The 55,436-nt window shown below is 41.9% G+C and carries 52 protein-coding genes and 1 tRNA gene (1 of these 53 running past the window's edge); 33 read left to right on the top strand and 20 right to left on the bottom strand.

Annotation, left to right across the window (positions count from 1 at the left end; translation table 11 throughout):
* The 3 genes from LV83_RS03285 to LV83_RS03275 form a co-directional block, all read left to right on the top strand.
* Positions 1-337 (top strand): transposase (locus LV83_RS03285; RefSeq protein WP_146613679.1); only part of this gene is annotated, 337 nt, incomplete at its 5' end.
* A gap of 151 nt (positions 338-488) precedes the next feature.
* The gene (locus LV83_RS03280) at positions 489-2,093 is read left to right on the top strand and encodes a solute:sodium symporter family transporter (RefSeq protein WP_111610077.1); all 1,605 of its coding nucleotides are present in this window, start codon (positions 489-491) and stop codon (positions 2,091-2,093) included.
* Between the two features lie 4 nt (positions 2,094-2,097).
* Complete coding sequence (locus LV83_RS03275) at positions 2,098-2,916, top strand: inositol oxygenase family protein (RefSeq protein WP_111610076.1); 819 nt, start codon at positions 2,098-2,100, stop codon at positions 2,914-2,916.
* A gap of 6 nt (positions 2,917-2,922) precedes the next feature.
* Here LV83_RS03275 and LV83_RS03270 read toward each other — a convergent pair whose 3' ends face one another.
* The gene (locus LV83_RS03270) at positions 2,923-3,207 is read right to left on the bottom strand and encodes a hypothetical protein (protein ID WP_111610075.1); all 285 of its coding nucleotides are present in this window, start codon (positions 3,205-3,207) and stop codon (positions 2,923-2,925) included.
* A 98-nt stretch (positions 3,208-3,305) separates the two neighbouring features.
* Entirely contained in the window at positions 3,306-5,255 is a 1,950-nt protein-coding gene (locus tag LV83_RS03265; RefSeq protein WP_111610074.1) for a tetratricopeptide repeat-containing sensor histidine kinase, read from the bottom strand.
* 239 nt (positions 5,256-5,494) lie between these two features.
* Here LV83_RS03265 and LV83_RS03260 point away from each other — a divergent pair, with 239 nt between their 5' ends.
* Complete coding sequence (locus tag LV83_RS03260) at positions 5,495-6,637, top strand: acyl-CoA dehydrogenase family protein (RefSeq protein ID WP_111610073.1); 1,143 nt, start codon at positions 5,495-5,497, stop codon at positions 6,635-6,637.
* 182 nt (positions 6,638-6,819) lie between these two features.
* Here the strand turns inward: LV83_RS03260 and LV83_RS03255 are convergent, their stop codons facing one another.
* The 8 genes from LV83_RS03255 to LV83_RS03220 form a co-directional block, all read right to left on the bottom strand.
* Positions 6,820-7,554, bottom strand: coding sequence for an MIP/aquaporin family protein (locus LV83_RS03255; RefSeq protein ID WP_111610072.1), 735 nt, complete (start codon positions 7,552-7,554; stop codon positions 6,820-6,822).
* Entirely contained in the window at positions 7,554-9,053 is a 1,500-nt protein-coding gene (gene glpK / locus LV83_RS03250; RefSeq protein ID WP_111610071.1) for a glycerol kinase GlpK, read from the bottom strand. The genes LV83_RS03255 and glpK overlap by 1 nt, the downstream gene beginning before the upstream one ends.
* Positions 9,054-9,073: 20 nt before the next feature.
* Positions 9,074-10,636, bottom strand: a complete 1,563-nt coding sequence (locus LV83_RS03245; protein WP_111610070.1) for a glycerol-3-phosphate dehydrogenase/oxidase — start codon at positions 10,634-10,636, stop codon at positions 9,074-9,076.
* A gap of 88 nt (positions 10,637-10,724) precedes the next feature.
* Positions 10,725-11,225: a phosphoglycerate mutase family protein gene (locus tag LV83_RS03240; RefSeq protein WP_111610069.1), complete on the bottom strand. Its 501-nt coding sequence runs from the start codon at positions 11,223-11,225 to the stop codon at positions 10,725-10,727.
* A 51-nt stretch (positions 11,226-11,276) separates the two neighbouring features.
* Positions 11,277-12,011 (bottom strand): RluA family pseudouridine synthase, encoded by a 735-nt coding sequence (locus LV83_RS03235; protein WP_111610068.1) that lies wholly within the window; start codon positions 12,009-12,011, stop codon positions 11,277-11,279.
* Positions 12,012-12,288: 277 nt separating this feature from the next.
* Positions 12,289-12,861: an anthranilate synthase component II gene (locus tag LV83_RS03230; RefSeq protein ID WP_111610067.1), complete on the bottom strand. Its 573-nt coding sequence runs from the start codon at positions 12,859-12,861 to the stop codon at positions 12,289-12,291.
* Complete coding sequence (locus LV83_RS03225; RefSeq protein ID WP_158530489.1) at positions 12,845-13,390, bottom strand: CvpA family protein; 546 nt, start codon at positions 13,388-13,390, stop codon at positions 12,845-12,847. The genes LV83_RS03230 and LV83_RS03225 overlap by 17 nt, the downstream gene beginning before the upstream one ends.
* A 1-nt stretch (position 13,391) precedes the next feature.
* Positions 13,392-13,844, bottom strand: a complete 453-nt coding sequence (locus tag LV83_RS03220) for a GatB/YqeY domain-containing protein (protein ID WP_111610065.1) — start codon at positions 13,842-13,844, stop codon at positions 13,392-13,394.
* Positions 13,845-13,905: 61 nt separating this feature from the next.
* Between LV83_RS03220 and LV83_RS03215 the strand changes: the two genes are divergently transcribed.
* From LV83_RS03215 to LV83_RS03170, 10 genes are all read left to right on the top strand, one after another.
* A complete protein-coding gene (locus LV83_RS03215; protein ID WP_111610064.1) occupies positions 13,906-14,619 on the top strand; it encodes a pyridoxine 5'-phosphate synthase in 714 nt (237 codons plus the stop codon).
* A gap of 123 nt (positions 14,620-14,742) precedes the next feature.
* Positions 14,743-15,501 carry an alpha/beta fold hydrolase gene (locus tag LV83_RS03210; protein WP_111610063.1) on the top strand — a complete coding sequence of 253 codons (759 nt, stop codon included), beginning with the start codon at positions 14,743-14,745 and terminating at the stop codon, positions 15,499-15,501.
* Positions 15,502-15,603: 102 nt separating this feature from the next.
* On the top strand, positions 15,604-16,314 hold the full coding sequence (locus tag LV83_RS03205; protein WP_111610062.1) for an SAM-dependent methyltransferase: 711 nt from the start codon (positions 15,604-15,606) through the stop codon (positions 16,312-16,314).
* 3 nt (positions 16,315-16,317) lie between these two features.
* Positions 16,318-17,388 (top strand): dipeptidase, encoded by a 1,071-nt coding sequence (locus tag LV83_RS03200; RefSeq protein WP_111610061.1) that lies wholly within the window; start codon positions 16,318-16,320, stop codon positions 17,386-17,388.
* A 93-nt stretch (positions 17,389-17,481) separates the two neighbouring features.
* Positions 17,482-18,819 carry a PEGA domain-containing protein gene (locus LV83_RS03195; RefSeq protein ID WP_111610060.1) on the top strand — a complete coding sequence of 446 codons (1,338 nt, stop codon included), beginning with the start codon at positions 17,482-17,484 and terminating at the stop codon, positions 18,817-18,819.
* A gap of 229 nt (positions 18,820-19,048) precedes the next feature.
* Complete coding sequence (locus tag LV83_RS03190; protein WP_111610059.1) at positions 19,049-19,756, top strand: orotidine 5'-phosphate decarboxylase / HUMPS family protein; 708 nt, start codon at positions 19,049-19,051, stop codon at positions 19,754-19,756.
* 3 nt (positions 19,757-19,759) lie between these two features.
* On the top strand, positions 19,760-20,794 hold the full coding sequence (locus LV83_RS03185) for a zinc-binding dehydrogenase (protein WP_111610058.1): 1,035 nt from the start codon (positions 19,760-19,762) through the stop codon (positions 20,792-20,794).
* Between the two features lies 1 nt (position 20,795).
* Positions 20,796-21,593, top strand: coding sequence for an SDR family NAD(P)-dependent oxidoreductase (locus LV83_RS03180; protein WP_111610057.1), 798 nt, complete (start codon positions 20,796-20,798; stop codon positions 21,591-21,593).
* A 132-nt stretch (positions 21,594-21,725) separates the two neighbouring features.
* Positions 21,726-22,613, top strand: coding sequence for a sugar phosphate isomerase/epimerase family protein (locus tag LV83_RS03175; protein WP_111610056.1), 888 nt, complete (start codon positions 21,726-21,728; stop codon positions 22,611-22,613).
* A 95-nt stretch (positions 22,614-22,708) separates the two neighbouring features.
* On the top strand, positions 22,709-23,587 hold the full coding sequence (locus LV83_RS03170; protein WP_111610055.1) for an SMP-30/gluconolactonase/LRE family protein: 879 nt from the start codon (positions 22,709-22,711) through the stop codon (positions 23,585-23,587).
* 116 nt (positions 23,588-23,703) lie between these two features.
* On the opposite strand, the gene LV83_RS03165 is transcribed toward LV83_RS03170, so the two are convergent.
* Positions 23,704-23,775 (bottom strand) — tRNA-Arg (locus LV83_RS03165).
* 150 nt (positions 23,776-23,925) lie between these two features.
* Between LV83_RS03165 and LV83_RS03160 the strand changes: the two genes are divergently transcribed.
* The 7 genes from LV83_RS03160 to LV83_RS03135 all read left to right on the top strand — a co-directional run bounded on the left by LV83_RS03160 (position 23,926) and on the right by LV83_RS03135 (position 28,404).
* On the top strand, positions 23,926-24,597 hold the full coding sequence (locus LV83_RS03160) for a 30S ribosomal protein S16 (protein WP_111610054.1): 672 nt from the start codon (positions 23,926-23,928) through the stop codon (positions 24,595-24,597).
* An 11-nt stretch (positions 24,598-24,608) separates the two neighbouring features.
* On the top strand, positions 24,609-25,139 hold the full coding sequence (rimM, locus tag LV83_RS03155) for a ribosome maturation factor RimM (protein ID WP_091692377.1): 531 nt from the start codon (positions 24,609-24,611) through the stop codon (positions 25,137-25,139).
* Positions 25,140-25,142: 3 nt separating this feature from the next.
* Positions 25,143-25,859, top strand: a complete 717-nt coding sequence (gene trmD / locus LV83_RS03150) for a tRNA (guanosine(37)-N1)-methyltransferase TrmD (RefSeq protein WP_111610053.1) — start codon at positions 25,143-25,145, stop codon at positions 25,857-25,859.
* Between the two features lie 49 nt (positions 25,860-25,908).
* Positions 25,909-26,274 carry a 50S ribosomal protein L19 gene (gene rplS, locus LV83_RS03145; protein ID WP_091692379.1) on the top strand — a complete coding sequence of 122 codons (366 nt, stop codon included), beginning with the start codon at positions 25,909-25,911 and terminating at the stop codon, positions 26,272-26,274.
* A gap of 302 nt (positions 26,275-26,576) precedes the next feature.
* The gene (locus LV83_RS21275) at positions 26,577-26,759 is read left to right on the top strand and encodes a hypothetical protein (RefSeq protein WP_146613678.1); all 183 of its coding nucleotides are present in this window, start codon (positions 26,577-26,579) and stop codon (positions 26,757-26,759) included.
* Between the two features lie 28 nt (positions 26,760-26,787).
* Positions 26,788-27,885 (top strand): BF3164 family lipoprotein, encoded by a 1,098-nt coding sequence (locus LV83_RS03140; RefSeq protein ID WP_158530487.1) that lies wholly within the window; start codon positions 26,788-26,790, stop codon positions 27,883-27,885.
* Positions 27,886-28,089: 204 nt separating this feature from the next.
* Entirely contained in the window at positions 28,090-28,404 is a 315-nt protein-coding gene (locus LV83_RS03135; protein WP_111610051.1) for a hypothetical protein, read from the top strand.
* A gap of 157 nt (positions 28,405-28,561) precedes the next feature.
* On the opposite strand, the gene LV83_RS03130 is transcribed toward LV83_RS03135, so the two are convergent.
* From LV83_RS03130 to LV83_RS03115, 4 genes are all read right to left on the bottom strand, one after another.
* Positions 28,562-29,119 (bottom strand): FKBP-type peptidyl-prolyl cis-trans isomerase, encoded by a 558-nt coding sequence (locus tag LV83_RS03130; RefSeq protein WP_111610050.1) that lies wholly within the window; start codon positions 29,117-29,119, stop codon positions 28,562-28,564.
* 5 nt (positions 29,120-29,124) lie between these two features.
* Positions 29,125-29,676: an FKBP-type peptidyl-prolyl cis-trans isomerase gene (locus tag LV83_RS03125; protein WP_245946978.1), complete on the bottom strand. Its 552-nt coding sequence runs from the start codon at positions 29,674-29,676 to the stop codon at positions 29,125-29,127.
* 49 nt (positions 29,677-29,725) lie between these two features.
* On the bottom strand, positions 29,726-30,649 hold the full coding sequence (locus LV83_RS03120) for an FKBP-type peptidyl-prolyl cis-trans isomerase (RefSeq protein ID WP_111610049.1): 924 nt from the start codon (positions 30,647-30,649) through the stop codon (positions 29,726-29,728).
* Between the two features lie 163 nt (positions 30,650-30,812).
* Positions 30,813-31,847 carry a DHH family phosphoesterase gene (locus LV83_RS03115; RefSeq protein ID WP_111610118.1) on the bottom strand — a complete coding sequence of 345 codons (1,035 nt, stop codon included), beginning with the start codon at positions 31,845-31,847 and terminating at the stop codon, positions 30,813-30,815.
* Between the two features lie 184 nt (positions 31,848-32,031).
* On the opposite strand from LV83_RS03115, the gene LV83_RS03110 reads away from it, so the two are divergent.
* The 10 genes from LV83_RS03110 (at position 32,032) to LV83_RS03065 (ending at position 47,557) form a co-directional block, all read left to right on the top strand.
* Positions 32,032-32,454 carry a nucleoside-diphosphate kinase gene (locus tag LV83_RS03110; protein WP_111610048.1) on the top strand — a complete coding sequence of 141 codons (423 nt, stop codon included), beginning with the start codon at positions 32,032-32,034 and terminating at the stop codon, positions 32,452-32,454.
* 597 nt (positions 32,455-33,051) lie between these two features.
* Positions 33,052-35,562 carry a nitrite reductase large subunit NirB gene (nirB, locus tag LV83_RS03105; protein ID WP_111610047.1) on the top strand — a complete coding sequence of 837 codons (2,511 nt, stop codon included), beginning with the start codon at positions 33,052-33,054 and terminating at the stop codon, positions 35,560-35,562.
* An 18-nt stretch (positions 35,563-35,580) separates the two neighbouring features.
* Positions 35,581-35,958, top strand: a complete 378-nt coding sequence (gene nirD, locus LV83_RS03100) for a nitrite reductase small subunit NirD (RefSeq protein ID WP_111610046.1) — start codon at positions 35,581-35,583, stop codon at positions 35,956-35,958.
* Between the two features lie 12 nt (positions 35,959-35,970).
* On the top strand, positions 35,971-36,549 hold the full coding sequence (locus tag LV83_RS03095; protein ID WP_111610045.1) for a DUF4202 domain-containing protein: 579 nt from the start codon (positions 35,971-35,973) through the stop codon (positions 36,547-36,549).
* Between the two features lie 4 nt (positions 36,550-36,553).
* On the top strand, positions 36,554-38,365 hold the full coding sequence (locus LV83_RS03090) for a sensor histidine kinase (RefSeq protein WP_111610044.1): 1,812 nt from the start codon (positions 36,554-36,556) through the stop codon (positions 38,363-38,365).
* Positions 38,366-38,424: 59 nt separating this feature from the next.
* A complete protein-coding gene (locus tag LV83_RS03085; RefSeq protein ID WP_111610043.1) occupies positions 38,425-39,087 on the top strand; it encodes a response regulator in 663 nt (220 codons plus the stop codon).
* Positions 39,088-39,396: 309 nt separating this feature from the next.
* On the top strand, positions 39,397-40,821 hold the full coding sequence (locus LV83_RS03080; protein ID WP_111610042.1) for an MFS transporter: 1,425 nt from the start codon (positions 39,397-39,399) through the stop codon (positions 40,819-40,821).
* 101 nt (positions 40,822-40,922) lie between these two features.
* The gene (locus tag LV83_RS03075; RefSeq protein WP_211320446.1) at positions 40,923-44,447 is read left to right on the top strand and encodes a nitrate reductase; all 3,525 of its coding nucleotides are present in this window, start codon (positions 40,923-40,925) and stop codon (positions 44,445-44,447) included.
* 207 nt (positions 44,448-44,654) lie between these two features.
* Positions 44,655-46,097 (top strand): rubredoxin, encoded by a 1,443-nt coding sequence (locus LV83_RS03070; RefSeq protein ID WP_111610041.1) that lies wholly within the window; start codon positions 44,655-44,657, stop codon positions 46,095-46,097.
* Between the two features lie 182 nt (positions 46,098-46,279).
* Complete coding sequence (locus LV83_RS03065) at positions 46,280-47,557, top strand: alginate export family protein (RefSeq protein WP_111610040.1); 1,278 nt, start codon at positions 46,280-46,282, stop codon at positions 47,555-47,557.
* On the opposite strand, the gene LV83_RS03060 is transcribed toward LV83_RS03065, so the two are convergent.
* Together LV83_RS03060 and LV83_RS03055 are read right to left on the bottom strand one after the other, a co-directional pair.
* Positions 47,554-49,650, bottom strand: coding sequence for a protein-disulfide reductase DsbD family protein (locus LV83_RS03060; protein WP_111610039.1), 2,097 nt, complete (start codon positions 49,648-49,650; stop codon positions 47,554-47,556). The genes LV83_RS03065 and LV83_RS03060 overlap by 4 nt on opposite strands.
* A gap of 45 nt (positions 49,651-49,695) precedes the next feature.
* Positions 49,696-51,084 carry a dipeptidase gene (locus LV83_RS03055; RefSeq protein ID WP_111610038.1) on the bottom strand — a complete coding sequence of 463 codons (1,389 nt, stop codon included), beginning with the start codon at positions 51,082-51,084 and terminating at the stop codon, positions 49,696-49,698.
* A gap of 365 nt (positions 51,085-51,449) precedes the next feature.
* On the opposite strand from LV83_RS03055, the gene LV83_RS03050 reads away from it, so the two are divergent.
* Positions 51,450-52,427, top strand: a complete 978-nt coding sequence (locus LV83_RS03050) for an NADPH:quinone oxidoreductase family protein (RefSeq protein ID WP_111610037.1) — start codon at positions 51,450-51,452, stop codon at positions 52,425-52,427.
* Between the two features lie 64 nt (positions 52,428-52,491).
* On the opposite strand, the gene LV83_RS03045 is transcribed toward LV83_RS03050, so the two are convergent.
* From LV83_RS03045 to LV83_RS03035, 3 genes are all read right to left on the bottom strand, one after another.
* The gene (locus LV83_RS03045) at positions 52,492-52,914 is read right to left on the bottom strand and encodes an organic hydroperoxide resistance protein (protein ID WP_111610036.1); all 423 of its coding nucleotides are present in this window, start codon (positions 52,912-52,914) and stop codon (positions 52,492-52,494) included.
* Positions 52,915-52,918: 4 nt separating this feature from the next.
* On the bottom strand, positions 52,919-53,350 hold the full coding sequence (locus LV83_RS03040; protein ID WP_111610035.1) for a MarR family winged helix-turn-helix transcriptional regulator: 432 nt from the start codon (positions 53,348-53,350) through the stop codon (positions 52,919-52,921).
* 89 nt (positions 53,351-53,439) lie between these two features.
* Complete coding sequence (locus LV83_RS03035; RefSeq protein ID WP_111610034.1) at positions 53,440-54,744, bottom strand: Gfo/Idh/MocA family protein; 1,305 nt, start codon at positions 54,742-54,744, stop codon at positions 53,440-53,442.
* Positions 54,745-54,921: 177 nt separating this feature from the next.
* Between LV83_RS03035 and LV83_RS03030 the strand changes: the two genes are divergently transcribed.
* A protein-coding gene (locus LV83_RS03030; protein ID WP_111610116.1) for a hydrogen peroxide-inducible genes activator crosses the window boundary here: on the top strand, positions 54,922-55,436 show its 5' portion. Its footprint extends 418 nt past the window's final position; only the first 515 of its 933 coding nucleotides appear in the window; it begins with the start codon at positions 54,922-54,924; its stop codon lies beyond the right edge, outside the window.

Genomic DNA, 55,436 nt, shown 5'->3' with positions numbered 1-55,436 from the left:
GAAAACGGCACAGCATTTAATCAAAGATTACATTGATTCAAACGCTGTACTTCAAACAGATAAGAGCACCACCTTCTCAGACCTGAGTAATTGTATTGATGTTCATGTCAGAGAAATCTCTGGAACCAAAGAAGGCAATTTTAACCTCAAATGGGTTCATATTGCCATTAGTAACTTAAAGAAACACCTGCAGACATATCATATGATCAGCGAAAGAATGATGCAGAACTACCTAGATGAGTTTTGTTACAAGCTCAACAGAAGATACTTCGGTCAAAAACTCTTTGACAGACTCATCATTGCTTCAATTTATCCATACTGGTATGATTGCGGATAATCATAAAAATCAATCCAACTAAACTTGTTCGGGAAATTAATGAAAAAATATTTGAAGGATAGGTATCATTTGAAGTAGAAAATTGCCCCATCCATCTGAATTCCCTATTTTCCAACAATACAATCAATAAACCCACCCAAACCCTAACTCAGTGCTCACACTTTTTAGTTTCCTTGCCTTCACAGGCTTCGTGGCGATCTACTCTACCTGGATGCTGCGCAAACAAAACCTCGCAACCCAGGACGGATATTTCCTAGGCGGTCGCAGTCTGACCGGAGTCGTCATCGCAGGCTCTATGTTGCTCACCAATATTTCCACCGAGCACTTGGTGGGGATGAATGGATCTGCCTATAAAAACGGCGCGATTATCATAGCATGGGAAGTCACCTCAGCCATCGCGTTGGTAATTGGCGCGCTGTATTTTATTCCAAAATACCTGAGAATGGGCTTGACTACCATTCCTGAGTTTTTAGAAAAAAGGTACGATAAAATGACGCAAGCGCTGATTTCTCTTCTACTTATCATATCATTCGTAGTCACGTTACTCCCAATCGTACTTTATACTGGTGCAATCAATATTGAATCGATTTTCGGGATTTCAGAAACATTGGGTGTAACTCAGTCTGAAGGAATCTGGCTCACGGTAGTAGTCGTAGGCGTCATCGGGGCGGTGTATGCGATTTTCGGAGGCTTGAAAATGGTCGCTTACACCGATACCATCAATGGTTTTGGTTTGCTAATCGCAGGACTTCTCGTTCCGGTCTTTGCGCTTTGGGATATAGGAGATGGAAATGTAATTGACGGCTTAGTAAAGGTATTCAACAATGCTCCTGAGAAATTCAATGTGATCAGCAAGGAACCTTCAATTGGTCCTGGATCCAGAGACTCCATCCTTCCTTTCGAAGTGCTTTTTACTGGATTGATCATCAACCAACTCTACTTTTGGACCATGCATCAGTCCATCGTGCAGCGTGCGCTTGGAGCGGTGAGTTTGAAGGAAGCACAGAAAGGACTGTTGTTCACAGGGATTTTGAAAATCCTGATTCCATTGGTGATTGTTTTACCGGGGATTATTGGCTTCTATTATTTTGGTGATACACTTTTCGATTCACAGGATAGTGTCTATCCCGAACTTGTGAAACGTGTGCTTCCGCCTTGGATGACCGGTTTCTTTGTAGCCGTAATTATGGGCGCGATTTTGAGCACATTTAACAGTGCGCTGAACAGTGCTGCAACTATTTTCAGTCTGGATATTTTTAAAGTTTACATCAAAAAATCTGCTCAAGAAGGGCAACTCGTCCGTATTGGAAAGTGGGTTTCGGCTGTTTTGGCCATAGTTTCTATTCTTGTGGCTCCCTTCGTGGCTAATGCTCCAGAGGGACTTTATCAGCTTTTGCAACAGCTGAATGGCATCTTCTTTATCCCAATGGCTACGGTCATTATCGCTGGTTTCTTTTTCCCCAAAGTATCAGCCGCGGGAGCCAAAGCAGGATTGGTATTCGGGCTAGGATTCTACATTTTGATGGATTTGATACTTCAAGTCAATATCCATTTCGTTCATATCTGGGGAATCGAGTTTGTTCTCAACCTACTGGTGATGCATTTGGTCTCTGCCCAATTCCCTATGAAAACTCCGTTTGTGATGGTGGATTCAGGCAAATTGAGCATAGTTCCTTGGAAATATGCCACGACTCTGGGATGGATTTTGATTGCAATCACAGTAATTATTTATGTAATTTTAGGGACAATCGCTTAAGGCTATGGAAACTACAGAAAAGGAATTCAGAAATTATAACAAGGTAGACATCAAGGCTGCTGTGAAGGAGCATTACAGAAAAATGCGCTTGTATCAGACTTACGATTATGTGCAGCGGATGAAGGCAAAATATCTGAAGTTTGATAAGCCGATGAACCTTTGGGATGCCATGGAAAAACTCAATGCGCTGATCGATGTGAGTGATCCTGATCTAGACTTGCCAAATGTGCAGCATTTGATTCAATCTGCAGAAGCACTTCGGACGGATAATCGCCCGGACTGGATGCAGCTGGTTGGTTTGATCCATGACTTGGGAAAAGTGATGTATTTATTCGGATCTGATGAGGACGGCACAAGCCAAGACGAGCAATGGGGATTAGTAGGTGACGTGTTTGTCGTAGGGGCAAAATTGCCTGATACCTGCGTTTACCCTGAGTTCAATGCGCTAAATCCTGACATGAAAGATCCTCGCTACAATACGGAATTAGGAATTTATGAAAGAGGTTGTGGCTTGGATAATCTGGAGCTTGCTTGGGGACACGATGAGTACTTTTATCAGGTATTGAAAAATCATCCAACAAACACAATTCCTGAAGCGGGAATGGTTATGGTACGCTATCATTCGTTTTATCCTTGGCACAATGGCGGAAGTTATGCTCAGTTTGAAGCCCCTCAGGATGCGAAGTATAAGGAATGGATACTGGATTTCAATCAGTATGATTTGTACACCAAATCTCCAAAGATTTATGATCTGGAAGATGTAAAGGATTATTACCTGCCTATTGCTGAGAAGTATCTGGGTAAAGGACCGATTAATTGGTAATCTTTATTATCCCGACTTCTTATCAATTGCCTCCACCTGAAGCTTAATTAAGTCAAGCTGTTCTTGCGTTTTTTCTTTGATTTGTGTTAGCTCACCTACTTGATTGCTCAGGCCTTGAGAGCGCCGGATCTCATGTTGAACCAATCCTTCCATTTCTTCTAACCGCTTATTTTGAAGCTTGTCCTGCATAGTATATTCCTTAAAAAGCAGGTAATGAAGCAGTGCGATACTGCCCAAAACTAATAGCACCAAGATGCCTAGTACATTGTCTTCAAAAATGGATAGGAACATTAACAGATAAACAGTAGAAGCACTCCAAAACTAGTCAATTGGAGATACTGAGGGAATACGGCAAATGGACTATTTAAGGCTCGAAGGCCTTCCTTTGATTAAGCCAATTTGTTTGGAAGAGTAAGTTTTACAGCGGTTCCTTTACCTGCTTCGGACTGAATTTCCAAGGTCCCTCCAAGTTCCTCCGCACGTTTACGCATATTATATAAACCATTTCCAGCCTTGATCTTCGACTCTTCAAAACCAGTACCATCGTCTTTTATGATGAACTGAATACCTTGTATATCAGACAAGACACTTACTTGTATTATACTCGGATAGGCGTATTTAAGTGCGTTTTGTATAGCCTCTTGTACAATGCGGTAAATCTGAATTCCTTCTGATGAGACCAAGTGAAAATTAGGATCGAGCTGTTTATCCACATCAAAATCATAAGTAATCCCTTGAGTAGAAATCCCCGCCCGCTCCAAGTAATCTGAAATTCTAGCTGAAAGCTGTTCTAGTGTAATCTGACCAGAGTTCATCGCCCAGATGGTATCCCGAAGCTCAGTGATAGTTTGCCTGGTAAAATCCGCGATGGAATCGTAGCGATGGGTAAGAGTCTCTTTGATAGGATCAAAATACTTGAGATTTTCTATCGCAGAAATGATAAAAGTGAGTTGTGCTCCGATATTATCATGAAGGTCTCTGGAGATGAGCATCCGCTGCTCTTGAAGTTTATTCTGGGTTTCGATTTGTCCCAAAGCCACTTTCAATTTACTTTCTTGTTTCAGCTGATTATTTTTCAACTTTTGCTGACTGTAAAGCAGATATCCAACTAAGCCTAAAACTGCAGCTAGAACGAGTGAGCCGTACAACTGAAAATTCTTATTTCGAAGCTCCAGCTGTTGACGGGAAATAGCAGCATCCTTTTGCTCAGATTGGTACCGCGCCTCCAAGTCAGAAGTGAGTTGTTGGATTTCCTGCTCAGTCAACTTCTTATTCAATTCAGAATAGGCTTTGGTGTAGTATGCCGAGCTATCAGGCATACCCAACGCAGCATAGACCGGAGACATCAATAAGTACATTGTTGCTAGGTCATTTTCTGCATTTTGCTCCTTGAAATGAGATATGGCTCTTAAAAAGTACGCTTTGGATTTCGGGTATTCCTTCAGGTCACTGTAAGAAATAGCGAGATTAGACTCGATCAATGCATAGTCGTAATCTGCACCAACCTTTTCGGCGAGGAGAAGACCTTTCTCAGCATTTGAAATAGCTAGCTCGCTTTTGCCTAGCGCATTGTAAAGTGTTGCTAGGTTGTTAAATGTTGTGGCAGTATAGTAATCGCTACCCCCTTCTGCTTGAAAAATCTGCAGGGCGTCCAAATAGTTCTTTTCTGCATTTTCGAATTCTTTAAGATTCTTATTGACGTTCCCAATGTTCATCAAGGTATGGGCCAAATTGTAGTCATCGTTCTGTGCCTTTCGGTATGCAGCTACCTCCAGCAGTATTTCCAAAGCCTTTGGGTAATTCCGCATCTCGAGGTATATCACTCCAATGTTGTTCCTTATAAAATCAGCATTTCGGTCATTCCCGGAGCGCTCAAAAAAACTGAGGGCTTTCAGGTAGTTTACCATCGCTGAGTCAGACTGAAAATCCCGCTGATAGACCGATCCTAAATTAGTGATCGTACCATAAATCTTGGTCGAATCACCAGTCTCATAGCGTAGTTCCAAAGCTTGTTGGTAATTCTTTCTTGCTTCTATCAGCTCACCCTTTTCCATATTGGCATACCCAAGATCGCTGTACGCCTGCGCTAGCATGACCGGGTTGTCGAGAGATTTCGCGACTTCGATATTTTCTTTTCCAAAAAGTATAGCTGTATCCTGTGAAACTGGCACGTAATACCATGTCAATTCTGAAAGAATCAAGGAGCGATCATTAGCCGTTTTGGCTTTAGAAAGTTCGGTTTTAAGACTATCAAGTAGTTCGGAAGTGGTCTGTGCAGAAAGATCTTGTGTAGATAAGACGAATAAACAAATCCCTAAGAATCGGTAAAAAGAATGCATAAACAATTGATTTGTTGGGAAATAAATGAAAAAACCTTGCTCTAGCAAGAAGCAATTATCTGTTGGCAAAGATTATTTAGAATTCCAGAATATCCATATCAATTTTCAGAATACTTATTTATTTGATTGAGAAAGAGTTAAAATGCGAATATGCTATGGATCACAACGATTTGTTGAATCCAAACTATTTCTGAATCTTAGGGTTCTTATTTTAGAAAATAAACCCAAATAATAGAGAAATGCTAGATTTCAACCAAAATGAAAATCAACGAATGATCGCAGAGATGATTCGTGATTTTGGCGCCAAAGAGATCACTCCTTATCGCAAGGACTGGGATGACAGATCATACTTCCCAAAGGAACTTTTCAAAAAATTAGGCGAACTCGGTCTGATGGGGGTTTTGATCCCTACAGAATATGGAGGGTCAGGATTTGGCTATATGGAATACGTCACAGCGATCGTAGAGCTTTCTAAGCTTGACCCTTCTGTAGGACTTTCTATGGCAGCGCACAATTCCCTTTGCTCAGGACATATCATGATGTTTGGTAATGAGGAGCAAAAGAAAAAATACCTACCTAAACTCGCGACCTGCGAATGGCTGGGAGCCTGGGGATTGACTGAGCCAAATACAGGCTCCGATGCAGGTAATATGCGCACTGTCGCCAAAAAAGAAGGAGATACTTGGGTCATCAATGGAGCGAAAAACTTCATCACACATGGCGTATCCGGCGATGTGGCTGTCGTGATTGCAAGAACAGGTGAAATAGGTGATTCTCATGGTATGACTGCTTTTATCGTAGAGCGAGGAACCCCGGGATTCAAAGGAGGAAGAAAAGAAGACAAGCTGGGTATGCGAGCTTCGGAAACTGCCGAGATGCTTTTTGATGATTGCATTGTCCATGAAAGTCAGGTGCTAGGCGAAGTTGGAGACGGTTTTATCCAATCCATGAAAATCTTAGATGGCGGTAGAATTTCCATTGCAGCACTAGGCCAAGGAATCGCTGAAGGAGCTTTGGAAGCATCTATACAATATTCCAAAGAAAGACATCAGTTTAATAAGCCTATCAGCTCGTTCCAAGGGATTTCTTTCAAGCTTGCTGATATGGCAACTCAAGTCGAAGCCTCCAGTCTATTGATATTTAAAGCTGCAGATCTCAAGAACCGTGGCGAAAAAGTGACTCTGGCTGGAGCTCAAGCAAAATACTACTCTTCTGAAGTGGCTGTATCGGTTTCTAACGATGCAGTTCAGATCTTTGGTGGGTATGGATTTACTAAGGATTATCCAGTCGAAAAATTCTATCGTGATTCTAAGCTTTGTACCATTGGCGAAGGCACATCGGAAATTCAAAAGATGGTGATTGCGAGAGAGATATTGAAGTAGGAAGATTGGAAGCTGGAAGCTGGAGGTAGAAAAAAACCAATAAAGCCTGAGATCTGCTGAGATTTCAGGCTTTTGGGTTTCACGTATATTCAGTGATCGTAATCACCAAATATACGTATAATCGGTGATTACGATCACTAAACTTACATTTCTGCTATTAAAAGAGTTTCGATAGCATGAATTTATGCCCCGGCAACCAAATACAGTCCCGCTGCCAATGCCGCTCCAACAATTGGCCCTAACACAGGAACCCAAGCATATCCCCAATCCGAACTTCCTTTGCCTTTAATCGGTAAAATTGAGTGCATCAGTCTTGGTCCGAAATCACGGGCTGGATTGATCGCATAACCCGTGGTTCCTCCTAGACCTAAACCAATTACCCAAACCAGAAATGCTACCGGGATTGCTCCGAGCGAACCCATTCCTATAGGTGTTTTATTGCTATCTCCAATCTCCACTCCATCGTTATAGAGAATCACCAAAATCAAGACAAAAGTCCCCATTAACTCTGAAAAGAAATTTAAAGGAAGATTTCTGATCGCTGGTGAAGTTCCAAATGGTGCAGCTTTTAAACCAACATCATCTGTAGCGTCGTAGTGATCTTTATAGACCAGCCAAGCTATTCCTACTCCAATCATTGCTCCTAGTACCTGAGCAAGAATATACCCTGGAGCCATCGCCCATTCAAACTGACCCGTCAATGCCAGCCCAATCGTTACCGCAGGATTTAGATGTGCTCCGCTGTAAGGACCAGCGACTACTACACCAACAAATACAGCCAAAGCCCAAGCCGTACTGATTTCCATGATTCCTCCACCGTTTCCTTTGGTTTTTGGCAGAAGCATGTTCGCTACGACTCCTGAACCTAACAATAGCAACAGACCTGTTCCTATTAATTCTGCTAGATATACATTCATTATTCAACCCAGTTTTTAGAGCGTTCTACCGCTTTGTGCCAAAAATGTAACAATTTCTCTTGTTCTGACCTAGCCATGCGTGGCCCAAAACTTTTATCTGCATTCCAAAGTGAATTTATCTCTTCCTGATCCTTCCAGAAGCCTACGGCCAATCCAGCTAGAAATGCTGCTCCAATCGCCGTAGTTTCGATAATTTCAGGTCTCTTAATTTCACAATCGAGCAAATCTGCTTGAAACTGCATCAAAAAACTATTTGCAGTAGCACCACCATCCACACGAAGTTCCTGAGTTGGTTTACCACTGTCTTTTTCCATGGCTTTTAGCACATCATAAACTTGGTAAGCGATTGCTTCCAAAGCTGCCCTTGCCATGTGTGCTTTGGTCGTACCCCGGGTGATTCCGAAAAACGCTCCACGCGCATCTTGATCCCAATGAGGCGCTCCCAAGCCTGAAAGAGCCGGCACAAAATATACGCCGTCATTTCCTTCTATACTTTCTGCTAATCGCTCGCTTTCGCGGGCATGCTTGAAAAGCTCCAAACCATCCCTTAGCCATTGAATAGCCGCTCCGCCAATAAAAACTGATCCTTCTAAGGCATAATTGATCTCATCACCAATCTTCCACGCTATTGTTGTTAGCAATTGATTTTTTGACCTGACAGCTTCCTTCCCGGTATTCATGACCAAAAAGCAACCGGTGCCATAAGTGGTTTTAGCCATTCCTGGCTCAGTACAAAGTTGTCCGAAAAGTGCTGCCTGCTGATCTCCAGCAATTCCAGCGATTGGGATTTTGACACTCAGCACATCCCCAGCAGTCTCACAATACACTTCGCTACAAGATTTCACTTCCGGCAAAAGAGATGTTGGGATTTCAAACAAATCCAATAACTCTTGATCCCATTGCTGAGAATGGATATTGAAAAGCATGGTGCGGCTGGCATTTGTGATGTCTGTGATATGCGTTTTACCGGAAGTCAAGTTCCAAATCAGCCAGGAATCAACTGTCCCAAATGCGAGTTCTCCTGCTTCAGCTCTTTGTCTGGCGCCATCCACATTATCCAGAATCCATTTAATTTTAGTAGCAGAAAAGTAGGCATCAATGATGAGTCCTGTCTTGGAAACTACCATTTCAGAATGCCCCTTATCCTTCAGCTCATTGCAGTAGTTTGCTGTTCTGCGATCTTGCCAAACGATTGCCTTGTAGATCGCTTTTCCTGTTTTCCTGTCCCAGACTATGGTTGTTTCCCGTTGATTGGTGATACCAATAGCCGCTACCTGATTTGCTTTGATTTTTTTGTTGACCAGAGACTCTATCATCACTGATGACTGTGAAGTCCAGATTTCTTCGGGGTCATGCTCTACCCAACCTGCTTTGGGAAAATATTGCTTGAAATCTTTTTGAGCGACGGAAAGAATCTTGCCCTTTTTATCAAAAAGAATAGCTCTAGAACTCGTGGTACCTTGGTCTAGAGCCATTATATAAGTTTTATTTTGACTCATTTTGGGTTATTTGTGGGTTATTATTTAATCAAATATTTCGAAGCTGTCCTGTTAAAGTTAGCCAGTTCGGTCTCTATCCACTCCTCATCTTTGCCCATTTCATCGGCCATCAGTTTTGCAACTTTTGGAGCTGTATCAATAGCAGCTTGGGCATCCAAGAATAACATTCGGATTCTTCTTGCTAAAATATCTTCAACTTTCACCGCCATTTCTTCACGTACAGACCAGATTACCTCAGCTTCTATATTCGGGAAGTCAGGATGCAATTTCGACTCCCAAGCTTTGTTAGCCTTGATAAGATCTTGAATAGGTTTGGCATCAAAACCGTAAATCCCCCAGTGCCCGGCCGGAACATAGTTGGTAGCACCGTGAATTTTCATATCCAGAGATTTACTGGCCCTCAACTTTTCACCTGTGACTTTGGTGAAATATTCCACAGTATCCTCACCCATTTTTCTGAATGTAGTCCACTTTCCTCCCGTCAAGGTGACCAAGCCAGATCCGGATAAAATCACTTTGTGTGAGCGCGAAATCTCTTTGGTTTTGGTGCTTCCTTCCTTGGGTCTGGCAAGTGGTCTAAGTCCTGCGAAGACAGATCTCACATCTGCCCTAGTAGGCACTTTAGCTAAGTAGCCAGCAGCCGTCTCAAGCACAAAATCTATTTCCTTTTTCAGAGCTTCTGGTTCCAATTTCGCCTTCTCACGAAGTGTATCAGTAGTACCCACCACAAGCTTGCCATGCCACGGAACAGCGAAAAGCACTCTCCCATCTCTTGTTTCCGGAATCATCAAGGCGTCTTTTCCACCCAAGAAATCTAAATCTAACACCACATGAATTCCCTGACTGGGCTGAATCATTCTGTCAGCTTCAGGATTATCCATTTGTAAAATCTTATCTGCAAAAACCCCAGTAGCGTTCACCACCATTTTGGCATTAACCAAATATTTTTCTTTAGTGAGTTTATCAGAAACATGCAAGCCAGTAATCTTCCCTGCTTCATTTTTCACTAAACTGTTCACGCCGACGTAATTCAATATGCATGTACCTGCCTCATCAGCTGACTGGGCAATGTTCAGTGCGAGTCTTGCATCGTCAAACTGTCCGTCATGATAGACTACCCCTCCATAAAGTCCATCAGGCTTCAATCCAGGAAGACGTTTGAGGGTTTCTTCTACCGATATGAACTCAGACTTACCAAGGCTTAATCTACCCGACATCCAGTCGTACACTTTCAGCCCGACGCTGTACATCATGCGATCTTTCCAAGTATAAATAGGAATAATGAATGGCTGATCATGAGCTAAATGAGGCGCGTTTTTCAAAAGCTTTCCGCGCTCTTTGAGTGCTTCAAATACCAAGGCTACATCACCTTGAGCAAGGTATCTCACTCCTCCATGAACCAGTTTGGTACTTCTACTGGAAGTACCTTTGGCAAAGTCAGATTTTTCGAAAAGAACCACTGAAAGTCCTCTTGAAATCGCATCTAATGCCACTCCGAGGCCAGAGGATCCACCGCCGATTACGGCAATGTCCCAAATTTTAGTTTCATCTTTTAGCTGACTGAGGTTTTCTGGGCGATTCATAGAGATTAAAATATAGGATTTTAAGGTAGGTAAAAAATCGGAAAAGAGTAGTCTGGATGGACGATAGAATCACTATCGCCGAGACAATTTAAAAATCCTTATACGTTTTTCTCGCGACGGAAGAATTACCGTCTTTGCCTATTTTGACAACGTAAATAAAATTATATTCTGAGTCATTCAAATCCTCATATTTTACTCCATCCCCAACAAAATAATTAGCAATTTGCCCTACAGTATTACTGTGCCCAACGACTAATACATTACCCTCAATATTCCTTATTTGCTCAACAAGCACATCGTGGTTTTTGGGCTCATAGGTTTCAATCTGAACCCCAGCTTCATTGGCAGTTTTGGTAGCAGTCATCTTAGTCCTTTTATAGTCTGTGCTAAAAACATGTGTAATATTCTTATCTGATAAAATCTGAGCGAGCTTGCCTGCTCTGGCAGCTCCGGCTACAGATAGCTCAGGATCATTTCCTGTCAATTGCTTTTCAGCATGACGGACGATGTAAATGGTTTTTGGTTCTTGCTTACTGGCACAGGAAGCTATTAAAAATGCAAAAGCGAGGACAAATAGGATTTGTTTCATATCTAAAAGTAAAAAACCTTCGAGATTAATGAAATCTCGAAGGTTAAGTATTTATCCGCTAAATGAATTATCTAAGTGTTGGTCTTTCGTTTTTATGGTTTCAAATTCCAAGAATTGCTCCCAAAATTCCTCCTCTGGCACTGCTGCTCGTAAATACAGCTTTTCCTTTTTGATCGGATGAACGAAAACCAAATTGAATGCATGTAGGTTGATGCTCGCATCTGGATTTGGCTTCGCAAAGCCATATTTGATGTCACCTCTAATCGGACAACCCATAGATGCAAGTTGCACACGAATCTGGTGTGGACGACCTGAAACAGGGCGGACTTCGATCAGCCAGTGATCATTCATAAAGCCCAAGGTCTTGTAATTCAACTCAGCTTTTTGAGATCCCGGAACCTCACGATCATGAGCCGTCACTACATTTTTCTGCTCATCTTTTACCAAGTAGTGCGTTAGTTTCCCACTTTCCTCTCTCGGCTTTCTTTTCACCAAAGCCCAGTAAACTTTGTGAATCTCTCGCTTTCGGAAAATCTCCATCATGCGCTCCAGCCCTTTTGAAGTTCGTGCAAAAGCAACTAATCCACTTACCGGGCGATCCAATCGGTGAATGGGGTGAAGAAAAACAGCTCCAGGTTTGTCGTATTTCTTGGCAATGTAATCTTTGAGGTAGTCCGTCAAGGTTTTATCCCCAGTCTTATCTCCCTGCACGAGTATGCCGGCAGCTTTATTTACTATCAACAAGTGGTTGTCTTCATAGACAACTGTGAATGGCTTCTTTTTCATCTGTATTTAATTGTTTTTCAAAGGCCATCCCGACAGCTATCGGGAGGAATCTCGCAGCGCATTTAAGCAATTCACTCTGTCAGGTCAGAATATTGCTCGATTTCAAAACTTATCGCAAAGGTAAGAATTTCGGAGGAGTTGAATAATGGATTTTTTAGAGCTTGGCAAAGGATATCCCAAACCCTTCAAGGATCCGCTTTTGTTTGGCCTTATACCAAATAGCAGTGTTTAATAATCTAACTATTAACCCTTGAAGGGTCATGCAAGATGTACTCTCTTAACTTTCAACTTTTCGTAGCTCAACCCAGCTTTTCACCAGTTCCAAACCATACTCTGTCAAATAGGCTTCTGGGTGATATTGAATCCCAAGAATTGGAAGATTTTTATGGGCTATCCCCATCACTTCCCCAGACTCAGTCTCCAAAAGCACCTCAAGGGATTCAGGTAAATTGGCTAATTGCAAGGAATGATATCGAGTTACTTTAAAAGCTTCAGGTATTCTCTCAGTGAATGGATGTGCTTTAGTCTTTCTGACTTGGTGCACTTTCCCATGAGTAGGAACAGCATTCTTTTTCAGCGTGGCTCCAAAAAATTCTCCAATAGCTTGATGCCCTAAGCAAACTCCCAAAATGGGGACTTTATCGTGATATTCTGCGAAGATCTTATTGAGATTTCCGGCATACTCAGGAATACCTGGACCTGGAGATAAAACCAAGCCATCAAAATCCTGCTTTTTGATTTCCTCCAGCGAGACATCATTGCGTAGCACTAGTAATTCCTCTCCCGTTTGTCTCAGCAGATCAGCCAACATATGGCTGAAGGAATCAAAATTATCAATCAGTAGTAGCATCTTTGATATCTTCCACTACCTCTTCAAGCTTCTTCAAGCTTTCTTCCATACTCGGGAAAAATGGCTCGATAGCAGCAACAATTGCGGGTGCAATCGGCTCGATGAAATAAAGCATTTCGGAATCTTTCGTCCATTTCTTAGGCATCTCCAGTTTGAAAAGACTGGCTTGCCAGAAGAATAAACTGATAAAAAACCCTGCTTTTACCACACCAAATACCGCCCCAACAATAGAATCTAATGGCCCGAGAAGCACCATATCCATTACTTGCTTCAGTATCCAACCAGCTATTTTTATAAATAAAAGTGTAAGGCTGAAAACGACTATAAAACCAAAAATTGGAAACCCAAGATTGAATTCTGTGACATTCGCCGCCAGCCAGTCATTCATAGGGGACATAAAATAAATGCCTAAAACAATGGCTATCACAAAACCAAAAAGGCCTAGAACCCCAAGAAGGAAACCTTTACGGTATCCTTCATAGGCTCCTAGACCAAGAAGTACTACGATGATGATGTCTACCGTGCTCAACTTAATTGTTCAGTATAGCTTTCACTTTCTCAGATATCACTTTGCCATCAGCCTTGCCAGCCAATTCCTTGCTCGCAACGCCCATCACCTTTCCCATGTCTTTTGGACTGGAAGCTCCGGTTCGAGCGATGATTTCTTTGATTGCAGCTGTAATCTCCTCTTCGGTCATAGCTTTCGGAAGAAACTCCTGAAGCACTTCCAATTCAGCCATTTCCACTTCGTATAGATCAGTGCGGGACTGCTGCTGATAGATATCCGCTGAGTCCTTTCGTTGCTTAGCTGCTTTGGTCAACAATTTCAATTCATCCTCTTCGGTAATTTCCGCTTTTGCTCCGCTTTTCGTTTCTTCCAAAAGAATCAGCGATTTGATAGACCTCAAAGCACCCAAACGGGTTTTGTCTCTGGCGATCATTGCTGATTTAATTTCACTTTCTATTTTCTGCTTTAAACTCATTAGTCCTAAGTTTGTGTTACACTACTAAAATTCAGACAAAAATACCTTTTTCGACTCGGATATGACCAAGCTAAGCGTAAATATTAACAAGATCGCCACCCTTCGCAATGCCCGCGGAGCCGATAATCCAAATGTAGTCAAAGTTGCACTGGATGCAGAGCGCTTTGGATCGCAGGGAATTACGGTGCACCCAAGGCCCGATGAGCGACACATTCGCTATCAGGATGTACTCGATCTGGCAAAAGTAGTCACAACAGAATTCAATATTGAGGGTTATCCCGATAAGCGATTTATGGAGATGGTCCGCTTGGTAAAACCTGCTCAGGCTACCCTCGTTCCCGATCCACCGACGGCCATTACTTCTAATAATGGCTGGGATACGATTTCCAATCAGGGAATGTTGAAGGATATCGTCGCCGAACTTCACGAGTCTGGCGTTCGTGTTTCGATTTTCATTAATCCTGAAGTCAAATATTTTGAACCAGCTAAACTCACAGGCACGGATCGTGTAGAACTATACACCGAGCCTTATGCTTCCAACTATCACAAAGATCGGGATGCAGCCGTGAAACCTTATGTGGAAGTGGCTGAAATCGCGAAAGCTTTGGGACTTGGGATAAACGCCGGACACGACCTTGATTTGCACAATCTGGCTTTCTTAAAGCAAAGCATTCCTTACCTAGCTGAGGTTTCCATCGGCCACGCATTGGTTTGTGATGCCTTATATTATGGATTGGAAAACACGATTCAGATGTATAGGAGGAAGCTGGAGTAAAAATTGTTGGGTGTTTGTTGCCCGGTGCCCGATGTAGTGTCACATAAAAGGCTGGAATAGAAAAATAGAGATTGGAGGTTCGAAAAATCTCTTAAATAGTAATTCAAAAATCGTAAATCCAAAATGCAGTTAAACTTTAAAAAACTAGGCAACGGAAAGCCTTTAATAATACTTCATGGACTTTTTGGTTCGGCAGATAACTGGTTTAGCATTTCCAAAGAGCTGAAAGATAACTTCACATTATACCTCATCGATCAGCGTAATCACGGGGATTCACCGCATGATGACGAGTGGAATTATGAGGTGATGGTCGAGGACTTGAAAGAACTCATGGATAGTGAAGGATTGGAAAAAGCTTTCCTCATGGGACACTCAATGGGCGGAAAAACAGTGATGAACTTTGCACTGAAATATCCTGAGAAGGTGGAGAAACTTATCGTGGCAGATATTTCTCCGAGGTATTACGCGGTACATCATCAGCGGATTTTGGAGGGGTTAAATTCCTTGGATTTAGAAACAATTGGTTCTAGAAAAGAAGCCGATGATCAATTGGCGGAATATGTTCCAAATCTCGGGGAGAGACAGTTTTTACTAAAAAGCTTGGGCCGAGGGGCTGATGGTTTTGAATGGAAAATCAATCTTCCTGTCATCACCAAGAATATTAATGAAGTGGGAAAAGCTTTACCAGATGGAGAAAGTTTTTCAGGACCAACACTTTTCCTGGCAGGATCTAATTCAAGCTATATTCAACAATCCGACCTGGATGACATTGATGCTTTTTTCCCCAACAATGAGGTAGAATTCATCGCGGACGCCGGTCATTGGCTTCATGCCGAGCAGCCTGATGCGGTGGTGGAAGAAATAAGAAGATTTTTGAAATAGGCATGATCTCAGCTACTTCTTCAGAAGCAAAGTGAAAAGTTTCTGCCCTTAAAAAGGCAATTCTACCTAACTTTCCGTTCTTTTTTAAACGACAAATCTAAGATGCCCAAAGGAAAACTCTTCCTCATTCCGAATGTACTCGCGGACAACACGCAAGATGCCGTCATTACTCCTCAGGTAAAAGAGGTGATAGCGAACACCAAAGTTTATCTAGTAGAAAACATGCGAACTGCTAGACGCTATATCAGCAGTCTGAAGCTCGGCGTGAATCTGGAGCAAGTTCACATGGAAATCCTGGACAAAGGCACCTCTCCCGAATTCATTAATAGACTTATGCAGCCTTTAATGAACGGGGCGGATATGGGAGTGATTTCAGAAGCTGGATGTCCTGGTATTGCCGATCCAGGAGCATTGGCAGTGGAGCATGCGCACAAAAAAGGTATTCAGGTTGTACCACTTTCTGGTCCAAGTTCCATGTTTATGGCATTGATGGGCTCTGGCTTTTCCGGCCAATCCTTCGCTTTTCATGGGTATTTGCCTATTGACAAAAAAGAAAAAACTTCCGCCATCAAAAAACTGGAGGCTGAATCTCTTCGTGAGAGAAGAGCTCAGATTTTCATGGAAACCCCTTTCCGAAACAACCAATTGCTTGAGGATTTATTGAAAACTCTTTCTCCTCAGACCAAGCTTTGCATCGCAAAAAACATCACAGGTTCTGACGAAATGATTCTGACCAAAACTGCTCAAGAGTGGAAGCAATTTCCGCTAGACCTACATAAAATCCCTACTGTTTTCGTACTCCAAAGCTTTTAAGCCATGTTTACAATCGACGGCCACTTAGACTTGAGTATGAATGCGCTGGAATGGAATCGTGACCTCACATTGCCCGTTTCTGAAATCAATGCCAGAGAAAAAGGACTATCTGATAAGCCCGATCGAGGCAATGCGGTAGTTTCCCTTCCGGCACTTCGGGAAGGAAATATAGGATTGGTGGTCGCGACGCAAATTGCTCGATATGTTGCTCCAGGCAATTCTCTTCCAGGTTGGCATTCTCCTGAGCAAGCTTGGGCTCAGACTCAGGGCCAGTTGGCTTGGTATCAGGCTATGGTAGAAAAAGGCGAAATGTCCCAAATCAGAAACCTTGCAGAGTTAGATTCACACTTGGCTCTTTGGGAAAATGGCGAAGACAATTCAAGAAAACCAGTGGGGTTCATTTTATCTCTGGAAGGAGCGGATTCTATAGTGACAGTTGATTATCTGGAGAAAGCCTACGAATACGGGCTTCGAGCGCTCGGGCCTGCACATTATGGTCCTGGAAGATATGCTCATGGTACTGATGCTTCTGCTCCTTTAAACGAACAAGGCAAAGCCTTACTTCGCAAAATGGACGAATTGGGAATTATTCTTGACACAACCCATCTATGCGATTTAGCTTTTTGGGAAGCACTGGAGATTTACCAAGGACCTGTGTGGGCAAGTCATAATAATTGCCGGGCGTTAGTGGACCACAATCGCCAGTTTTCTGATGAAATGATTAAATCACTGATCGATCGAGGAGCCGTAATCGGAGCGGCGATGGATGCCTGGATGTTGAGTCCAAATTGGGAAAGAGGAAAGTCCACTCCACAGGAAAGAAATGTGACTTTAAATACTGTTTTGGACCACATGGATCATATTTGCCAGATCGCTGGAAATGCAAATCACATTGGAATTGGCTCGGATTTAGATGGCGCTTTTGGCACGGAACAATGTCCAGCCGACATCAACACCATAACAGACTTAGACAAACTGTCTGATTTACTGTCTATTAGAGGGTTTTCAAATCAAGACATTAAAAAAGTTATGCATGGGAATTGGTTAAATTTTTTAAAGAAAGCATGGGGATAAATGAGGAATAACTGGACAATTCCTTGTTGAAATAATTGCATTAATACTTCATATTGAATTATTTAGCGACAGCTTAACGCAAACCACCAATTTATGAAGTATAAACAATTACTCACTCTTACCTTAATTTTCCTTTTTTCAGCTTCTCTTTCATTTTCTCAAAAACTACAGATAACAGCAAATCATACTGATGCAAAATATATTTTGCTGAATGATTACGATGATTCTGACAAGCAGGAATTGGGAACAGGAGCTATTGAGTACAAATTAGAAAAAGATAGCCGTAATAGGATCAAGATTACCAAGCCGGGTTACGACCCCGTAATCAAGGAATTCAACCGGGATTTGAAATGGGACAAGGATCAATACGTTGCCTTGGATGCCAGAAGAGTTGAAATCACTGCAGAGCCTTACGACGCCGAAATCCTTGTGGACGGAAGAGTGATTGGTTCCAAAGCAATCTATTTAATCATCCAAAAAGACAGATTCCATACTGTGGAGATTAAAAAACCAGGATTTGCTCCAATCACTAAAAGCTATTACAATTCCCCTGATCGCGAAACTCCTCCTTTGAAAGATTATTTTGAGTTGAAAGACAGACAAGTACGTATGGAAGTGATTCCTGCAGATGGAGTCGTTACTGCCAATGGAGTTAGCATCGGAAGAGGAAACCAGGACATCAAAGTACCTTTGAATGATTGCGTAACTGTGACAGTAAACAAAGATGGCTATGTTGAATACACCAAAGTATTCTGTAATAAACCAGATACTGATCCAGAGCCTCCTGTAAGAGAAAAGGCTCAATTGAAGGATAGGCTTGTTAAAATCACCACAAACCCAACTGATGCTATCATTGAGATTGGTGGAAAAACAGTGGGTACGGGAAGTTATGATTTGAAAGTTCCTAAAAATGGAAACGTTGAAATCCGAGTGAAGAAGGATGGTTATGTGCGCTATGTGAAAAACTATTACAATCAGGCAAACATGCAAGAACCTCCAGTTACCGACTTCATAGAAATGAATGTAGATGAAGCTTATACTTCTTCTGTTTCATCCGACTTGGCAAATGTGAGAATCACAGTACCTGTGAATACTGCTCTTACACCTGAAGAAGCCTGGAGAATACTGAGCTCCATTATCACACGATATTTTGACATTTTGGAAACAGTGGATTTCAACACTGGCTATTTGACTACCTCTTGGCAAGTTGAAAATTTCCAGTCAAGCATTATCCGAACTCGAGTAATCGTAAGTAGTGGTGGTAATTCAGATCAATTAGCATACGCTATCAAGCTAGTCAGCCAAGAAGCTTACCTAGATGGTCAAAATCAAGTGACCGTGAAAGACGATGAGAAATTTGAAGACTGGGCTCGTATCCTAAAAAAATATGAAGGCTTGATCGAAGAAGTCCAAGCTAGACTTCAACAATAAGTCACAACTTAATTTTATAAAAAGCTCCATTTGCAATCCAGATGGAGCTTTTTTTATGCTTCAAGGATGATAGAAATGCTCAGACCCACTAATTGGTTTTAGACTATTTTTCAAAATATAATCTGCCCTTTCATCCCAAAGCAGGAAAGTATCTTTTCTATTTTTACTTATCTTAAAAATCTGAGTTCGATACATTTTTTTTATTGACCTACTTTTAACCTAACCCAAAATGAAACCTATAGTACAAATCTCTTTAGATCTGACTGATATTGATGAGGCACTGGAAACGGCAGCCCTTGCCATGCGAGCAGGAGTCGATTGGCTAGAAGCGGGAACACCCTTAATTCTCGCAGAAGGCCTGCACGGAGTAAGAAAACTACGAGAAGCTTTCCCTGGAATCCCAATTGTAGCAGATCTCAAAACCATGGATGGAGGCTATCTCGAAGCAGAAATGATGGCCAAAGCCGGTGCCACACACGTGGTCGTAATGGCCAGAGCGCATGCGGAAACGATCAAATGTGTGGTACAGGCAGGTAAGGATTTTGGGGTAAAAGTCATGGGAGACAATATGGTCTGCGAAAGCATGATCGATGGGGCAAAATTCTTGGAAGATTTGGGCTGCGATTATGTCATTCACCACATAGGCTATGATGAAAGAAGGGGGATTGCAGCAGCGGGTCATAGAATGCCCAGTCCACTGGACCAACTTAGGGAGGTCGTATCTGCTGTAAATATTCCTGTTCAGGCTGTGGGAGGGTTATCCTTGGAGCAAGCTATTCAATGTCCACAATACGGCGCACCATTGGTTGTGTTGGGTGCCCCTTTAACCATAGACGCCGATTCTTTCAAAACGGCAAGCGGAGATTTGGAAAGCTCTCTGCGGATGATTTGCGAAGCAATTCATAGTCAAACCACTAGTTTACCCAAAAGATCCTAAATCATGTCCAGCGCTAAAAATGCAGCAGTAGTCAACTACGCTGAGAAAAAACATTCTGTAGAAATCAGAGAAATTCCTGTCCCGGAGATTGGGGAAGAAGACATTCTTTTGGAAGTAGAAAATGTAGGAGTTTGCGGGAGTGATCTCCATCAATGGACTTCCGATCATTCATGGCCGGTGAACTATCCTGTTGTTTTGGGGCACGAGTTCGGAGGAAAAATAGCATCGGTCGGCGATCGGGTGACTGGCTGGAAAACCGGTGATCGGGTAGTTAGCGAAACCGCTGCAATTATAGATCCTCAAAATCCAATGAGCAAAACAGGATTATATAACCTAGATCCAACTAGAAAAGGATTCGGTTATGGCGTAAATGGTGCTATGACCAGGTTCGTGAGAGTTCCTGCGAGATGCCTACATTCTGTGCCTGAAGGACTTCCATTTGAAGAAGCCTGCCTGACCGAGCCATGCTCAGTGGCCTATAATGCCGTGGCAGTAAATTCGCACATCAAACCTGGAGATCGGGTGATTGTCATCGGACCTGGCACCATCGGGATTCTTTGCGCAGCAGTGGCAAAAATCTGTGGTGGAGATGTGGCTATTTTAGGTTTAGAAAAAGATAGAGGAAGACTGGAAATCGCCAAAAGCTATGGAGTCACTCCAATAATAAATGATGCTTCGGAATGGGCAAGAAAAAGAGACGGACTAGGAGCGGATCTGATCATCGATGCAGCAGGAATCAGCGCTACACTTAAAATCGCGATGGATCTCGTACGACCAAATGGGCAGATCACCAAAGTAGGCTGGGGACCCACGCCCTGCAATTTTTCCCTGGATCCTTTGGTGCAAAAAAATGTACGCTTACAAGGGAGCTTTAGCCACAATTGGCCGATCTGGGAAAAAGTTCTCGGCTTACTTTCAAGCGGGACATTGGATGTAAAACCTATTATCGGTGGCATCTGGCCTATTACAGAATGGCATGAAGCCTTTGAAAAAATGCATAGTGGAGAAGTTGTAAAAAGTATACTAAAACCAGTTTAAGATGCGGTTAAAAGACAAAGTAATCATCGTCACTGGAAGCACGATGGGAATCGGAAGAGCAATTGCCAAAAAGGCTGCATCAGAAGGTGCAAAGGTCATTATTCATGGCTTAGAAGAAGATCTAGGAGCTCTGGTTGTTTCTGAGTTGGGTCGTGAAAATGCCAGATTACACATAGAAGACCTAGCCATTGAAGGAGCTCCACAAAGGCTGGTTGACCTCGCTTTGGAGTCTTTTGGACGACTGGATTCAGTTGTGAATAATGCCGCAATAGTGGCAGCATCAGATATTCACACTACTGATAAAGCATTTTTAAACAAACTCATGGAGGTAAATACCTATGCCCCTTTATTCCTAATAAAATCTGCATTACCACATTTGATTGAAAGTCACGGCGCAGTGCTCAACATCGGTTCCATCAATGCATGGAGTGGGGAGCACAATCTATTGGCTTACAGCATTTCCAAAGGAGCAATAATGACCATGACCAGAAACTTAGGCGATTCTCTTTTTCGTGAATATGGCGTACGTGTCAATCAGATAAATCCAGGCTGGGTTCTCACCGAAAAAGAAATTGAACGAAAAAGAGAGCATGGACTAGCCGATTCTTGGTACAAGAATTTATCGAAAATATACGCTCCAGCAGGAAGAATTATATGGCCTGAGGAAATTGCCGCGGCTAGCATTCACTGGCTTGCTGATGAGAGCGGGCCTATCAGTGGTCAGGTAGTTGACTTAGAGCAATTCCCCATGATCGGCAGAAATATCCCGAAAGACTCGAGCACGATTCCTCATAAATAATTGCTTCGCTGGTTAGAAGCCCGAAGACAGGAGACGGAAGTAGCCTAAAAACTAGAGTGTCTCCATTTTATGATGCTTTGATCTTTCTTCTAGAATGAAAATTCCAAATACTAACTTCAATAAAAGAACAAAATGCCAAAAATAGCCGCTTTTCCTAAAGCCTTTATGCAGGCACTTTGCAAGGACGGAAGTATGAAACTTTCGCAATGGATAGAACTAGGTTCTGGGCTTGGAATCGATGGTTTGGAGTGGTATGCTGGTTTTCTGGAAATGGAAAAAGAGGAAAACTGGCGGCTATTCCGGAAAATGGTTGAAGATAAAGGGATGGTCATTCCCATGATGTGTTGCTCACCGGATTTTACGCATCCAGATAAAGCATTTCGGGAAAAAGAAATCCAGAAACAAAGGAGCTGGATAGAGATGACAGATGAGCTTGGCGGCAAATATTGCCGGGTTCTCTCTGGTCAATACCGACCTGAACTTTCGGAGGAAGAAGGAATCAAATTGGCTAAAGATTGTATCGAAGCCTGTCTTCCCTATGCAAAGTCTTTGGGAATAACGCTAATTATCGAAAACCACTACAAAGACGACTTTTGGGAATACCCTGAATTTGCGCAAAAGAGAGCTGTTTTCACCAAGCTTGTAAACAGCATTAATCACCCAAACTTTGGAGTGAATTACGATCCCAGCAATGCCTTTTTAGCGGGCGAGGATCCGCTGGATTTATTGTATGATGTTTCAGAAAGAGTATTGACCATGCATGCCAGTGATCGATTCCTGAAATACGGAACCATTGAAGATTTGAGAAAGGAAGAACGCGGAGCAACAGGTTATGCGGAAAGATTAAGTCATGGGGAAGTTGGAAAAGGATTGAATGATTACGATGCGATTTTCACAGAATTAAAGCGCGTGGGATTTGACAATTGGATCAGCATAGAAGATGGAGTCGACGGCATGGATCAGTTAGCTAGAAGTGTTGCTTTCTTAAAAAAGAAAATTGCTCAGTATTGGCACGAATGATTTACGATTTTTGATATCGGATTTACGAGATTTAGTTGAACCTCTGACCCCTCGACTCACATATTAAATTAGCACTTTCTTCAACACTATAAATTTTGAAAACCTACAACTACACATCCATTTCCTCCCAATGTTTCTTAGGCGAAGGCCCCTATTGGCATTCAGATTTGCAATGCTTCTTTTGGGTAGATATAGAAAAAGGAAAGCTCTTTCAGCACCACTTGGATAGTGGGCAAACCCGAACCTATTCTTTCCCGCATCGACTTGCAGTCGTTTTGGAAGGGAAAGGTGATCAGTTGATACTTGGCTTAGATAGAAAAATTGCAAGCTTTGATTTGAATACCCAGGAATTGAAATGGCTTACTGGAGTGGAGCCAGACATCCCTTTGCATCGATTCAATGATGGAAAAGTAGATCCAAAAGGAAGGATTTGGATTGGGACTTTGAGCACCCTGTTTACTGAAGGTGCAGGGTCACTTTATCGGGTTGGTCAGGATCTTCATCCTAAGAAAATGCTTGGAGATTTGACCATTTCTAATGGAATGGCTTGGACTGCGGACAACCAAACCTTTTACTTTATCGACACCCCAACCAGGCAGATCAAGGCGTACCACTTTGACTTAGAAACTGGAGATATAAGATTTAACCGAATTGCGGTAGAGATTCCAGAAGAACTTGGTTTCCCTGATGGGATGTGTATCGATCAAGAAGGAATGCTCTGGGTGGCGCATTATGGTGGTTCGGGAGTTTATCGCTGGAATCCAAACTCAGGCGAGTTACTCGATAAAATAGATCTTCCCGTACCCCATGTGACCTCCTGTTGCTTTGGAGGAAAAAATCTGGATACGCTTTTGATTACCACGGCGCAAGAAAATCTCAATGAGGCCCAGCTCAAAGAATATCCCCTAAGCGGTGATGTGTTTTTAGTGAAGACGGGGAGCAAAGGATTTAGGGCCATACGGTTTTTGCAGTAAGTGGATATCATTAGAAATAAACATTTGTCCGACTTCGCCTCTTAGTGATTTTTCTACCCCCAAACCGACCCCATTTCAAAATACTAATCAAGGGAGTACAATAACAGCGTTTATTGTAGCCCCGCTAAGAATCGAACTTAGATCTAGCGTTTAGGAAACGCTTGTTCTATCCATTGAACTACGGGGCCAAAGCAAATTGTCTCGCAAGATAAAAGAAAAGCCCGCTTTCAGGCAAATATTCTTTAGCCAACTTATGGCTTTACAAGTATTTACACTATCTTTGCACTCCAAAATTAGGATGGACGGGTTCCATCCACTCACTAAATACATTATAATTTATGTCAGTAAAAATCAGATTAGCACGAAGAGGTAGAAGAAAAATGGCTATCTACGACGTGGTTGTAGCTGATGCAAGAGCTCCACGTGATGGACGCTTCATCGAAAAAATCGGATCTTACAATCCAAACACGAACCCTGCTTCTATCAACATCAACAATGAGCGCGCTCTTAAATGGTTGTTGAACGGAGCACAGCCAACAGACACTGTAAAAGCTATGCTTTCTTACAGAGGAGTTATGCTGAAAAAACACCTTCAGATTGGTGTATTGAAAGGTGCAATCACGCAAGAACAAGCAGACGCTAAATTCGAAGCATGGTTGAGCGAGAAAGACACGAAGATTGCTGGTAAGGCAGAAGGTATCACTGCAGCTAAAGCTGATCTACGTAAGAAGGCACTTGATGCTGAAACTGCTAAGAATCAGGCTAGACTTGATGCTATCAAAGCAAGAGAAGATGAGCAAAAAGCTCTTCTTGCTGCTGCTGAAGCCGCTAACAATCCCGCTCCAGTAGTGGAAGAGGAAGTTGCTGCTGAAGAAGAAGCACCTGTTGCTGAGGCTGAAACTCCTGTAGCTAAAGAGGAAACTCCTGCAAAGGAAGAAGCTCCTGAAGCTAAGGCTCCTGCTGCTGAAGAAAAAGCTCCTGAAGCTGGCGAAGACGAAGCAAAATCATAATATAAATCCCCATGAATAAGGACCAAAGCTTTCAGTTAGGCTACGTGTCTAAAGTTCATGGACTTCGTGGAGAAGTAATGATTGTGCTGGACGTCGATTATCCTGAGGATTATGAGACACTAGAGCACTTATTCTTAGAGCAAAAATCCCGGCTGGTGCCGTTTTTCCTGGAGCACTTTGTACTCCAACCCGGAAATAAAGCATTGGCAAAATTCGAGGATTTGAACTCGCTGGATCAGGTAGAAGATTTGGTTGGATTGGGAGTTTATCTTCCCCTGACAGCACTGCCTGAACTGAAAGATGATCAGTATTTCTTCCATGAGTTGATCGGATTCGAAGTCTTTGACGAGACGGAAGGCCTGATCGGACCTATTCAGATCGTTTATGATCTGGAGACACAGAATCTCCTCGGGGTAACACATAAGGAAAAAGAAGTACTGATACCAATTCAGGATGGAATTATCCAAAAAGTGGACAAGGCAGCTAAAAAAGTTTACTGCCGATTACCCGAAGGTTTACTTGAAATTTATCTGGAAGACTAACCCATGCACATTGATATCATCACTGTAGTACCGGGATTATTGGAAGGGCCATTTGCACACTCCATTCTGAAAAGAGCGGAGGACAAAGGACTAGCCAGTATTCGCGTAATCAACCTACGGGATTATTCAACGAGCAAGCAAAAGCAGGTCGATGACTACGCATTTGGAGGGGGAGCCGGGATGGTAATGTCCATCGAGCCCATCGCTCGATGCATAGAAGCACTTCAGAAGGAACGCACGTACGATGAGATCATCTACATGACGCCTGACGGAGCTCGTTTCGATCAGCCTATGGCAAATGCACTTTCGCTCAACCAAAACCTCTTGATCCTTTGCGGGCATTACAAGGGAGTGGATGAGCGAGTAAGAGAGCGATTCATCACCAAGGAAATTAGCATTGGTGATTACGTACTTTCCGGAGGAGAATTGGCAGCAGCTGTAGTGGCTGACGCACTGATTCGCCTGATTCCGGGAGTGCTGAATGATGAGACCTCAGCATTGACAGATTCTTTCCAGGATGGACTACTAGCACCACCAGTGTACACTCGCCCCGCCGAATATGATGGGATGAAAGTACCGGAAGTATTGCTATCAGGACATGAAGCCAAGATAAACGAATGGAGATTTGAAGCATCGGTTCGCCGAACCCAAGAAAGAAGACCTGACTTGCTCAGGGACAACCAAATCGGGAAAAGCGATGCAGAATCGTATAAGAAATAATTAATAAGCCACGCGTTGGCAAACAGCGAAAGCATAAAAATATAAAGCTATGAGCGATCTAATGAAAATAGTAGAAGCGGAATACAGCGAGGTAAGAGCTAAATTCCCTTCTTTCAAAGCTGGCGATACCATCAACGTACACGTACGTATCAAAGAAGGTAGCAAGGAGCGTATCCAGCAGTTCCAAGGAACTGTGATCCAGCGTAGAAACCCTAACTCTAACGGTGAGACTTTCACTGTAAGAAAAATATCCAATGGTATCGGTGTAGAAAGAATCTTCCCTATCATCTCTCCTGCGATCGAGCAAATCGATCTATTGAGACAAGGTAAAGTAAGAAGAGCTCGTCTATTCTACCTAAGAGGACGTCAGGGTAAAGCTGCACGTATCAAGGAAAAAATCAGAGTGAGAAAGTAAGATTTCTCGCGCTTGAAATAAAAAAGGAACCTAGCAATGGGTTCCTTTTTTCGTTCTATGAATAAAATAATTTTGCTTGCGATACAGAGAGAGTCAAGTTGGAAAATAATTGATGCGTTATAAAAAATAAATTCAATATCGTACACATAATTTTATTTCCGCTTAAAAAAAAAAGGCCGTTCAAACAAAAAGGGGTTGAAGACCATTGTCTTAATGCTTAGTTTGTACTATATCTTTAATCAAAACTATTTTATTATGAAAACAAAAATAAAATTTCAAGTCTTATTTTAGGCGTTTTTGCAATGTCCTTTGCTTTCTTTATGGGCAATCCTACTAACGTTCAGGCTGAAGGTGAAGAAGAGGACTGGATTTGTTGTCAACATCCATTCGGAACGGGTTGTACTGATAAAGATGGGTATGAATGGCCAGATGATATAAGAATTGATGGTTCTCAACCTACTTGTACAGGCATCAGTCCAGGTTAAAATATTTAAAATTCACATTTCATACTCAATGAAAACATCAGCTTTTGGCATTTTTGTACTTTCTATATTTTTGCTCGCTTGCTCCAATTCAAGAAAAAACAATCCCTTTGAACTTGAGGAAACAAAGATTTACAATCTGACTGGTAAGAAAATTAATTATCCTCAATTAATGACTCCAAGGCGCTTGAATGTGGTTGGAGATTATTTGATAGTCTCAGAGAGAAGCCGTATTTCGCTTGATTATCCCTTAATTCATGTCTTTAAGAAAAACCCCCTCTCCTATCTATTTCCGAAAGGGATCACTGGCTTTGGGCCTCTAGAAATTCCTGATGCCACCCTTGTGGAGCCTGGATTTTCGGATAGTACATTTACTGTTTACAGCTCGATGAGTAAAAAGTTTACAGATTTCTCGCTAAATGATTCTTCGAGACTGGGGATCAGCGAATATAAGCAACCAGAAGGCTTATTCGGAATGTACAGCATGTTTCATTCTTCCGACACCTCAGTTATTGGAATAATGGCCAATGATCCTAATAGACTGGTGGAATTTTCTACAACAAATGGAAACAGAATCGCTGGCTATGGAAATTGGGAGAAAATCCCTGATACCAATCATTTGATAGATTATTCTGATCCAGACATTAACTATCATATGGGTGAAATCAATAAAGGTAGGTTTAAGTCAAATAGAAAATTAGGACTATTTGTAAAAGCTAACAGTCATCGGGATAGAATAGAAATATTTCATCATGACACCAAGACTTTTGTTATAGTAGAAGGACCAAGACTGGAAGTTCCTGATTTTAAAATCAATTATTCTAAAGGAAATTCCGCTGTAGTCTTTGATCATGATTATCCATTTGGTTTTGGAGATGTGTCCATCACGGAAAAATACATTTTTGCACTTTATTCGGGTTTTACAACCGAATATATGTTGAAAACCAACGAGATTGCAAAGACCATTTATGTGCTTACGCATACCGGAGAAGTGATAGGCAGGTTCAACTTGGATATCTCCGTGGTAGATACGGTTGTAGATCAAGAACTTGGAAAAATATTTGGTATTACAACCGATGAGGATCCTGGGATAGCTGTTTTTGATATACCCGAGAAGTTTTTAAATTAAATTCAGCAAATCCCACATGTTAAGGAACTCAGCAATGGGTTCGTTTTTTTATTTTAAATAGTATGGAAAAACCAGGTTTTTACCCATTCCCTAAAGTCCTCTCAAGAAATAAAAACCTCACCGTGCAGATAATTTTAAAAGGATTTAACGTTAAAAAATTGGTTAACAGCAATTTGAAACTCATTTTTAATAAACTTTTCCATTATGACCACTTCCATTTCATTCGACCCAAGCTATCAACTTGCCAAAGTTTTCATACGCCTCGGAATGATTTTTTCAGCAGTGATGGTAGCAGTTTTTATTTACATGATTTATTTGGCATCACTTGGGATCTTGACAGATTGGGATCTTTCAATCCAGACTGAGTTTTACGATTATTACCCACCTGCCAATTCTATATTTTGGCATATGGTGTTCTTTTCAATGCCTGCTATTGGCTTTTTAATTAGCTTTTTCGTTTTGGGCTGGCTGGGTAAAAAAATTCAGCAAGAAAGCGAAGTGCCTCAATTAGCTAGTTAAGTACACTTTCTTCCCTGCTTAAAGTTGTTCATGTAGGAACCTCAAATTTCCGCGCCTAGGTGAACTCAACCCTAAACAGTCTAAGCAATAAGCCAACGTAAGATTGTATCTCTGCACTAAAGTGAAAAAAAAGAGGGCCGAAGCCCTCTCTACAATTCTAGTCCATTCCTTTGAACTCCACATCGAAGATCAAAATTGAATTAGCTGGAATTTTATCATTTGTTTCCGAATCCCGATAACCGTAGGGAGATGGAATAATAAGTTTAGCCTTTGCGCCAGACCTTAATCTTCTGAAAGCAATATCCCAACCTTGAATCACATTACCAGAACCTAGCTGAAAGCTGAAAATATTATAATTACGAGTTTCCACATAGATATTATTATCTCTAGCTACATTCTCAATATTTGTGTCAAAAACAGACCCATCACTCATTAAAGATCCGGTATAATTAGTATAGATCACATTTCCACCATTGGGGCGTGATGCTGTTCCCTCTTCTTGAACGATAATAACTACACCACTAGGATCATGAATACGATAAAGGCTATCGATATCAGCCGTATCTAGGTAATCCGCAATTAATAAGCTATCTCTCTCAAGGTTCCCTGCTACATCGTAGACAGGGCCTCTATCAAAGGGATTCTGTGCATCACAGCTTACAAATGCAATAGAAAGCACCAGAAAGAAGAAAATACTAACTCGTTGTAAATTCATATTAATTAGTTTCTCGGTCCAGGATTAACTTTTACTAGCTCGAGTTCGAATATTAAAGGTGTATTTGCCCCTATGTTACCTTGACCGTTTCTTCCATAGGCGTACCGGGAAGGAACAAATACTGTTGCTTTTTCACCAGTCTCCATTTGAGAAATCCCAAACTGAAACCCTGCAATAACACTTCCTAAAATAAACTGAACTGGCTCGTATGTTTTGTTTTGATTATATATCTGATTAGCTCTGGCAACAGACTCCAGAGTTGTTTCAAATACTTGATCAGTCAGAAATTTACCTGTGTAATTTACAGTAACCGTATCTGTGGAATAAAATTCAGTAATGGTATCGGGCTGAGCTTGTAGCTGCCAAATCATTCTTATACCTGACTCCTCGTCGTGAAATTCCTTCACATTGACAATAGTGGTGGTATCCACATAAGCAAGTATTGCAGCCTTATCGTTTGCAAGGATGGTAGCGTCAGTAGCCTCCTCATCAATACAAGATGCAAATGCAAAGCTTCCTGCAATCAGGCTTAAAATGGCAAATATTCTAAATTTCATAATAGTTGGTTTTGTTTTTTAATAGCTAATTCTAGCTATGGTACGAATGTTACTTTACATCCGCTACATCTACGTCAAAAACAAGTATTGAGTTTGCTGGAATTCGCTCTCCCATAGCGTTCTCACCATATCCAAGTGGAGAAGGGATAAGGAATTTACCCTTTGAACCTTTTTTCAATAATAGTAGCCCTTCATCCCAACCTGGAATAACTTGACCCATACCGACAGCTACAGGTAGAGGCTCATAGGGTCTTCCTTCGTTGAAGATTCCATTTTCCTTCGCTATTGCCTCGATAGAAGTATCAAACAAGCTGCCGTCAAGTAGATACCCTGCATAATTGACAGACATGGAAGTGCCTGGAGTTACAGGATCACCCGTACCTTCTTCTTCAATTATATAATAAAGTCCGCTCTCAGTTTTCTGGGCTTCAAGACCTTTTTCTTTGAGGTAATCTTGGATGATCTTATCTTCCTCGATGATTCTCTCTGCTGCTCTTTCAGTTCTTTTTACTTCCTCTGCAGCCATTACTTTCTCATAGTATGCCTGAATACCTTCTTGATTCATAATTTCAAAGGCGCCTAGTCTTACTTTAACCAAATCATCTTCTTTCATGAATGGAGGATAATTGCCACCAAAAATGGTTTTTGCAGTAGATTCAAAAGCGATGCTATCCCCTTTTTTAAGGTTTAGGAAGATCTCATCCATCCCATTTGTTACCTCCATAGAATCATTAGCTTGTACATAACCTGGGAATGGTTGTTCAAGCGTAGATATAATTACAGAATCAGTTGCGGTCAGTACTTCAAGGTTATAAAGTAAATACTCTCCATTTGGAGCCTTTTCATTTCCTTCTTTTATGTAGGTATATTCGATACCATCTTTTTCAGTGACTTTAGTTTTATTACATGAAGTCAAGCTGCTTGCTCCAATCAAAAGAGCTAGAATTGCCAAAAGGCTTTTTGAATTTTTCATTTATTTATAATTGTTTTTCTAAGATCATAACTTGTCCCGTGACGAAAGAAACGGGATGGTATCTCGCATACATTATATTATCCCTGAATGGGACTCTTGAGTCATGCTAGATTTCATAAAGGATGAGTGATTTTTCAAATTATTAAGGAGGGCTGCAAGCCATTTAATCTACCGCAGCTGGAACAACACGGAATAAATCTTCCTGATGCTCCTCTACTAAAGACTCAAATCGCTCAACTGTTTCTTTTAGGCTCAATGTAGACTTGCCACCTGAGGCATTTTTATGTCCACCCCCATCGAAATATTCTGCTGCAAACTTATTAACAGCTACTTCACTGGATGACCTAAAGGAAATTTTGATGCCATCTTCGCGTTCCGAAAATAGGGCAGCCAGCTTTATCCCGTCCAAAGATAATGCATAATTGACCAAACCTTCTGTATCACCTGTACGGCTTTGATATTTTTTAAGATCTTTTTTGCTGATCGCAAAATAGGCCATATGAAGTTCTTCATGAACTACCAGACGTCTGCTGATCGCAAAACCTATAAATTTCAATCTGTTGACAGAATTGGAATCATATATCCAGTTGGCAATCTGGGAACTATCGGCTCCCAAATCCAACAACTCTGCCACTACCAGGTGGACATTTTTGGTGGTATTAGGGTGCCTAAACCCGCCCGTATCAGTCATTATACCTGCATACAAACACTCTGCGATATCTTTATCTAGGAGATCTTCATCACCAAGCTGAACTACTAGTTCATAGACCAATTCACAGGTAGCTGCGGCTTGTGTACTCCAAATACGGAAATCAGCAAAATGCTCGGGATCTTGATGATGATCTATATTGACGGTATATGCATCCGAATTTCGGATCATTTCGCCCAATTCATTTACCCTATTTAAGACCGAGAAATCCAAACAGAAGATTATATCAGCTTCAGTTAACTTTTTGGTAGCAAGTTCAGTGTGCAGGGGATTACTAAAATCCAACACAGAATCATTGCCTTTCATCCAATTCAGAAATGAAGGATAATCCGATGGGGTCACCACAGTTACTTCATGTCCTTTCTTGAGTAGGTAGTTAGCCAATCCCAATGAAGAACCCAATGCATCGGCATCGGGTTTGACGTGAGTAGTGATGAATATTTTTTTGGGTGAAGATATCTCTCTCTTAAACGAGGCTAAAGCTTCCATTTTATACATTTAGCTGCTTTTTGGCTCTTGTAGTTCGCAAAGGTCAGGAATTTTTTGACAATTCCCAATTATAGTAGCATACTGATAATGAAGGAAGTAAAGGACAAATACAAAAGTTTTTATGGAGAATGAAGCGAAAAAGCCTATTTTTGCGCCCGATTTAAACCAATGAAATACCAATAACATGGCAACTAACAGAACATTCACCATGATCAAGCCTGATGCTTTTGCAGAAGGAAACTCAGGAGCAATATTGAAAATGATCGAAGAAGCAGGCTTCAAAATCGTAGCCATGAAAGCTACCCAATTGACCAAAGAAATCGCGGGTAAATTCTACGAAGTTCATTCAGCAAGACCATTCTACGCAGACTTATGCGCTTATATGTCCTCTGGCCCTATTATCGCGGCTATCTTGGAAAAAGAAAATGCAGTAGAAGATTTCAGAAAATTGATCGGTGCCACCAACCCAGCTGATGCCGCTGACGGTACTATCCGTAAGATCTTCGCTAAGTCTATCGAAGCAAATGCCGTTCACGGGTCTGACTCAGATGAGAATGCAGCGATCGAAGGAGCATTCTACTTCTCAATGACCGAAAGAGTAGGTTAATTCTTACCGAAAATAAAATTGAAAGCATCCTAATTTGGATGCTTTTTTTGTTTAAAGTCAATCTTGTTTTAACCGCGGTGTGCGCAGAGGGTGGCGCGGATAACGCAGAGCAGCGTTGTCCTTCTTTTCTATAACTTAGGCTAGTTTTCCCAATCCAGTCCCGCTAGGGACCAACTATGGGTAGATAAAAGGAATTAAATAGTATTAGCTGTGCCTTTAGGTACAGCCCTCAAAAATTCTCTAATTTTTCATCTCTAAGCATAAGGCGGATAACACAAATGCGATATGTCTGGATTATCCTTTTTTTTCCAGAAGCCCTGGTGTCAAAAGTCAACCACTGCTATATAGGAACGTCCACCATTTGCAGGCAAATTCCGTATTTTACTTAAAAAATTAATCACTTACGTACGCCAGACACGTAGTATGAAAAAATACGTATTAAGCTTTAATCGTTATAAAAACAGATCTAATACGGCAATAACCGCACTTTATAGATATAATAGCCATTTTCAATACTTATCATAAATAAGTATTTATTCATATTTTTATTTGTAATTACGTATTTATACGTATATTTGAGCTCTAAATTACGTAGCCATGAAGAAAGTTATTGTCATAGGAAATGGAATGGTAGGGTTTAAGTTTTGCGAAAAACTAGCCGATCACCCACTTAGAGATCAATTTGAGGTACTAGTTTTCGGCGAGGAGGCCAGACCAGCTTACGACCGGGTTCACCTGAGTGAGTATTTCTCATCAGAAGATGCAGATAAGCTACTTTTGGCGCCACGTGATTGGTATGCTGAGAATAACATCACGCTTCGAACAGGAGAGATGATCACGGATATCGAAACTGAGACTAAGCGTGTTTTTACCCATAAGCATGACTATTTCGAATATGACTACCTGATTTTGGCCACAGGATCTTCCTGTTTTGTGCCAAATATTCCAGGCGTAGACAAGCCTGGCGTGTTCATCTACCGGACCATCGAAGATCTCGACGCAATAAAAGACTACGCACAGAAACTAAAGCATGACGGGAATATCCAGTCTGCAATTCTTGGTGGTGGATTACTTGGGCTCGAAGCTGCAAACGCCTCCAAAGAGCTCGGTTTGGATACACATGTGATCGAGTTTGCTCCGAGATTGATGCCGCGTCAGCTGGACAAAGCTGCCAGTGACATGCTTCAGGCAAAAATTGAAAGCCTGGACATCAAAGTTCACTTGGGTAAAAACTCCAAGGAAATCTTAGGCGAAGAAGCGATTGAGAAAATCGATTTTACTGATGAGACTTCGCTTCCAATAGATATGCTTATCATTTCCGCAGGAATTCGTCCAAGAGATGAATTGGCTGTGAAGTGTGGCCTAAGAACCGGTGAGCGTGGCGGAGTCTATGTAAATAATAAAATGGAAACTTCCGATCCAGCCATTTACGCCATTGGAGAAGTTGCACTATATAACAATGGTATCTACGGGCTAGTCGCGCCGGGCTACGAGATGGCAGGAGTCGCAGTTGATCAAATCACAGGTGGTGAGAAGCTCATGAGCCCATCCATCGACATGTCCACCCAGCTTAAGTTGGTGGGAACGGAAGTAGCTTCATTTGGAGATCCATTTATCGAAAATGAAGACGTCACCGCAATCGCTTATGAAAATAAGCAGCGAGGTGTTTATAAAAGAATCAATATTGCCAAGGACGGCTCCAAGCTCCTGGGCGGAATTATGGTCGGGGATTCCTCGGATTATAACACCCTTTTCCAGCTATACATCAATGCGATGAAGCTGCCTGAGAATCCTGAGGATTTGATTTTGGGTTCAAGAGGAGGAGAAAGCAAAAGTGCCTTGGGTTCTGTGCTGGATCTACCAGACACAGCTCAAATCTGCTCGTGTGAAGCAGTGAGTAAAGGAACCATCTGTGATTCCATTACGAGTGGGACTTGCTGTACTTTCTCAGATGTAGTAAAGAGCACGAAAGCTTCTAGCTCCTGTGGAGGATGTAAGCCTATGGTGACGGATTTGGTCACTGCTACACTGAAGTCTATGGGTCAGGAAGTAAAGGAAACTATCTGCGAGCACTTCGAGTACAGCCGTCAGGAGATGTACGATTTGGTGAAGCTGCACAGTATTATGGATTTTGACGAAGCATTGGATCGTCATGGCAAAGGACATGGCTGCGAAACTTGCAAGCCGATTTTGGCTTCGATTTTTGCAAGTATCTATATGGAAACAGCCAATCGTCAGGCTCCTATCCAGGATTCAAACGATAGATTCCTAGCCAATATTCAGCGAAATGGCACCTACTCAGTCGTACCAAGAGTTCCAGGCGGAGAGATCACTCCTGAGAAATTGATGGTACTGGGACAAGTTGCTAAGAAATACGATCTCTACACTAAAATCACAGGCGGTCAACGTATTGATCTTTTCGGTGCACAACTTCATGAGCTCCCTATGATCTGGAAAGAGCTGATCGACGCGGGTTTTGAAAGTGGCCACGCGTATGGCAAATCACTAAGAACCGTAAAAAGCTGCGTAGGCTCGACTTGGTGTCGATTCGGCCTCCACGATAGTGTGAGCTTTGCGATCAGAATCGAAGACAGATACAAAGGCCTTCGCTCCCCTCACAAACTTAAAGGGGGCGTATCTGGCTGTATCCGTGAATGTGCGGAAGCCAGAGGAAAAGACTTTGGAGTGATCGCAGTTGAAGGCGGCTGGAACCTCTTCGTCTGTGGAAACGGTGGAGCGACACCGAAGCACGCAATTCTTTTGGCAGAAAAACTAGACGACGAAACCTGCATCAAATACCTCGATAGATTCTTGGTTTACTACATCAGAACTGCTGCTCCTTTGCAACGCACAGCTCCTTGGCTCGACAAGCTGGAAGGTGGAATCGACTATTTGAAAAAGGTAATTGTCGAAGACAGCCTCGGAATAGGTGCAGAACTGGAAGCTGAGATGGAAGAACTAGTGCAGCGCTATGCATGTGAGTGGAAAGAAGCTATCGAAGACCCACAGATGATGAAGCGATTTAAGCCATTTGTGAATTCTGAAGAGACTGACGAAAGCTTGGTTTTTGTCCCAATGAGAGAACAGAAAATGCCTAGACCTTGGTAATCCGATAAGTATAAAATCATGGAAGAACTATTAAAAAACTATCAAACTGTAGCCGAACAGCATGCGATCCATTGGATCAAAGTAGGCCAGACAGATGACTTTCCGGAGAATGCTGGAGCCTGTGTGAAGTACAATACCAAGCAAATTGCCGTTTTCCATTTCACCAGAACAAATTCCTGGTATGCCTGTCAGAATCTATGTCCTCACAAGATGGAGATGGTGCTTTCTCGTGGCATGACGGGAGATTCTCAGGGAATTCCAAAAGTGGCCTGCCCACTTCATAAGAAGACCTTTTCGCTGGAAGATGGCAGCAATTTGAACGGAGAAGAATATAGTATTGCGACCTATCCGGTCAGGATTCAGGAGGGAAATGTATATATTGGATTCGCAGATTAATCCAATTGACACATGAACAAATTTCAGAAAGCAATCTCATTAATCGATGAGATCAATGCTCAAGATCCCACCAAAGAAATCTTCGAAGGAAAAGAATACGCAAAAGAACTACTGTATTCCATGCGGATGACAGACAAACTTGCTCATTTTGAGCCAGATTGCTCAGAAGCTATGATGCTGGCAGTGCGAGCTCAGCATATTGCCAGATGGAAAATCCCAAGATCTGAATATCCAATGGACAGAGTGGGGTATCTGAAATGGAGAGAGGAATTGAAGAAGATGCATGCGGATATGGCTGCGGAGATTCTCCAGGAAGCTGGCTACGATGAAGAAACCATAGAAAGAACAAAGTTCCTCATTAGAAAAAAACAACTGAAGACTGATCCTGACACCCAGACTATGGAAGATGTGATTTGTCTAGTCTTTTTAGAATACTATTTTGAAGAATTTGCTGCCAAGCATGAGAATGAAAAGGTCATCGATATCCTTCAAAAAACCTGGGCAAAGATGTCTGAAAAAGGGCACAGAGCAGCACTTCAATTACCGCTTTCCCCATCAAGTTTAGAATTAGTCAAAGAAGCCATTACGTAAACAAATGACCGGTACACCGCGATCGCTGGATCAAGATACTTTTAATCGTCTCCGCAGACTTTACATCATTGCCTTGGGAGCAATTGCCATCTCCCTGATCGCGAGCCAGATTCTAATCAGACAATATCTGAATGATCAGGAAAATGATAGCCGACTGGTCAATGTAGCTGGTCGACAGCGTATGCTAAGCCAAAAGCTAAACAAGGAAGTACTCTTACTTTCCATGGCAAAAACTCCAGAAGCCACGACTTCGCTTACTGACAGCATCCAACACACGATGGATCGTTGGAAAAATGCACATCAAATTCTTCAACTTGGAGATGAATCACAGGATTTCAGTGTAGATAATAGTCCTGAGGTGGCTCGGATGTTTGGGGAGATTAATCCGTTTTTCAGCCAAGTCACAGATGCTACACAAAACTTCATTTTCCTAAAATCTAGCAGTTCTGAGGATTCTACTGCCATCGCAGAGCAGCTGAAGATCATCGAAACCAATGCGAATAGCTTTCTCGTCAAAATGGACGAGATCGTAAATCAATACGACTCTGAAGCTAAAGAGAAAGTTTCTGATTTGAAGCGACTGGAATTGCTCATTACACTTTTCACTCTCTTGGTGTTAGTCGGTGAGTTCTTGATCATCTTTTGGCCTTCGGCAAAAGCTATGAAAGCCAGTATTCAGGAACTGATGGATGCTGAGAAAAAGGCTATCCATATGGCCAAAAATGCAGATATTCTCAGTCAATCTAAGGAAAAATCAGTTCGGGAATTACAGGCACTTAGCAAAGCAATGGATCAGATATTGCTTTTCGCCAGAATCACTCCTGAAGGATATATTACGCACATCGGCGAGCGCTTCAGTAGGCTTTATAAAGCCCAAAAATTCAACATCAATGCGAAGATTTCTGATGTGCTTTCTACACAGGAAAACGAACAACTAACCATAGATCGAATCATCGCCGAAAATAAAAAAGCGGGCTGGGAAGGTGAATTCAAGACTACCTCCCAAACCGGCGAAGATATCTGGCTGGACGTATCGATGATCCCTTTCAATTCTTCAGAGGACAAATCAGAATTGATTCTGATCTGCTTGGATATAACGAAGCGTAAGGAATTTATGCACCAAGTGGAGCAGCTGACGAAGGAGAGTTTTGAAGAAAAAATGCACCAGCAAAAAGTGATTTCCAGACAAATCATCGAAAACCAGGAAAATGAGCAAAACCGCATCGCTAAGGATATTCACGATGGAATCGGCCAGATGCTCACTGGGTTGAAATACTTACTGGAAAGTGTGGATACGACAGATCCGGAAAAAGCTGAAGTGAAAATCATCAAGCTCAAAGAACTCACGTCGAATATCATCAAAGGTGTGCGTACAGCTACTTTCAATCTTACTCCTCCGGAATTGAAAGATTACGGAATTGTCCCAGCATTGACAGAATTGACTCAGGAACTTTCCAAACTTACCGGAAAAGACATCGTGCTTTTCAACAAAACAGAATTCTCACAGCGACTGGATTCTTTGGTAGAAATCAACCTGTACCGAATTACTCAGGAAGCTATCAACAACGCGATCAAATATGCGGACTCATCCCATATTATTGTCACCGTTTCCCACAGCCAGAATATTCTGAGCATTATCGTCGATGATAACGGTAAAGGATTTGACAAGTCAAAACTGAAATCCAAGCCAGATGAAGAAGGCGGAATGGGATTAACTTTCATGAGAGAGCGGGTGAAATACATCAACGGAAGATTATTCATCAACTCCTCTCCTAACGAAGGAACCAAAGTCACACTCAACATTCCTTTGACGTAGATTTTCTAGATTTTTATACGTAAATTCTGTTACTTTACTACGTATTTACTTAATAGCATATGAACCCAATCAAGATAGTTTTAGCTGATGACCATGAGCTGGTCCGTGATGGAATCAAATCTTTATTAGAAAGTGAAAATGAATTTCATGTAGTTGCTGAAGCTTCAGATGGAAAAGAGGCTCTGGAAGTAATCGCCGTTCAAAACCCAGATTTACTGATTGTTGACATTCGAATGCCTAGAATGAACGGGCTGGAAGTGGTAAAAGAAATGACCAAATCATTTCCAAAAATCAAAAAACTGGTACTCTCGATGCATGATTCTGAGGAATATGTAGTCGAAGCAATCCAAGCTGGCGCAGATGGATATTTGCTGAAGGGATCTTCGAAAAGTGAGTTTCTGAAGGCGTTACATACGATTTCAAACGGTGGGAAATTCTTCGCAGGAGATGTTTCAGCCTACATTATCAATAATTTTGTCAATGGAAGTACGAAAACATCTTCCAAACCTGAGGGTATTCCAGAGGAATTGTCAAACCTAACCAATAGAGAAAAACAAATACTCGAACTAATCTTAGAAGGCAAAGGAAATACTGAAATCGCCGATGCACTGGAGATCAGCAAGAGAACAGCGGAAGTTCATCGGTTTAACTTGATGAAAAAGATGAATGTCAAAAACTTGGTAGAGTTGACGACAAAATCCAGAGAGCTAAACTTAATCTAGCATTACTTATTAATTCAGAATGGAGATTTAAAGTGCCTAGTGATCAGTCGCAGTCTCAGACACAGAGTTAGGAAGTCCTAGTTTGGCAAAATTATAAAACGGATTTAGGCTGCGCTCTCCGCGAAAAACTTCCTGTCCTTTGCGGTTAAGCAAAGAATTTAGAAAAAATATACTCAGTTATATAAGTAGTCAAAAATCCACTTAGTGCAATTCTAAGTGGATTTTTTATTTTTTACTTAAATTTATTACGTATTCACTATTGTAATTACGTATTTATACTTACTTTTATGCTAGATAAAATTAAGTATTATGGAACCACTACTTACACACAAAGCAACACGGTTAAATCTTCTAGACTTTAAATCCGTTCCGATCCGAACTTTCTGGATCACCTCTATCGCATTCTTCATCTGCTTTTTCGCATGGTTCGGGATAGTTCCGTTCATGCCCGATGTGGTAAAGGATCTTGGACTCACTCCTTCACAAAAATGGAACGCCACAGTTCTGGCTGTTGCGGGAACAGTTTTCGCCAGATTATTAATCGGTAAACTCTGCGACAAATACGGACCAAGACTGTGTTACACTTGGCTTTTGGTCTTGGGATCCATTCCTGTAGTTTTAAGCGGATTGGTACAGACACCGATGCAGTTTATGATTTGCAGACTTTTGACTGGATTCATCGGTGCATCATTCGTCATCACACAAGTCCACACATCTCTAATGTTTGCTTCCAATGTAGTAGGAACTGCCAACGCAACATCTGCAGGCTGGGGAAATCTTGGCGGCGGAGCAAATAGATTGGGAATGCCGATCATTGCAGCAATAGTAATTGGAGCGGGAGTAGCAGAGGCAGACGCCTGGCGTTATGCCATGGTGATTGCAGGTATAGTCTGTTTTTCCATGGGCTTGGTTTATTATTTCTTTACAAAAGACACACCAGAAGGCAACTTCAAAGAACTGGAAGCTAAAGGAGTAAAAGTTCCTACTACTAAAAAAGATAAAGTTGGGTTTGGCGAAGCCATTAAAGATTACCGAGTTTGGTTACTTTTTATCGTTTACGCGGCATGTTTCGGAATCGAATTGACAGTCTATGGAACAATGGATGATTACTTGCAAAACACGTTTCAACTGGAACGAATCACCGCTGGAAATATCGTGCTTTCTTTCGCGCTGATGAATATTTTTGCCCGTACGCTCGGTGGATACTTCGGCGACAAATTTGGGAAAATGAGAGGCTTAAAAGGAAGAGTTTGGTTCCTCGCAGCCATTCTAATTATTGAGGGATTAATGCTCAGTATGTTCTCATTGGCCACTGGACTTTTTGTAGGATTTGCTCTATTGATTGCCTTTAGCTTATCTGTCCAAATGGCGGAGGGAGCTACCTTCTCAGTTGTACCTTTTGTGAATAGAAAAGCAATTGGCTCCATCTCAGGCATCGTGGGAGCAGGCGGGAATTTCGGAGCTTTTTTAGCTGCGCTATTCTTAAGTTCCAAATCAGCAGTAGCAGAAAAGTCCGCAATTCTGGCAAGCGAAGGGTTAGGGTCAGCAGCTGCCGCCGCTGCACAATCCGCCGCCGCTGCAAATGCCGTCTCAGCAGGATATTTGATCATAGGAGGCATGATCGTAATTTCTGGCGTAGTAGCTCTTGCCATTCGATTCAGTACTGAAGACGAAAAAGTGGCCGAAGTAGAATTAAGCAAGCTGCAGCCTGAATTAGTTCGATTAGATAATTAACTTGTAGCACCAGACCCAAAATAGCTCCTCTGCAATTGACCCTTTGTCCTGCGGATGAGCTATTTTGTTCTAAACCTATTTCCAATTGTAATTCCTGAGTAGTGATCTTAGATAAAAAAATCAAAACCACTTGTTCCTACTGCGGCGTCGGCTGCGGAATAGTCGCTGGCGTAGATGCTCAAAACAAGGTGCAAGTCCAAGGCGATCAAGATCATCCAGTAAATCAGGGTATGCTTTGCTCCAAAGGCATGAACCTACACTACGTAGTCAATGACACTTCAGATAGAATTCTTTATCCCGAAATGCGATGGAGCAGGTCACATCCTAGGGAGCGTGTGAGTTGGGATGATGGTCTCGATAGAGCCGCGGGAGTTTTCAAGTCTTTGATCCAAAAATACGGTCCAAAAAGTGTAGGCTTTTACATTTCAGGCCAGTGTCTGACAGAGGAATATTACATCGCCAATAAGCTCACAAAAGGCTTTTTGGGAACAAATAACATCGATACAAACAGTCGCTTGTGCATGAGTTCGGCGGTGGTCGCCTACAAAAAAACCTTTGGTGAGGATTCAGTTCCAATTTCCTACGAGGACATAGAATTGGCAGATGCTTTTTTAATTGCTGGTGCAAATCCTGCTTGGTGTCACCCTATCCTTTTTCGCAGACTGGAAAAGCATAAGGAGAAAAACCCGAATGTGAAGATCATAGTAGTGGATCCCCGTAAGACCGACTCCGCTTCTTTCGCAGATATCCACCTACAAATAATTCCTGGCACTGACATCATTCTCTACAATGCCATTGGCAAGAGAATCATAGATATAGGATTGGCGGATAAGGAATTTATAGAAAAACACACTGAGAATTACCTGAAATACCGCAAGCAAGTGATGGCTACTTCGTTGAAAGAAGCTTCTAAACTTTGTGGAATTTCAGTGGATGACATTAAAAAAATAGCTGAGATCATCGGGGAATCGAAAGGTTTTATCAGCATGTGGGCGATGGGACTCAACCAAAGCGCCATCGGTACAGATAAGAACTTTTCTCTATTGAATCTTTCGCTAGTGACCGGCAGAATCGGAAAGCCAGGAAATGGCCCCTTCTCTCTTACGGGACAACCCAATGCAATGGGTGGACGTGAGGTAGGCGGAATGGCGAGTTTGCTGGCTGTTCACAAAGACTTGAATAATCCAGTGCATCGTCAAGAAGTGGCGAATTTCTGGGGCGTAAATGAGATTTCTCCCGAACCAGGTTATTCTGCGACGGAGATGTTTGATGCACTGGAAAGTGGCGAGATGAAAGCCGTTTGGATTATTTGCACCAATCCTATGGTAAGTTTGCCGAACTCCAAGCGAATCGAGAAGGCAATGAAGAACGCCAAATTCGTCGTCGTTCAGGATATCTCGCACAAAGCAGATACTCTGGAATACGCAGACTTGGTACTACCTGCCGCTGGCTGGTTGGAGAAAGAAGGAACCATGACAAATTCAGAGCGTAGAATCTCCTACCTGAATAAGGGCATCAACCCTCCGGGAGAAGCAAGACCCGATGTAGAGATTCTTTGTGATTTCGCCAGAAGAATGGGTTTCCGAGGTTTCAATTTCAACAATACCGAAGAAATCTACGAGGAATATTGTGCGATGACCAAAGGCACAAACATCGATATTTCTTTCTTGAATTACGATCGATTGAAAAGTGAAGGAACTTTCCAATGGCCTGTTCCAGAATACAGACACCTCGGAACTCCCCGACTTTTTGCAGATAATAAATTCTACACGCCAACTCAAAAAGCAATCTTTAATATACCAGCTCAGATCGAGAACACTTCTGAAAAAACGAGCAAGGAATACCCGCTAATTCTTACTACCGGCCGTATCCGTGATCAATGGCATACTATGACTAAGACGGGGAAAGTTTCGAGGCTTCGGACGCATTACCCTAGCCCAGTTTTGGAAATCAACCCTATTGATGCCTATCTGGACAAGGTAAAAGATGGAGATGTGGTGGAAGTAAAAAGTAAAAATGGAATAGTTAGAGTTAAAGCGAAATTATCTAATAGCATACGAGAATGCGTAGTTTTTCTCCCAATGCATTGGGGAAAGCAACTGCAAAGCGATCTCAATCGAGCGAATAACTTGACAAAAACCGTTGTCGATCCACAGTCCAAGGAACCGGATTTCAAATTCACCACGGTATCCGTTTCCAAGTACAAAAAAGCCCCAGAGAAAATCGTGGTAGTGGGTGCCGGTGCTGCAGCTTTCCGCTTTATCCAAAATTATAGAGAGCACAATGAATCAGATCAAATTCATGTCTTCTCCAAAGAACCGCACCCATTTTACAATCGGGTGCTTTTGCCGGAATATGTAACGGAAGAATTGACTTGGGAGCAACTTCAGAAGATCAAGGAATATGAGCTCCAAAAACTGAAAATCTCTCTTCATACCGGACTATCGATAGATAAGATCGACCCTGAGAAGCAAGTGGTAGTTGACGATAATGGAAAAGAATACCCCTTCGACAAACTAATTCTAGCTACAGGAAGCAGAGCTTTTATCCCAAAAGATGCGCAGTTAGACTTGCCTGGAAGATTTACCATGCGAAGCAAAATTGACGCAGATCGATTCAAAGATTACCTTGACTCTACCAAATTACCTCCTGAAAATCAACATGTGGTGATCATTGGTGGTGGATTGCTGGGTCTGGAGCTTGCCGCAGCTTTGCAGCATAATCGCGTGAAAGTAACCATTGTGCAGCGTGCCTCCCGACTGATGGAAAGGCAGCTGGATGAAGTTTCAAGCAAACTACTTTCTCTGGATGTGCAGGAGCGCGGAATCCACGTCTATTTCGACAATGAAGTGAGCACAGTATTCGACGATGAGGAACAAAAATCACTTTCTATCACACTGAAAAGCGGAAAAATAATTTATGCCAATGCGGTTGTTTATGCAATTGGTACGCAGCCAAATATTAAAATCGCACGAGATAATGGCATCCTATGCGGACGTGGAATCAAAGTGAATCAGCATTTACAAACCAATTATCCCAACATTTTCGCAATTGGCGAGATTGCGGAATTCGAGAATCAGTTGTTTGGTATTACCTCAGCAGCTGAAGAGCAGGCCATGGTTTTAGCCAATTACATTGCCGGAGATGTCAGCAGTATTTATGGAGGATCCGTACTGATGAATATTCTAAAATTCAAGGATTTGGAACTGTGCAGCATTGGGGATATCATCATACCAGAAAATGATGATAGCTACGAGGAAATCATTTTTACAGACATGAAGCGTCGTTACTATAAGAAATGTATCGTAAAGGATGATCTGCTTATAGGTGCAGTTTTGATGGGAGACAAAAATGAATTTGCTGAATTCAAATCCCTTATCGAAAACAAAATTGAACTTTCTGAAAAAAGAAAATCCTTGTTAATGGGATCTTCTGATACACGGCCAGTTATCGGAAAATTAGTATGTAGCTGTAGCCGCGTAGGTGAAGGAAATATCAAGGAAGCAATTGCCAGCGGATGTACGGATTTCACCGCATTATGTCAGGAAACTGGTGCTGGTCTAGGCTGCGGAAGTTGCAAAACGGAAGTGAGGGAAATACTTCACCAATCAAAGGTGTTGGTATGAAATCACCCCCTCAGAAATAAAAATTTAGAATATAAAAAAGTGAGATTATGGTGTCCGCCTGTGCGAAGTCGAAGGCTCTTTTAAATTTAAGAAAATTATTGTCCTCGACTCCGCTCGGACTGACACAATTTGCTGAAAAAAATAATACGTCAATAGGTAGGACAACATGTTCCGGACAGGGCTATCTGACCATTGAAAAGTAAACAGATGAAACAGACATTCTCAAGAGTTGTAGTTAAAGGCGGAGTGCTATCACCCGCTGAATTAAAACAGATTTTGGAACTGGCAGAAAGTGCTGGTTTGGACACGATTTCTCTGGGCTCTCGTCAGGACATTCTTTTCATCAAAGAAGATGATTCACTAGAAATTGATCCTCAAAATAAATTTCAGCTGGTATCTCCCGAAGAAATCGGGGCAGAAAATATTGTTTCTTCCTATGTGTCCGCTGACATTTTCCCAAATACTCCATGGCTTACCAGCGATCGATACTTGTACATTTTGGAGCAATTCAGAGTCCAACCAAATCTGAAGATCAACATCACTGATCCAAAGCAACGCTTAGTGCCATTGTTTACAGGTCACTTAAATTTCATTGCCTCAGAGCATGAGGACTACTGGTACCTGTATGCTCGCTTGCCTGAATGGGAAGATACCATGATGTATCCAGCGCTTATTTACAGTTGGGATATGGCAAAAGTCGCTGCTGCAATTGAGGACCTTTTGAAGGAGGAACCAGCCGATGTGGAGTTTCTGTTTGAGTTGGTAAATGAAGCGGTGGACTCAAACAACCGCACAGTAGATAGCCCGTTGGAAGTGCCATTTTACCCGTTTCCATACTATGAGGGCATAAACCGAGTTGGAAATGACCGCTACTGGTTGGGGCTGTATTGGAGAAATAATAGATACTATACCGACTTTTTGAAGGTACTTTGCGATCTCTGTGCAGACAGTAAAATCGGGAAAATATCCATTACACCTTGGAAATCCATCATCATCAAAGGCATACCTGAAAACACAAAGATCGAATGGGAAAGGCTGCTTGGTCGCTACGGTATAAATGTGCGTCATTCCATGTTGGAGTTGAATTGGCACCTTCCGGTCAATAATAAATCAGCACTCAAGCTCAAGGAATACCTAGTTGACAACTTCGACAAGCGAGATATCAGTACTTACGGACTTACTTTTGGAATCACTGATTATACGAGGAAAGCATACTATTTCACCTCCATCATCATAGAGAAGAATCAGCCACCAGCAGAATTGAAAGGCATCAAAATCCGAAATACGTACAATTTGCTTTATGCCAAAAACTTTGATCCAAACACACAGCAATACATTGTCTACGTACAGGAAGTGGATAAGGTAGAACTTCCGGGGCTTTTGATTGAGTTGAGCAAGATGTATTTCGAGCAGCTGGGAAAAAAACCTGAGGGTTCGAAAAAACTTACTACGCCAAAAGAAACTGTAAAAACTGAAGCCTATCAATGCTCAGATTGTCTCACAGTTTATGATCCGATATTTGGAGATTTGGTTCAAAACATTGCTCCATTAACTCCATTTGAGGCTTTACCTGAAAGCTATCTATGTTCCCTTTGCGAAGCACCTAAATCAAAGTTTGTGAAAATAACTTTTGAAAAGCAGGTGGATTAGGAAGTTTTGAGTGATCAGGAAACAGTCGCAGCGATCAGACGGGAAAATATAATTGTTTGGCAAAAAATAGAATACTGAAATTCACTCTTAAAATTACTTAGTTTTTATACGTATTGTATTTAGATTTTTATAAGTATTTATACTTATATTTGGTTCGAGATTTAACCACTAACACTCGAACTATGAAAAAGATTTTTACGCTAATACTTGCCTTCGTAGCATACTATCAAGTTGCAATCGCTCAGGAATTCACGTTGGATGCGGATATACGTCCTCGGTTTGAATATCGCCACGGATTTGGAAACCTTTTTCCAACAGATGCCAAGGCAGCTGCATTTGTGACACAGCGATCCAGGCTCAACATGGGTTTTCAGGACGAAAAGCTAAGCCTCTACTTAAGTGTACAGGACGTAAGTACCTGGGGCGATACCCAGCAACTCAGTGCTGCTGATGGCAATGATTCTTTTGGGCTGTTTCAGGCTTGGCTGCGCTATTCTTTTACACCAAACTGGGCTCTCAAACTAGGCCGACAAGTCATATCTTACGATGATCAGCGTATCCTCGGGGGAGTGGATTGGGCTATGCAGGGAAGATTTCATGATGCCGCGATGATCCAGTATTCGAAGGATAAATTCAAGCTGGATTTAGCTTTTGCCTACAATCAGGAGGATCAAAAGACTATCGGAAGTGATTACGCTATTACTGGATTTTTCTCCTATAAAACCATGCAAATGGCCCACTTGACCAAGACTTGGGATAAGGCATCGTTTAGCTTTCTCTTTATGAATAATGGTTTCCAGAAATACACTAGCGCCCCTGTCCCTCAGACGGACGGACTTTACTACCGCCAGACGACAGGAACATACTTTACCTTTCCATTATCTACCCTTACTATTACGGGTTCAGCTTATTTGCAGACCGGAATGGCCAATGCCACCACTGATCTGAGTGCGTACCAGTATATGCTTGAGGCAAAATATAAAATAAGAAAAGTGACACTAATCGCGGGCTTTGAGTCTCTCAGTGGGACAGACCAAGCTGGTGAGGATAAGAATAAGTCTTTCTTCCCACTTTATGGTACAAACCACAAATTCAATGGCTATATGGATTATTTCTATGTAGGAAATCACGCCAATAACGTAGGACTGAATGATGTCTATGGAAAAGTAGCTTTGCCAACTGGGGAGAAATCAACAATTGGTTTAAATGCTCACGTATTCTTTTCAAATGCAGAAATGGCAAACGATCTATCGCAAAACCTAGGTACAGAGCTTGACTTGGTTTATGGTAACACTCTCGGAAAATATGTAAAAATGAATGTGGGCTATTCTCAACTATTTGCAACAGAAAGTATGAGCGCGATCAAAGGCGGTGTCAGCTCTGAAAACACCAATAACTGGGGCTGGGTACAGCTGATCGTCAATCCTAGACTGTTGACTTATAGATTTAAGGAGGATTAATCCCTCGCCTCAAACTCTCGCTTTGCCTCATCCAAAAACTCAACAAATTCCTGAATATCTGTTTCATACCCTTTAGGCTGAGCAAGGAGATTTTCATTATGATCTAAGATCACGTAGTAAGGTTGCGCATTATTTTGGAAGCGGGAAATCTGAAAATCTGCGTTTTGCTTTCCCAATGTTTTCTTGACTTTATTATCGTATTCTGAAGTGTACCATTCGCTCTCTGGAAGCTCCAATCGCTCGTCTATATAAAGTGCTACCATAACGAAATCCTCTTTAAGTCGCTTTAATACCTGAGGGTCTACCCAGACATTTTCTTCCATCTTTCGGCAGTTCACACAGCCATGTCCAGTGAAGTCAATGAGGAGAGGCTTATTTGCCTTTTTTGCAGCCCTCATTGCTTGCTCATAGTCAAAATACCCCTGAATCCCGAGAGGTATTTCCAGCGGGATGTCCGCATATTTCACAGGTTCACCAAGGATGCTTTCTCCAGCATCAGTACTTAGGCCCCCAGTTATTTTAAATTGCTGGGTGGACATAGGAGGCAGGTATCCGCTTAGATACTTCAAAGGAGCGCCAAACAAACCTGGAATCATGTAGAGGACAAACATGAAAGTTGCCAATGCCAGAAGCAAACGTGGAACTCCAATGGTATCCGCTGGTGAATCGTGTGGAAGGCGGATTTTGCCCAAAAGGTAAAGACCTAATCCGCTGAATATCACAATCCAAATGATCAGGAAAATATTCCGATCAAGAATTCCCCAATGATAAACCAAATCAGCTATAGAAAGGAATTTGAATGCTAATGCGAGTTCCAAGAAACCTAAAACCACTTTCACTGAATTCAGCCAGCCACCAGACTTTGGCAGGCGATTCATCCATTCTGGGAAAATAGCGAATAGCGTAAATGGAATAGCGAAAGCCAGAGAAAAAGCAAACATTCCCAAGATTGGCTTAAGCAATTCTCCGCCAGCTGAAGAGATCAAAATCGATCCCACGATCGGGCCAGTACAGGAAAACGACACCAACACCAAGGTGAACGCCATAAAGAAAATGCCCGTCAGACCACCTTTTTCAGCTTTTTCATCTACTTTATTGACAAATCCTGAAGGCAAGGTAATCTCGAACATGCCTAGAAAAGCCAAAGCGAAAAAGATAAAAATCCCAAAGAAAAAGAGATTTGGAAGCCAATGCGTGGCTAACCAATTGGCAAACTCTGGTCCTTGGATAGCTGCAACTGCCGTGCCCGCAATCGTGTAAATAGCAATGATTGACAAACCATAAATGATCGCATTTCTTATTCCCGTTGCCTTGTTTCCTGCTCTGCCAGTGAAAAAGCTCACGGTCATTGGAATCATTGGGAACACGCATGGAGTCAACAATGCGGCCAGTCCAGCCAAGAAAGCCAACACCATGAAACCAAAGAGCGACTCATTTTCCTGAATTGGAATAATTTCAATAGGTTCAGAAGAATTTGCGACCGGCTCATCAACCTGATTCTCCTGGATACCAAAAGGAGAATCCTCTGTTTCAGAATCAGAAGAAGAAAATGTATCAATTGCTTGACCTGTACTTTCACTTTCTGAAGGCGTTGAGGTTATAGCAGCCTCACTAGCCTCGAAATCTATCTCTATATCAAGATCATAATTTATGCATTGCCCTGTCACATCAGAGCACATCTGATATTCTAAAGTTCCTGAGATTTTTCCTGAAGTAGTTATAGGGACAAAAGATTGCTCAAACCTCCCCTTTCCAATAAAATACTTAACGTCACCTTCCCAGATATCCTCATACTTTGTCTTAGAATCAATGGCTGTGAAATCACCTTTTAATTCATATCCGGCTGGATTATCCAGTTTCAAGGTCGCCAAAATTGGCCCTAGATTCGGATCAAAATCATTAGCATAGATATACCATCCGATTGGGATTTGGGCTTCAAGCACCAAAGTAGCTTCTTCACCTTGCACAAGACTTTTTGGCTCAACTGAAATCGACCATTTTGGTGGAGCGATAATCTGTGCTTGAGCATAGAAACTGAAGAAAAGCAGTGCCAGTAGCAGTAATTTTCCTGATTTTCCTTTGGCTTTAGTCATGAAGTTGGAAAAGAGATAAATTGAGAATTGGGGCAATAGGTGGATTTATTTGTCGGAGAGTTTTCTAAACTGACGGAAGAATGCGGCGATAGTTTCTATCCCTATGAAGTAATTTTTCACACCGTAGTGCTCATTAGGTGAATGCAGCGCGTCCGTGTCCAGACCAAAACCAAACAGAATCGGATCCGAACCTAATTCCTTTTGGAACAAAGCAACGATAGGAATAGATCCACCTTCACGTGTAGGAATTGGTCTTTTCCCGAAAGTCTCTTCCATTGCAGCCTCTGCAGCCTTGTATCCAACAGAAGAATCGGAAACAACAGCTGGAGCACCGCCATGATGAGCTTTCACTTTTACCTTCACGGATTTCGGAGCGATAGACTTGAAGTGACTCTCAAATAACTCAGCGATTTCTCGCCAGTCCTGATCAGGCACTAAGCGCATGGAAATTTTAGCATTAGCCTTTGATGGCAAAACAGTTTTTGCTCCTTCACCTATATATCCACCCCAGATTCCATTGACATCCAGCGTAGGACGAATCCCCACTCGCTCTATAGTCGTGTAGCCTTTTTCACCATGGACATCAGCTATATCCAACTTGTCCTGGTATTCATTAAGGTCAAAAGGAGCCTCATTCAGTCTTTCTCTTTGCGCAGCAGTCAACTCCTGCACTTTGTCGTAGAAGCCTGGAATCGTAATGTGCTTATTTTCATCCTGCATAGAGGCTATCATATCGCAAAGCACATTGATCGGATTGGCAACAGCGCCTCCGTAAGTACCTGAGTGAAGATCACGATTGGAACCGGTAACTTCCACTTCCATATAGGCCATGCCGCGAAGGCCAACTGTAATGGAAGGATCTTGCATGGAAATCATATGCGTATCAGAAATCAAAATGACATCTGCTTTCAATTTCTCTTTATTCTCAATGACGAATTTGTCCAAATTATCAGAGCCAACTTCCTCCTCACCTTCGATCATGAACTTGACATTGCACGGCAAATCTCCCGAAGCCATCATCGCTTCAAAAGCTTTCACATACATGTAAAATTGTCCTTTGTCATCCGCCGAACCACGGGCGAAAATTGCCCCCTCAGGATGAATTTTTGTCTTTTTGATCACTGGCTCAAAAGGAGGAGAATCCCAAAGCTCATAAGGGTCAGCAGGCTGAACATCGTAATGCCCGTACACCAAGACTGTTGGCAAGGCAGGATCAATGATTTTTTCACCATAAACAATCGGATAGCCTTTGGTTTGACAGATTTCCACCAAGTCTGCTCCCGCTTTTTCCAGACTTTCCTTTACAAAATCAGCTGCTGCAAAAACATCATCTTTAAATTTGGGATCAGCACTTACCGATGGAATGCGGAGCAAATCCAACAATTCATTGAGAAAGCGATCTTTATTGTCACGGATAAAATCATTAACAGCCATATATCTGGGGATTATTTAGTAAAGCCCCAAAATTATCCTTTTCAGCCTGAAATGCCTATTTTAAAAATGTAATTGTCAGTAGCGAAGACCGTATGAACGAGAGAAGCTGAATAGTGACAAAAAAATAAAGCACATTGAAACATTGAAAACATATCATCAAACTTTGTTCGCTATGCTACTTTGTGGTCAATGAATATTTACCACTAAGTCATCAAAGTTAGGTTTGCTCGGCCATGAAGATCGAGTACGAATTCTAGGTTTTGAGACCTATGATTCTATATGGTTAAAATAATCAACCACATAGAATTATAGAAAACATAGCTTTAAAGATCTTTAATTCTTTGCGGTGAAAAAATAACATCAGTATGAAAGCAATTATTTGTGCGGAATTTGATTTACCTGAAAACTTAAAAATCGCAGAATTACCTGATCCTTCGGCCAAGGAAAATCAGGTTTTGATCCAAGTAGAAGTATGTGGAGTGAGCTATCCAGACTTACTGATCATCCAAAACAAATATCAATTCAAACCTGAGCTACCATTTTCTCCGGGAGGAGAAGTGGTTGGGAAAATCACAAAGGTTGGAGCGCATGTGAAGGAACTGAAAATTGGTGATAGAGTTTTGGCACTTTGTCGCTGGGGAGGTTTCGCTGAGAAAGTAGCTGTGGATAGTGATCGAGTTTTTGTACTTCCTAATGGAATTTCTTCACAAATAGCAGCCAGCTCTCTCTATTCTCTGAGCACAGCTTACCATGGCTTGAAAGACCGGGCAAATCTTCAAACAGGAGAAACATTGCTAGTACTTGGCGCTTCTGGCGCAATTGGAATTGCCGCCATAGAACTCGGAAAAGCAATGGGAGCCAAAGTTATAGCTGCAGCATCCTCAGATGAGAAGCTAGCTTATTGTAAAAGTAAAGGAGCCGATGACACGATCAATTATGAATCGGAAGATTTGAAAAACCGAATTAAAGAGTTGACAGATGAAAAAGGAGTTGATGTTGTATTAGACCCTGTCGGAGGTAAATATACTGATCCAGCTTTACGAGGAATGGCTTGGAAAGGAAGGTACTTGGTCGTGGGGTTTGCTAATGGAGAAATCCCAAAGATCCCCATGAATCTACCCTTGCTCAAAGGATGTTCTATAGTCGGCGTTTTTTGGGGGAATTTTTCGAAAGTAGAAGCAGAGCAAAACAGATTAAACCTTGAGCAATTGAATCAATGGATTCTGGATGGAAAAATAACTGGGCATGAAGTTGAAGAATATGGATTGGGGAATGCAAAAAAAGCTTTACAGGCTATTCAGGATAGATGCACCTATATAAAAGGAGTCGTAAGGATATTTTAATTTTAGCCAAATTCAAAAAGAGCGTACAGACTAACCTTTCTCGCAAGTCTGTACACACTTCTAGTTAAGATATTGCTTTCACATTTACCTCAATATTACCTCGGGTAGCTTTAGAATAGGGACAAACTTCATGAGCTGCATCAGCCAATTTCTGGGCCTCTTCCAGTGACTCAGCATGAGGTATTTTTACAAAAATATCTACTCCCAAACCGAAATCACCGGGACCATAATTTCCCAGATGAACTTTGGCAGTAATTTCAGAATCCCGCAAGCTAGTTTTACCTGCCACAGCCCCTAGTGCACCTCCAAAACAAGCGGCATAGCCCGCAGCAAAAAGTTGCTCTGGATTAGTTTTGCCTCCCTCTCCCCCTATCTCTTTTGGCATAGCGACATCAAAATCCAACAGTCCATCCTCAGTTTTCACATGGCCTTTTCTTCCCCCAGTATTTACTGCTACTGCGGTATAATCAATATTCAGCTTTTTCATTTAGTTAGAGTTTTTTAATATTTTGGATATGCTCTAACATGTTTAGAAGTGAATAGTTTAGATCTGGTACGTCTAATTCGGTGCTCTGGATAAATTTTTCATTCAATGGTCCCAAGACTTCCATGACTTTAGATTGAAGGGATTTGCCTGGGTAGGTTAATTCTACATGGACAGTTCGTTCGTCTGCTTCGCCACGTTGCCTTTTCACGTAATTCATGGCTTCCAGTTTTTTCAACAAGGGGGTCAAGGTACCTGAATCCAAGAAGAGACGCTTCCCTATTTCATTTACTTTCAACCCATCTTCCTCCCACAAAACCGAGAGCACAAGAAACTGTGGATAGGTCAAATTCAGTTCATTCAAACTGCTTTGAATAAACTGAATAAGTAATCTGGAACTTGAATAAAGAGAGAGCGAAAGCTGATGGATTGGAAGCATAGGAGAGAAATAAGATTTTATACAATCTAACTGTATAATATTAAAAATCAATCCCCCTTAAAAGTATTATCTCATCAATTAACCACTTTTTAACCAAGGGAATAGCCATTTTGGTAGGCATAATGAAGCTTGGTATTGGCTTCCCAATCATCTAGAAATACTTGTGCAATTGGATCCCATTTAAGCGGGCGCCCTAATTGATGAGCGATATTTCCGATGGTGCACGCTGTGCAAGAGCTATGACCGATTTCAACAGGAACTACAGGATCTTTTCGCTTAATTATACAATCAATAAAATCTAAGTGATGATCACCGAATCCAAACTCATCTTTCTCGAATTTGCGCTCGCAGGCTAGAACATCTGTGTCGTAATTACCTCTCGAAACCTTAATCCAGCCCTTTTCACCAATAAACTTCACGCCCTGCCTCCCTTCGTCAAAAGGCTCAATAATCATGGGCACACCATTTGAATAAATGTATTTCAGCGGCGTAGAATCAGTACCAGGTATCACTTCTACCGGACCATTTCTATCCATTCCCAATCCCCACTGAGCTATGTCAATCATGTGCGCTCCCCAATCTGTCATTAATCCACCTCCCGTTTCTTCGTACCATCTCCAAGCTCCCCATACTTTCTCATTTTGCTCTGGGTTCAGGCTAATTGGCGGGTTTAGCTCTTCGTTGTAATGGATATCTGGAAGTGGTCCAACCCAAGACTTCCAATCTAATCCTACAGGAACAGGCTGAGCAGGCAAATCATAAGGCTTAGGATGTGGTGGAGTGCCTACATTTACCAAAACCTGCTTGATATTTCCCAGCATTCCTTTTTGAACCATCCGGACTGCATGCTGAAAATTAGCCCCCGATCGCTGCATGCTTCCTACCGCCAGTACGGTCCCGTTGGAGCGCACTGCTTTAACTAATTCTTGGCCTTCATGTATGGTGAACGTCAGTGGCTTTTCCAAGTAAATATCTTTTCCCGCATGGCAGGCATCAATGGCCATCATCGCATGCCAATGATCCGGCGAAGCGATCACGACCGCATCTACCTCAGGATTGGCTAGTAATGCTTTATAGTCAACATAGACTTTCAGTGCTGGTGCCTCTCTTTTTTCATCTTTATAATGCTTTGCTACACGCTCTTTGAATCGTTCCAACTTAATTTCATAGACATCTGCACCAGCGACGACATCTACAATTGGGTTTTTCATCATGTTGCTCAGCAATCCCATAGCTTGTCTTCCTACACCAATGAATCCAAGTCGGATTTTGGATGAGTCTGCGAATGCATCAGAAGTCTTACCAAAACTTAGGTTTGGGATCACACCTAGTCCGACGGTACTTAGAACAGAAGCGCTTAAAAACTTCCTTCGGGAAAAATTTGATTTGCTCATTGCAAGGGAGATTGAGTTATTAAATGGGTCTTGTGATAATTAGGCAATAAAGTACTGATTTTCTGAGGTACTGAAAAATATTAAAATTGCTATTTGATTAAAGGTTCTTGCTATCTCTACTTGAAGAAGAAACTCTTTTGGGAAATTTATACTTTTGACATGGAGAAGCATAAAGCTATGACGATACAACAACTAGAATACCTAATTGCAGTCGATAAACACAGGCATTTTGGCAACGCTGCGGAAAGTTGTTTTGTAACTCAACCCACACTGAGTGCGCAGCTCAGTAAGTTGGAAAGGGATTTGGGGGTGATTCTTTTTGATCGAAGTAAAATGCCAGTGATCCCTACTGAAATGGGTGTGCAAATAATCAGGCAAGCCAAAAAGGTAGTATCAGAAAGTAAAGGAATTTTTGAATTGGTAGCTGACTTGAAGGGAGATGTTTCGGGTGTGATTAAGTTGGGTATCATTCCTACTTTGGCACCGTACCTATTGCATCTTTTTATCAGAAAATTTTTGGAGAAATATCCATATGTGAAGCTTGAAGTGCAGGAAATGGTTACTGAAGAGGTAGTGAAAAAATTAAAAAATGACGAGTTGGATCTAGGCATTATTGTGACCCCCTTGGAGGAGGCAGGAATTGTCGAGAAACCTATGTTTTATGAAAAGTTTTTTGCCTATTTATCTAAGGA

It is taken from the genome of Algoriphagus yeomjeoni (genome assembly GCF_003259505.1).
In the GTDB taxonomy this organism is placed as follows: Bacteria; Bacteroidota; Bacteroidia; order Cytophagales; family Cyclobacteriaceae; genus Algoriphagus; species Algoriphagus yeomjeoni.
The sequence above is the reverse complement of the archived record's forward strand: the minus strand, read 5'-3'. Positions and strand labels throughout refer to the sequence as shown.

Excerpts from the sequence above, each read along its gene's own strand:
- rplS (WP_091692379.1), top strand. The coding sequence starts at position 25,909 with ATGAGCGATCTAATGAAAATAGTAGAAGCGGAATACAGCGAGGTAAGA.
- LV83_RS03245 (WP_111610070.1), bottom strand. The coding sequence starts at position 10,636 with ATGAATCGCCCAGAAAACCTCAGTCAGCTAAAAGATGAAACTAAAATT.
- LV83_RS03035 (WP_111610034.1), bottom strand. The coding sequence starts at position 54,744 with ATGAGCAAATCAAATTTTTCCCGAAGGAAGTTTTTAAGCGCTTCTGTT.
- LV83_RS03235 (WP_111610068.1), bottom strand. The coding sequence starts at position 12,011 with ATGAAAAAGAAGCCATTCACAGTTGTCTATGAAGACAACCACTTGTTG.
- trmD (WP_111610053.1), top strand. The coding sequence starts at position 25,143 with ATGCACATTGATATCATCACTGTAGTACCGGGATTATTGGAAGGGCCA.
- LV83_RS03185 (WP_111610058.1), top strand. The coding sequence starts at position 19,760 with ATGTCCAGCGCTAAAAATGCAGCAGTAGTCAACTACGCTGAGAAAAAA.
- LV83_RS03070 (WP_111610041.1), top strand. The coding sequence starts at position 44,655 with ATGAAACAGACATTCTCAAGAGTTGTAGTTAAAGGCGGAGTGCTATCA.
- LV83_RS03270 (WP_111610075.1), bottom strand. The coding sequence starts at position 3,207 with ATGTTCCTATCCATTTTTGAAGACAATGTACTAGGCATCTTGGTGCTA.
- nirD (WP_111610046.1), top strand. The coding sequence starts at position 35,581 with ATGGAAGAACTATTAAAAAACTATCAAACTGTAGCCGAACAGCATGCG.
- LV83_RS03240 (WP_111610069.1), bottom strand. The coding sequence starts at position 11,225 with ATGAAACAAATCCTATTTGTCCTCGCTTTTGCATTTTTAATAGCTTCC.
- LV83_RS03265 (WP_111610074.1), bottom strand. The coding sequence starts at position 5,255 with ATGCATTCTTTTTACCGATTCTTAGGGATTTGTTTATTCGTCTTATCT.
- LV83_RS03260 (WP_111610073.1), top strand. The coding sequence starts at position 5,495 with ATGCTAGATTTCAACCAAAATGAAAATCAACGAATGATCGCAGAGATG.
- LV83_RS03135 (WP_111610051.1), top strand. The coding sequence starts at position 28,090 with ATGACCACTTCCATTTCATTCGACCCAAGCTATCAACTTGCCAAAGTT.
- glpK (WP_111610071.1), bottom strand. The coding sequence starts at position 9,053 with ATGAGTCAAAATAAAACTTATATAATGGCTCTAGACCAAGGTACCACG.
- LV83_RS03230 (WP_111610067.1), bottom strand. The coding sequence starts at position 12,861 with ATGCTACTACTGATTGATAATTTTGATTCCTTCAGCCATATGTTGGCT.
- LV83_RS03120 (WP_111610049.1), bottom strand. The coding sequence starts at position 30,649 with ATGAAAAATTCAAAAAGCCTTTTGGCAATTCTAGCTCTTTTGATTGGA.
- LV83_RS03210 (WP_111610063.1), top strand. The coding sequence starts at position 14,743 with ATGCAGTTAAACTTTAAAAAACTAGGCAACGGAAAGCCTTTAATAATA.
- LV83_RS03220 (WP_111610065.1), bottom strand. The coding sequence starts at position 13,844 with ATGAGTTTAAAGCAGAAAATAGAAAGTGAAATTAAATCAGCAATGATC.
- LV83_RS03060 (WP_111610039.1), bottom strand. The coding sequence starts at position 49,650 with ATGACTAAAGCCAAAGGAAAATCAGGAAAATTACTGCTACTGGCACTG.
- LV83_RS03140 (WP_158530487.1), top strand. The coding sequence starts at position 26,788 with ATGAAAACATCAGCTTTTGGCATTTTTGTACTTTCTATATTTTTGCTC.
- LV83_RS03110 (WP_111610048.1), top strand. The coding sequence starts at position 32,032 with ATGGCAACTAACAGAACATTCACCATGATCAAGCCTGATGCTTTTGCA.
- LV83_RS03095 (WP_111610045.1), top strand. The coding sequence starts at position 35,971 with ATGAACAAATTTCAGAAAGCAATCTCATTAATCGATGAGATCAATGCT.
- LV83_RS03160 (WP_111610054.1), top strand. The coding sequence starts at position 23,926 with ATGTCAGTAAAAATCAGATTAGCACGAAGAGGTAGAAGAAAAATGGCT.
- LV83_RS03065 (WP_111610040.1), top strand. The coding sequence starts at position 46,280 with ATGAAAAAGATTTTTACGCTAATACTTGCCTTCGTAGCATACTATCAA.
- LV83_RS03275 (WP_111610076.1), top strand. The coding sequence starts at position 2,098 with ATGGAAACTACAGAAAAGGAATTCAGAAATTATAACAAGGTAGACATC.
- nirB (WP_111610047.1), top strand. The coding sequence starts at position 33,052 with ATGAAGAAAGTTATTGTCATAGGAAATGGAATGGTAGGGTTTAAGTTT.
- LV83_RS03115 (WP_111610118.1), bottom strand. The coding sequence starts at position 31,847 with ATGGAAGCTTTAGCCTCGTTTAAGAGAGAGATATCTTCACCCAAAAAA.
- LV83_RS03175 (WP_111610056.1), top strand. The coding sequence starts at position 21,726 with ATGCCAAAAATAGCCGCTTTTCCTAAAGCCTTTATGCAGGCACTTTGC.
- LV83_RS03080 (WP_111610042.1), top strand. The coding sequence starts at position 39,397 with ATGGAACCACTACTTACACACAAAGCAACACGGTTAAATCTTCTAGAC.
- LV83_RS03085 (WP_111610043.1), top strand. The coding sequence starts at position 38,425 with ATGAACCCAATCAAGATAGTTTTAGCTGATGACCATGAGCTGGTCCGT.
- LV83_RS03055 (WP_111610038.1), bottom strand. The coding sequence starts at position 51,084 with ATGGCTGTTAATGATTTTATCCGTGACAATAAAGATCGCTTTCTCAAT.
- LV83_RS03130 (WP_111610050.1), bottom strand. The coding sequence starts at position 29,119 with ATGAATTTACAACGAGTTAGTATTTTCTTCTTTCTGGTGCTTTCTATT.
- LV83_RS03045 (WP_111610036.1), bottom strand. The coding sequence starts at position 52,914 with ATGAAAAAGCTGAATATTGATTATACCGCAGTAGCAGTAAATACTGGG.
- LV83_RS03195 (WP_111610060.1), top strand. The coding sequence starts at position 17,482 with ATGAAGTATAAACAATTACTCACTCTTACCTTAATTTTCCTTTTTTCA.
- LV83_RS03215 (WP_111610064.1), top strand. The coding sequence starts at position 13,906 with ATGACCAAGCTAAGCGTAAATATTAACAAGATCGCCACCCTTCGCAAT.
- LV83_RS03255 (WP_111610072.1), bottom strand. The coding sequence starts at position 7,554 with ATGAATGTATATCTAGCAGAATTAATAGGAACAGGTCTGTTGCTATTG.
- LV83_RS03180 (WP_111610057.1), top strand. The coding sequence starts at position 20,796 with ATGCGGTTAAAAGACAAAGTAATCATCGTCACTGGAAGCACGATGGGA.
- LV83_RS03040 (WP_111610035.1), bottom strand. The coding sequence starts at position 53,350 with ATGCTTCCAATCCATCAGCTTTCGCTCTCTCTTTATTCAAGTTCCAGA.
- LV83_RS03050 (WP_111610037.1), top strand. The coding sequence starts at position 51,450 with ATGAAAGCAATTATTTGTGCGGAATTTGATTTACCTGAAAACTTAAAA.
- LV83_RS03190 (WP_111610059.1), top strand. The coding sequence starts at position 19,049 with ATGAAACCTATAGTACAAATCTCTTTAGATCTGACTGATATTGATGAG.
- rimM (WP_091692377.1), top strand. The coding sequence starts at position 24,609 with ATGAATAAGGACCAAAGCTTTCAGTTAGGCTACGTGTCTAAAGTTCAT.
- LV83_RS03125 (WP_245946978.1), bottom strand. The coding sequence starts at position 29,676 with ATGAAATTTAGAATATTTGCCATTTTAAGCCTGATTGCAGGAAGCTTT.
- LV83_RS21275 (WP_146613678.1), top strand. The coding sequence starts at position 26,577 with ATGTCCTTTGCTTTCTTTATGGGCAATCCTACTAACGTTCAGGCTGAA.
- LV83_RS03205 (WP_111610062.1), top strand. The coding sequence starts at position 15,604 with ATGCCCAAAGGAAAACTCTTCCTCATTCCGAATGTACTCGCGGACAAC.
- LV83_RS03200 (WP_111610061.1), top strand. The coding sequence starts at position 16,318 with ATGTTTACAATCGACGGCCACTTAGACTTGAGTATGAATGCGCTGGAA.
- LV83_RS03090 (WP_111610044.1), top strand. The coding sequence starts at position 36,554 with ATGACCGGTACACCGCGATCGCTGGATCAAGATACTTTTAATCGTCTC.